The following is a 57,671-nucleotide window of genomic DNA, read 5'->3' as shown; positions in this document are numbered from 1 at the left end:
ACCCGCTGCCCCACCGACACGACGGATCGAAACACCCCGTCAGAGTTGGTTCTAATCCATGAAGAAGAGTTGGCAACGACCGAGGTTAACTCTTTTTTCGAGCGCTTCAGGGCCGGCAACATCTTCAGGTAGCGCACCACATTCATGACGCCACGAATACCACCACGAATAGCACTATCATCAAACCGTAGCGCTTCACCGGCTTCATACAAAATCAACGAGATACCGGCTTCATCGGCACACTGACGCAGCGATCCGTCCCGCAATTTTGAATCGATAATGACCGGCGCACCAAAGGCATTCGCCATCTCTCTGGCGATCGGGTTATCCAGATTCGCCCTGATTTGCGGCATATTACTGCGGTGGATCGCCCCGGTATGCAGGTCCAAAACATGGGTGCAGTGACTCAAAATCTGAGTACGAAAAATATAGGCAATCCGGCTGGCAAGTGAACCCTTTTCGCTGCCAGGAAAACAACGATTGAGATCGCGTCTATCCGGTAGGTAACGGCTTTGCTGAATAAAGCCAAAGATATTCACCACCGGCACAATAATCAGCGTACCAGCAATTCGGTGCAACGACTTATGCTTCAGTAGCTGACGGCAGATCTCAACGCCATTCAGTTCATCGCCATGAATCGCGGCACACACCATTAAGGTAGGCCCCGCACGGCGTCCATGAATCACCTCAATATCCAAATCCAGATGGGTATTGGTATACAGACGCGCTAAGTCAACATGGATCGTTTTTCTTTCACCGGGCTGTACAGTACAGCCGGCAATCTCTATTGGCTGATTCAGTTTAGACATGATCGATTAACCTTTGCCACGGGTACGGGTTGAGACTTTTTTAGCTTCCATGCTTTTTTCGATAAAGCCGATAATACTGGCCGCCACATCCTTGCCCGTTGCCCGTTCAACCCCTTCAAGGCCGGGACTAGAGTTTACTTCCATCACCAAAGGTCCGCGCTCGGAGCGTAACAAATCAACCCCAGCAACATTTAAGCCCATGGTTTTAGCGGCTAACACTGCAGTAGCGCGCTCTTTAGGGGTAATACGCACCAATGAGGCGGAACCACCGCGGTGTAGGTTAGAACGGAACTCGCCCTCTTTACCTTGACGTTTCATCGCAGCAACCACTTTATCACCGATCACTAAGCAACGAATGTCGGCCCCACCCGCCTCTTTAATAAACTCCTGCACCATGATGTTGGTTTTCATCCCCATAAAGGCTTCCAGCACACTCTCTGCTGCCTTGCGGGTTTCGGCCAATACCACACCAATGCCCTGAGTACCTTCCAGCAGTTTCAAAACGACTGGGGCACCACCAACCATATCTAGCAAGTCGGGAATATCACCCGGTTTACTGGCAAATCCGGTGATCGGCATACCCACCTTCTTACGGGATAATAGCTGCATTGAACGTAACTTATCACGGGAACGACTGATCGCTACCGACTCATTAAGTGGGTAAACCCCCATCATTTCCAACTGACGCAGCACCGCCGTACCATAAAAGGTTACGGAGGCACCAATACGGGGAATCACCGCATCAAAGCTACCCAGATCTTCGCCCTTAAAATGAATACTCGGTTCTTCAGAGTTGATATTCATATAACAGCGTAAGACATCTAAAACCTTAACTTCATGGCCTGCCGCCTCAGCCGCTTCGATCAAGCGACGGGTGGAATATAACGATGGATTTCGAGACAAAATTGCAATTTTCATAATAATCCTTATAGCTCAGGCTGATGTTTGCCTTGTGATATTAAATAAGCGCCTGCAGGGTCGACTAAAAAGCGGCCGTTCATCGCCGTTCTTCCGAGTAACATCCGAAAGCGCATGGTGTCTCGACTGGTCAATGTCAATTCTATTGGATATTGCTGATCACCAATCACCACATTGGTTTCTATGACATAACGTTCGCTCTGATGCCCACCAGAATCCGTTACAGTACGAATATCTTTAACCGGCATTTCGCAGCTAACAACCTCTTCAACATCATGCTGACGAGGATGAACATCGAAACTTACCCAGTTTTTCCCGTCTCGTTGAAATGGCTCCACCCTAAAGGCATGTAACGCCGAGGTACGTGCACCAGAGTCAACCTTAACCTTCATCTGTTCAATACCCAGCTCGGGTAGTGACACCCACTCCCGCCAACCAATCACTTTTTTACCATCATTGCTCAAGACAACCTCCGCTCACCAATCTGTGAGTTGATAAAAAACACAAAAAACTAAACGTAATTTAAAACGAACCAGCCCGCCGGATTGGCGGCTAAAGCATCTGATCTGACAAACAGAACACCTGAACAGGGGTTGTCAGTGACTTTGCTGCTGACGATATACATCATTCTGATTCAATCCGATAGCAATAAATGAAAACAGCTAGTAAAAAATGATCCCTTGCCCCAATACGCCTCAATATGTCCCATCAACAATGAATATAACGTGCTGATAACAAAGATCTGTTGAATTGATTATAGTATTAAAAGCGCAATGAGCCGGTATAATTACTGCTTATGTTTTCCTCAGCCATAGAAACCAAACGATGACTCTGACACGCCTGATACTCCTGCTACTACTCAGCAGCACTTCATGTCATCTAATGGCAGGCATCCTCACCATCAACATGGATGGCGTTAACACAGAACAAAAGCTGAATATCCGCAGTTTTTTAAGCCTTCAGTCCCTCGATGGACAGACAATCACCAATCCCAGTCGATTACGCTATCTCCATAATTTAGCAGACGAAGAAATCAAAACAGCCTTGCAGCCACTGGGATTCTACCAACCAACGATTCAAGCTTCACTGACCAAAAAGGGAGAGGATTGGCTAGCACTTTATCGCATTCAACCCGGCAAGCGACTCCCCATTAGCCAGCTTGATATCCAACTAATAGGGGCCGCCAAAGATGATATTGCTTTTAAACAACTACTGGCTAAAACAACCCTGAGGAAAGGTCAGCCGCTAATTCACAGCCAATACGAACAGTTAAAAAAACAGCTCAGTTCATTAGCCGTTGAACGGGGTTACTATCAAGCTGAGCTGACTCAACACCGCGTCGAAGTAAACTTAGCCGATTATAATGCCGCCATAACGCTACATATGGATAGCGGCCCCCGCTTTAGTATCGGTGATATCACCTTCGCCCTCAGCCCAATTGATGCCGATTTTATTAAATCTTATGCGTCATTCAACACCGGTGATCCGATCCAAAACAGTCAGTTGATCGACTTACAATCGGCCCTAATCGATAGTGACTATTTTCAGCGGGTCGAAGTTCGCCCCCTCTGGAACCAAATGAGCGACACCCAAGTACCGATCTTTGTTGATTTAGATGCTAATAAGAAAACTAAATACCACGCTGGATTTGGCTATGGCACAGACACCGGTGCCAGAACCAAGCTGGGAGTGAATAAACGTTGGATTAATCGTCGCGGTCATCAGTTCAATACTCAATTACTCGCCTCAGAGATCATTACCAACTTCTCTGCTGAATATTCAATACCCGGCGAGAATCCCCGTGAAGATCGTTATGCAGTACAACTGAGCTTGCTAGATGAGGACTCGGACAGCATTAATACCCGCAGTCACTCGATTGGCGTATCCAAACAGCAGCAACGAGGCCGTTGGCAGCAGGTGCTGGCGCTAAATTACCAACAGGAGGAGTCAACGTTTAGTGGTGATACTGAAACCTCCCACTTTCTAATTCCGCAGGTTAATTACAATACGGTATCCACTAAAGACCGCTTGCAGGTTAAAAACGGTTATAGTTTTTCATCGCAACTGCGGGGTGCCAGCCAAGCACTGATTTCCACCGAAGATTTTGTACAAACTCGCATCAGCGGTAAAGGTATCTACAGCATAACCAATAAGTTTCGAATACTCGCTCGTGCTGAAGTGGGCACCACTTGGGTAAGTGATTTTGATGCATTGCCCGCCAGCCTGCGCTTCTTTACCGGCGGCGATAACAGCGTACGAGGCTATGATTATAAGAGTCTAGGACCTCGCGATGACAGTGATGATGTAATCGGCGGGCGCAACTTGCTCGTCGGCAGTGTTGAAGTCGATTACCGTCTGTTCCAAAACTGGGGAGTGGCCGCCTTTATTGATAGCGGTAACGCCTTTAATGATACTGACCTGAGTCTGTATACCGGTATTGGTGTCGGTCTGCGTTGGTTTTCACCCGTCGGCCCAGTCCGCTTCGATCTAGCGGTACCTCAGGATGACGACGATGACAATAGTATCCATCTACATTTCAATTTAGGGGCCGACCTATGAGCCCCAATACCGAGCAGAGTGCCACTCTCCCCAAAGTATCGACAGTTAAACGTTTAACCAAAGCGGTCCTCTTGCTGATCGCCTTGCTGTGTATCCTATTAATCACCACTGTTTACTATCTGCTAGGCACTGCCAACGGTCTGCAACAACTGATCAGCATCAGCCAACGCTGGCTCCCCGGAGAACTACAGATTGAGCAGATAGATGGCTCTCTACTCGATAACCTTAAGCTAAAACAGGTGCGCTATACGCAATCGAACCTGCAGTTATCCATCGACGCTCTAGAGCTTGACTGGCAGCCTTCTGCTCTGTTCTCAGGCCGCCTGCATATGACTCAACTATTGGTTGATCAGCCGGTTATCAGCCTCACAAATACAATCGACAATGAGCCGGAAACGCCTACCGAGCCATTCAAATTGGCCGATATTACCCTGCCATTGCAACTGCAGCTCGATCAAATACAGATACGCCAGCTCACCTTGAATCAACCGTCTCAAGCGGGCGAAGAAACCGGTACGCCAACCGAAATATCATCGATGCAACTATCACTGCACACCGATGGACAGACGCTGATATTAAAGCAGTTAAGTATCGCAGCTCCCCAAGCAACTCTCGCGGTCACCGGACAGCTAACGCCCAGCGGTCAATTTCCACTGAAGCTCAACACTCAATGGTCAGTCACCCTAGCCGAACGACAGCCCCTGTCTGGCCAAGGCTCCATTCAAGGCACGCTGAAAGGAGAGCAGAATAGCTTAACCGTGCAACAAACCCTCAGCGGTTTAGTGAATACCGCACTCTCGGCATCGGTGCAAAACCTGCTTGAAAAACCAACCGGCCAGTTAAAGCTCAATGACGTCACCACCCAACTCGAACAGTTCACGCCGTTACTGGCGGGAAGTAATCTGCAAGGTTCAGCCAAGGCCAGCGGTGATGCGGATCAACTACAGCTCGATAGCCTGTGGCAAACAAACCTGCAGGATATCGGCGCGACCCAACTGACACTGAAACTCCACTTAGCCGGACAGCAGCTCAAAATAGACCAGCTCGAACTGACACAGCTAACATCCTCGACCCAGCCAAAGCCGACAGAGCCATTATCACTGGCATTGCAAGGCACCCTAGATCTCGCCAGCACCCCTCTGAGTTTTACCATCCAAGGCCAGTGGCATCACCTGCGTTATCCTTTTGACGGCACCGCCTACCTCAGCCCGACGGGCCAGCTACAACTGAATGGCAACCTTCAACAATATGATCTCAAGCTTAGCGCGGCTGTCGCAGGTGCCGATATACCGTCCGGCCAATGGACGCTAACGGGTAGCGGTAACCAACAGGCATTAAACCAACTATCCCTCACCGGCCAAACCCTCGAAGGCCAGGTGCAACTCACCGGCGGGGTCAGTTGGCAGCCAAACGTCAGTTGGAAGTTGAATCTCGCAGGGCAACAATTAAACCCCGGTAGTCACTGGTCCGAATGGCCCGGCAGATTAAATATCAAGGCTGCTGTTAACGGCAGCCTGTCAACAGAGCAACCCCTGAAACTGCAGGTAAATTTAACCTCACTAAACGGTGTACTGCGCAATGAGCCATTAACCGGACTAGGCCGCCTTAATATCAGTGGAAATCGCATCACCATTCCACAGCTACAGCTGAATATAGCTACCACAGAGCTAAAAACCCACGGCCAACTAGATGAACAGCTAAATTTTAGCTGGAGCATCCATTCGCCCGACCTGAGCCAGCTATTGCCAACATTAAAAGGCGTCCTTAACGGGTCCGGATCGCTCACCGGTACACGAACAACCCCCCACCTTGTGGCAAAAATTAACGGACAGGCACTGCAATATCAAAACTATCAAAGCGAAACCTTATCCGCCGATCTCGATGTCGATCTAGGGACAAATAAAAACTCCCATATTCAACTGCACGCCTCTGAACTGCAACTGGCTGGACAGCACTGGCAACAACTGTCGTTAAGCAGTCAAGGCAGCGCTGAACAACATCAACTCACACTGACAACCGAGCAAGGGCCTGCCGATATAGATCTCAGCCTCAAGGGTCAGTGGAAAAATGCTCAATGGCGCGGCCAAGTGACTCAGATAGAACTCGCTCAGGCCGACCTAGGTCAGTGGAATTTACAGCGCCCAGTGCCGTTGCAACTTAGCCGTAGCGAAGCGTTATTAGCGAACCTGTGCTTACAGTCCAATAAAAAGAACAGCTCTGTGTGCTTTAACGGTCATTGGTCTGCACAAAACGGCATAGCCGGCGCACTTAAAGCCGAACAACTATCGTTGAGCCATCTACAGGCTTGGATTCCAAACCAGATCGATTTACAAGGCGACCTTGAGGCAGATATCAACCTGTCTCAACGCCCGAACCAAGCCCCAACATATACGGGTACCGCGCGTATTCAAGGCGCTGAAGTACGACTCGAAGAGGATGACTTACAGGTCATCGCTGGGGTTATCAAACTCGACCTTCAGGGTGAAAACAACCAGCTCAATGCGACCATCTCACTACCATTACAGCAGCCAACCGGACAGCTGACGGCAGAGGTCAAGATTGAAGACCTGAATGCCAGTCAAAAACTCGATGCACAACTAACGTTGGCCCTCAGCGATCTAAAGTTCATCTCCCTGTTTACACCTCAACTACAGGCGATCACAGGGCAGGTCCATTCTGATATGTCGATCACCGGCAGCATTGATCAACCATTGATGCAAGGGCATCTAACACTCAGCGATGCCAGTACAGACATACCTGCACTGGGCATCAAGCTTGAGGACATCAATCTGTCAATGATCGGCCAGCCGGGCAATAACAACCTCCAACTGAAAGGCGCGCTTCACTCCGGCAAGGGGCCACTTGAGATTAACGGTCAATACAATCCCGTTCTCGATAGCGGCGAAATCACCCTGCAAGGCGAACGTTTTCAAGCGATGGCTACCGAAGAAATTCAAGCTTGGATCTCACCGGCTATCAAGCTGAATATAGCGCCTCAGCTCATCACCCTGCAGGGAGAGCTGAAGATCCCAGAGGCCAATATCAAGCCACCCAGCATCGATGCCAGCTCACCGCTGTCGGATGATGTCGTGATCATTGATCCTACTGACAATCGCCCCGCTAATGCTCAAGGCAACAAAAAACGCACGCTGGATGCTCAGTTGCGCATCACCCTCGGTGATAAAGTGCATTTAGAGGCGCTGGGATTCGAGGGCCGTTTATTGGGGAGTATTCTAGTAGAAGATAATGCCCGTCAAGCGACCCGAGCAACCGGCATTATGCAGGTAGCCACCGGACAGTATCGCCTCTATGGACAGGACCTCGATATTGATCGTGGCAGCTTGGTTTATAGTGGCGGCCCTATCGATAATCCCGGCTTAGATCTGCGAGTTTCACGCACCGTCGACGATGTTACCGCGGGAGCAAAGGTGTCAGGCACCCTGAGCGATCCTCGGCTAACATTATTTTCTGATCCGGTTATGCCCGAAAGCAGCCAGCTTTCATATCTGATGTTTGGTCATGCTCCTGGCGCTGGCGGCAGCGCAATGACCGAACAGGAATTACTGTTCAAAGCGGCCTCTGCTCTAACATTGAAAGGCGGCAACAGTATCGCAGATCAGATTTCAGAGACCTTTAATATTGATGATTTAGGTGTTGCGGGTGATACCACCGATACATCGCTCTATATCGGCAAATATCTCTCACCCCGCCTATATGTGAAATACGGTGTTGGCTTGTTAGAGCCGACCCACACCTTCTTTATGCGTTATAAGCTGAATAAGTCATGGAGTGTCGAGACACAAACCGCGACCGAACATAACGGCGGCGACCTGTTCTATACCCTAGAACGGTAAAACAATAACGATAGGCTAAAATGCCCGAGAAGCGAGTCATACCGATGCATCTGCACCGGCTATCCTCTCTAGGATAGCCTATATGATAGTCGCTACGATAATCACTACGATGGAGGCCAATGGTTTGGCCCGAGCAGACGCATCTGATTTTTAATCCACTGGGTACGTTGCCAAACATAATCACTAGGATGAGCCGCGTTCAAGCGATAAGGATTTGGTAACACCGCCGCCAGCCGAGCCGCTTCTGTTGTCGTTAACTGGTTAGCCGACTTGTTAAAGTAAACCTGACTGGCCGCTTCCACACCGTAAATTCCCGGCCCAAACTCGACAATATTCAGATAGATTTCCAGAATACGGGGCTTATTCCACAACATCTCCATCAATACCGCCAGTCCAGCCTCTAACCCTTTGCGTAGATAACTTCTGGCAGGCCAGAGAAACAGGTTTTTAGCCGTTTGTTGTGTCAGGGTACTGGCGCCTCTCACCGTTCCGCCACGTTGATTACTGCTCAGTGCCGCCGAAATAGAATCAATATCAAGGCCCCAATGCTGTGGGAATTTTTGATCTTCAGAGGCGATCACCGCCAGTTGCATCGCCGGTGATATCTGCGCTAACGGTACCCAGTGATGCTGAGTCTCAGCGGGGTAGCTAATAGGTGGATTCAACTGCCGCTGTAATTGCCACATCCATACAACGGGGTCGACAAAGCGTAACATCAACACCGCTAGGATGGGTATGAGAAACAGTGCCAACAAAATACGTCGCAACCAACGACGTACAGAAAGACGAAAAACGCTCAATATGAATAGCCATAAAAATGCTGAAGGAGGGATGATACCTAATGATGACGCTTATTTGAACAACGGTGACCAGCGATTCACGCGGCACACGCTGTCTAACCTCGACCGTTTTAAGTAAAGTATGAGCAATAATGATCACCGTTAAAGGATGACAACCATGAGTTTCGACCTAGATGAGGTACTGGTCATCGGTGTTTCCAGCCGAGCACTGTTTGACCTTGAACACGAAAACAGTATCTATCAACAGCAAGATGTAGAAGCTTACCGCCGCTACCAATTTGAACAAGAAAATAAAGTGTTAGGTAAAGGCACCGCCTTCTATCTTGTTGAAGCCCTCTTAAGCCTTAACGCCCTATCCGATGAACGCCTTGTCGAAGTCGTGGTTATGTCCAAAAACAGCCCCGACACCGGCTTAAGAATTCTCAAATCCATTCAACATTATCATCTGGACATTACCCGCTCAGCGTTCACCGGCGGCGAGCCTCTGAGTCCGTTTTTACACGCTTACAGTGTTGATTTACTGCTAACCCGTCACTCCGACGATGCACAGATCGCCATCGACACTCAGGATTGTGCCGCCGCACTGATCTACGATCCGCCGGAAAGCTATCAACCTGACCGCGATAAAATACGCATCGCCTTTGATGCGGATGCAGTCTTGTTCTCGGATGAGTCGGAATACATTTATAAAACCGAAGGGCTCGAACGATTCCAACAAAATGAGTCGGATAATGAAGATGTTGCCCTACCCGATGGCCCCTTTGCCAAGCTGGTACGGGTATTATCACGACTCAACCGCAAACTCGGAGCAGATCTATCACCACTCAGGCTGTCGATCGTCACCGCTCGCAATGGACCCGCTCACCTGCGAGTCATCAAAACCTTACGTGCTTGGGATGTGAATGTTGATCAAGCATTTTTTCTCGGCGGTATGAGTAAAGAACCGGTGTTAAGTGCACTGCGCCCACATATCTTTTTTGATGATCAACCGGCTCATTTATTACAGGCATCAAAGCGTGTGCCCAGCAGTCAAGTGCCTTACCGCAGTAATTCACAGATTCAAACGTTACCTAAAACATCCACAGCCGAGAACAGTGAACAGTGAACAGTGAATAGTTAGCATAACAAGGGCAAGCGATAAAGGTCACCGACATCTATAAAGTAGGATCGGTCACCGGTTTTACCGCTTGCTGCTTGCCCAGCATCGCAACGATACCCGCACAGCTAACCAGTAGAATCCCCAACAACGTATGCAGCCCCAGCACTTCATCCCATACCAACCACCCAAGCAAGGCCGCCATCGCCACCGAACCATAGGTATAGGGAGCCAATTGACCCGCAGGAGCTATGCCATAAGCTTTGCTCAATGATAGCTGCGCCACGGTCGAGGTGGCGGCCAACACAATCAGCCAGCCAAATTGAATCAGCGTTAAACCCACTCCCGTTAGCCAAGCGGGTATCGCAGATAAAATAGCGCTAAAGAATGCAAAATAAAACACGATCAGCTGTGGCGACTCACTATCTCGCATCCGCCTGACCGTGACTTTAGCCAATGCTCCCAAACAGGCGCCCGCTAGGGCAATCAAGATCCCCACATTCACCGTACTTTGTTGAGGATTGAGAATCAGTGCAACACCGACAAAGCCTACGAAGATCGCCAGCTTAACCCGCTTAGAAATACGCTCCCCTAACCACCAGAAAGCAATCAAGGGCATAAAAAAGGGGGCCGTCTGTTTCAGTAGCGCCGCTTGCGCAAGGGGCAGATGTCCCCAGCTATAAAACAGGCAGGTCATCGCCGTCACACCGACAGTGGCGCGCATTAGATGAAAACGTAGCTTCTTAGTGTGCAATACCCGAGTACCCTTACGCATCAACCAAGGTATAAACAATATTAAACCTAAAAAGTTACGAAAAAAAACGATCATTTCCGTGGGTAGATCAGCTGAAATTTGCTTAATCACCATCCCAGATAACACCAGAAACATCTCAGAAAACAGTATCAGGGCAGCGCCCACTAAAAATTGATTACTTTTCATAAATAACAAAAGCCCTACTGCCTGCGCAGAAGGGCTAATGGGCTTTCCTCTGATCATTAACCCATCGATTAGATAGCGATAATGTCGAACTGATCTGTCAGTGCTGCAGCAGCGGTTGGGCTCGTCACCACCGCGACACTCGCCAATTCAGGTTTAAGGTAGCATGCCGCCACTCGTTTAAGATCCTCTAGCGTGACGGTAAGAATCCGCTGACGGAAACGTTCTCGTTGTTCTGGAGTACGGCCAAACAATGCGCTGTGATAAGCCTGTTTCGCTTCACCGGCCGGAGAGCCCGGTTTATCAATACTGCTGACAATACCCAGTATCGCTTCTTCCAGTTTCTGTGACTCGAGTTCACTGCTCTGCAACCAAGCGATTGATGCATCGAAGTCGTCCAGCGTCTCGGTTAAGCGAGGGTCACGATAGGAGAAGAAACGGAACACCGCATCAGCAGAATCCTGACCGGCACCACTACCGTAAGCACCGCCCTGCTCTCGCACGACCCGATGGAGAAAACCGTTGCGTAAGAAGTCACCCAATACGGTAAGTGCCGCTGCATCAGCATGCTCCACCGGTACTGTTGGATAGGCCTTAGCACAGAAATTCACCTGAGTACTGGTTGTCCAAGCTTGCTTAACCGCCTCACGGGTTGTCGGCAAAGAGAAGGGTACAAAATCAGTACTCTTCTGAGCGTCATTCGCCCAGCAATTCGCCATCGTCTGGGCTAATTCCTGTTGATACTCCGCTTCCGTTACGATGAGAAAACGTCGTGGGGCATTTAGCATCTTTTGATGTAATTGCTGCAGATCAACGGCCAGTTGTTTCAGGTTAGCCTCATCACGCAACGATTCATCCAGTGACTTAATCGCACGAATACTTTGCAATCCACGCAGGTTATGGGCCAAATGTCCCGCCGGTGATAACTCACTGACCGCCGCCATAATGGCAAGGCTATGACCCTGACCGGTGACACTCTGCTCTTTACGGGTACGTTGCTGCGACACTAACTCTTTAATACGGCTTAACTCATCAAAACGCACCGTTTCCAATGTTTTATACATCAGGTTGGTCAGTTGCGCCTGTTTGTTCAACAGCGCTTTACCCGATAGCGTCATATAACCGCTCACCTGTTGTTCATCATTTACATCAGCACGTACCGATGAATAAGCATGAATACCACCACAAACCTGCGACTGCAATGCCTGAGTATCTTGATAACTCATCCCGTCACAACCGAGTTCGGTGACACAATGACTGTATAACGGCAACAACTGCTGTTCCGCCTCCGTCAACGCCGGCAGGTCCATAATCACCTGCTGATACACTAAGCCATTCGTCCCTTGCGGGTAGAAGTCATAATTAAAGTTGTTCAGGGTGTTTTCAGATCCCTGCGGAATATGCATCTTCGCCGGCACATCATCGATAGTGACTTTAGGCAGTACCGATTCATCATCAACTTGATTCTGTCGTTGCTCTAATGCTTTTGCCTGATCGATAATCGCCTGCTTCTGTGGCTCATCTAGGTGTTGTCGAATCGCTTCAAGCTTAGCCGCTTCAGCCGCGTCACGACGCTCAGCCAGCTTAGCATCAGGTCTCAATGTTATTCGAACCCGATGTTGATTATCCAACAGCTCACGCACCATCGCGGGAATAAAGTCTGGGTCATTAATCTCTTCACGCAGTTTGGCTAGCACCGGATCAAGATTGAGCAGTGCAATCGGATCGCCTCGATGAATAGCAGACGATAGTGATGCCAATATCAGACTCATACCATAAGGGTAGCCATCACCACTGATTTCTCGCTGACTCAATTCAAGCTGATGCAGTGCCGCTTCAAGGTGCTCTTGCGGCACACCGTTTTCAGCCACACTCGCTAAGGTATCTAATACCAGTTGTTCAAATTCAGCGGCTTTCTCAGGCTCACTGCCTTCGATACCACACATCAAGGCCATCTCTCGGTTAGAATCTTCCAAACCGCACAGTGGTGAAGGTGATGCCCCAAGGTCGGTTGATTCAAGCGCATAGCGCAAAGGAGAAGAACTGTTATCCAACAACACTCGGGACAATAGGTGGGCTCTGAGTTGCTCTTCTAAATCAATACTCGGACCTAATAACCAAGCCAGAACATGGTGGGTTTTCGCGCTGCAGTCTTCTTCATCTAGCGCATAAGCTTCTTCAACTTTGACCGGCGAGAAATAACGTTTTTCATCTTCAACCGTAATCTCATCGCTCAGTTTCTCAAATTGAGATAGCGCCTGATCGTCAATCCGCTGTTGCAACTCTTCAACCGGAATATCACCAAAGGTCATGATAACCGCATTGGATGGGTGATAATGAGTTTTATAAAAATGGAGCAACTGCTCATAAGTGAGATCTGGAATCGCTTCAGGATCACCACCGGAGTTGTAATGATAGGTGGTGGATGGAAATAGGTAGCGGGTCAGTGTTTGCCACAAGGTGGATACCGGCGAACTCATCGCCCCTTTCATCTCGTTATAGACCACACCTTTATAGACCAGCGGGCTATCGGTATTGTCCGGCTCGCTAAACTCGATGCGATGACCTTCTTGAGCAAAATCGAGCGGGTCTAGACGGGAAAAAAACGTTGCATCGAGATAGACATCCAGCAGATTGAAATAGTCTTTACGATTCTGGCTGGCAAACGGATAGGCGGTCCAATCGCTGCTAGTAAAGGCGTTCATAAAGGTATTCAGAGAGCGACGGCTCATCATGAAGAATGGGTCTCGCACCGGATATTTAGCACTACCACACAGAGCGGTGTGCTCTAAAATATGAGCAACCCCACAGTTATCTTCCGGCACGGTACGAAAGGCAACCAGAAAAACATTTTCCTGATTGTCTGCAGCGATATGGTAATGCAAAGCACCCGTACGGGAATGAACATATTCCTGCACATCGATGCCGAGTGACTCAATTGTTTCGGTACGCTTAAGTTGAAAAGCCGGTTGGCGGGTCATGGCGTTATCCAATGTCTGTGATCTTAATCTCTTGATATTGAGATCATTGTAACTAAATCAACACCTTTTAGCCTGTCCACATCAAAGAAATGCCACATTCATCTTACAGCGGTTAATAACTGAGCTACAGTTACTAACGAAGAGACCGACATAGTCTACATTTTTGCCTAATGTCATGTTTATTTCATAGATAATTTTTAGGGTAGTACTACCGGAAACTTCTGCTAAACAGTTGTGTTCTTTTATAAAATACCGTTTTGTTGCACCGCAACAATTCAATTGACTTTATTGTGACCGCCTAATATAGTTAAAGGAATTGCTGCAACGCACAAAGTTTGAAACTCTTGCGATCACAGGTGAAAAAACATGTACGAAGAAATGATGAAAGACGTCCAAAAAAATATGAAGCCCGTTGTTGATATGGCTGAGATCAACAAAAAAGCGGTTGAAAGACTTATTGAGCTGCAATCCGGTTATGTATCTGACTTTGTTAACGCCACGATGGCGCAAATGCAGGCGTTGTCTTCTATCAAAGATCCTAAAGAAGCAATCGAACTTCAAGTTGATTATGTTAAGCAACTTGAGAGCAAACTGAGCAGCGTTGCAGAAGAAGAGATGGCCGCTCTTAACTCAGCTAAAGATGAGTTAACCGCCATTATTGAGAAAAGCTTTGATGGTCTCGGCCTGAAAGACATGAACTACTTTGAAGACCTGACCAAGTTCATGACGCCTGATGCCGCTGCAAAAACAGCACCCGCCGCTAAGCCTAAATCAGCACCTGCGAAGAAAGCAGCAGCGCCAAAAGCGGCAGCTAAACCTGCAGCACCTAAAAAAGCGGCACCTGCTAAAAAGGCGGCAGCCCCAGCGAAAAAAGCGACGGCTCCGATCGCTCCTGCAGCAAAAGCGCCTGTAGCAAAAGCACCGGCTGCAAAAGCAGCAGCGCCCGCGGTAGCTAAAGCGGCAGCTGCCCCAGCAGCGAAAAAAGCAGATGAAGCAAAATAAGCTTTTCTAAGATAAAAAAACGGAGCCCGTCGGCTCCGTTTTTTTTGTGCTCAATCATGCCAACCAATGCAACCTTAGAGTACAGCTGATCTTACTAGGCTAATGACCTATCTGTTCACCTCGGGCCAATGCCGGCAAACGCCCTTCCAATCCCATCGTAAAACGCATCACACGATTCTTAGCCGGTGTTAATCGTTCAGCGGCACCAAGCCCTAAGTTTCTCAACAACTTGAGCGGCAATAAGTCATTGGAAAACACCCGATAAAATCCATCCATCAACTGCATCATCATCAGATTGTGATTACGCCGCTGCTGCTCATAACGTTGCAACAACGATAGATCACTGATATCTAAACCTTCACGATGACCGGTTAGAATCACTTCAGCCAAAGCAGCAGCATCCAATAAACCGATATTCACCCCCTGACCGGCAAGCGGGTTAATCATATGAGCAGCGTCACCGGCCAGTACAACGCCCTCCTTTACATATTGCGACGCATGTTGACGCTTTAGAGGAAATGCGCCTCGCTCAAGTAAAGCATCAATCGGGCCTAACCGGTCCGGAAACGCGTCAACAACCGCGTTAATAAATTCAGCCTCACCCAAGCTCAGCAGCCGCTTAACCTCGGCTGGCCGGTTATACCAAACCAATGAAGCTCTATGTCCGGATAATGGCAGAAATGCCAGAGGCCCAGTCGGCGTGAACTGTTGCCAGGTAATATCCTGCTGCGGTTGTGCTGTTACTATCGATGCCACCAGCGCGTGTTGATTATAATCCCAGCTATGAACGCCAATGCCCGCCGCCAAGCGCACGCGAGATCCGCCACCGTCGGCTGCAACCATTAACTTACCGATCAGCTCTCGACCATCAGCCAACCTTATCAAACTACAGCCGGGCGAGTAATCGATATCCAATATCTCTGCCGGACAGATCAGATCAACATTGTCTAATTGCCCTAACCGTTCGAGTAGCGCTAACTGAATAACGCGGTTTTCAACGATAAACCCAAGATGATCTGCACCGATATCATCGCTCACAAATTCGGTGGCAGCGCGTTGTTCATCGCTCTCCCAAATTTTCATCCGTTTATATGGACAGGCTCGGCGAGCCATAATGCCATCCCAGACACCGAGGGTTTTAAATATCCGCTCAGACGCAATACTCAACGCTGAAACGCGTAGATCATGTTCCGCATCAGCCACAAAAGGCAGAGGGTAGGCTTGATCAACGACCGCAATCCGAAGATCGGTATTGCCTAATGCCACCGCAATAGTCGCCCCCACCATACCGCCGCCAACGATTAGCAGATCATACCTGTTTTTCATTCTCTCTCCGTTATCGATACTTGATCGGGCTATGTGAGTACGAGGATATCGTTAAGCTCGCTGATTAAGCGCGTCATTAAGTGCGGCAAATTGTACCGTTGCGTGAGCCCAAGCTAAAGATATTTAGCCGGCACAGTGAGATCCCCCCAGCACTAATCGTCTAGGGGAAGCCATGAATTTACGTCAAAGGGGATATAACCTAGCGACCATGAAGCTCATCTAAACAGGCAACTAACTGATCATCAGTATCTCGCAAACGACGGCTTAGATCCCGAGCCATGTTCATAAAAATGAGCACATACTGCTCAGGGTCGGCCTGATAGACCGAAAACAGTTGATCCGCCTTTATTTCAACGACCCGACAATGCTCCAACGCTTGAACCACGCCACTGCGGGGATAAACCCCTAACAGCGCCATCGCGCCAAAACACTCACCGGGTAAAAAAGAACGAATCTGATGCGGCTGTCCGGATGCCCCTATTTTGATCAGCGCAGCGCTGCCCGTCTCAATGATATAGGAGGAATCACCTCGTTCTCCCTCAAGAAAGAACGGTTCGCCTGCTTCGCGTTCAACGTAATGACTACCGTCAAGAATCAATTTAATGATATCTTCACGCAATCCACCAAATACCGGCATATCTTTAAGCCGGTGGATCGGAATATTTTCTGGCACAGTACTACCCGTTATCTCTTTAAGATTTTATTTTAAACCAAGAATGCTCTCACGATAACCTTTGTCTATCTAAAACATTAAAAAAGGCAATTAGCCTCAGGCTTGGTAAACTGTTCCAATACATTCAAACAGATTTAAGGAGCGTAATACATGCAACGAATTACTATCTTTGGCCGTAAAGGCTGTGGCTTTTGTACCCGTGCCAAGCAACTATGTGAAATGAAAGGTTTGGATCATCGTTATATCGATATCCATGAAGAGGGTATCACCAAAGAAGACCTGGAAAAAACCGTCGGCAAGCCTGTTGATACTGTTCCTCAGATCTTTCACGGTAAAGACCACATCGGCGGCTACACTGAGTTTGCCGCTTTTGTTGATGCCCAAGAAGCAGAAACTAAAGCCTAATACGCTTACCGAGCACTAGGAAGTTCCGTTTGAATGCCATAGGCGCCAGCTTAATCCGCTGGCCCTTTCAGTTCGGCGGTGACTTCCTGTTTTCAATGCTTGCACTGTCGCATGTAACACAAAGCGATGTTTGGCTCGGGTAATACCGGTATAGATCAACTCTCGCGTCAACAGTGGACTATCTTCCGCTGGCAATATCATCACCACTTTATCAAATTCAGACCCCTGACTTTTATGCACCGTCATCGCGTAAACCGTTTCATGTTCCGGTAATCGCCCAGGCAACACCCCTTTCATCTCGCCATCAGGCAACTCAAACCAGACACGTAATTTACCATCAGCATCCTCGACAGCAATACCGATATCACCATTATAGAGTCCCAACTGATAATCGTTCCGAGTGATCATGACTGGACGACCGCTGTACCATGCGCCCGATACGCGAATCAATCGTTGCTTCTGCAGTTGCGCCTCGATCGCCAAGTTTAACCCTTCAACCCCATAGACTCCTTGACGGACTACTGCCAGCAGCTGAATCTGATTAAATGCCGCCAACAGTTCTTTAGGATCGCTACCGCTGCGCATTAACTCAAGATAGCGGGCGTAACCAGAAGCCACATCCGTCACCATCTGCTGATAACCGCTCTCTGAGAGTGGCACAAAATCGATATCACTCCAGTCTGCCGTCAATAATTCAACCGCCCGCTGACCCTCACCCGCATTAACGGCCCTCGCTAAATGGCCGATACCGCTATTTTCATCAAAGCGAAAACTTTTACGCAACAGCGCTAACGCATCGGCCACGGGGTTATTTCCCGGTAAAGAGGGTGGCACGGATAGATCACACACCTCCTGTAAGTAATCCAGTTGAGCAGGGCTGTAGCAGAGTTCACCTGACACTTCCTGTTGCTGCCATGCACAGATATCCCCGAGCACACTACCCGCCTCGACTGAGGCTAGCTGATCTCGATCACCGATCATCACTAACTGTGCATGAGACGGCAGCGCATCCAGCAGACGGAAGATCATGGGAAGGTCAATCATTGATGCCTCATCGACCACCAGCAGATCAAGATGCAAAGGGTTGTCACGATGATGGCGAAAGTTTTTACTATCCGGACGCGGCCCCAGTAAGCGGTGTAATGTTACCGCTTGATCGGGAATCATCGCCTGCACCGCCGCCGACATATCCAATTGCTGCTGCGCATTCCCGAGGGATTCGCTCAGTCTGGCCGCCGCTTTACCGGTAGGTGCCGCTAACCGAATCAGAGGAGCACGCTGCTCTCGCTGACTAAACAGCTCAGCATAGAGACTCAGCAAACGAGCCACGGTGGTTGTTTTACCGGTCCCTGGGCCACCACTAATCACCGAGAAACGCCGACTTAATGCCACCGCTACCGCGACTTGCTGCCAATCCGTCTCGTCGACAGCGGGGGTAACAAACAGACGTTTTAATCCGGCCTTTATCGTTGAAGCTGCGACATCAATCGGCGTTGTCAGCCGTTGAATCGTTTGCGCAACCTGCGTTTCATAATACCAATAACGATAAAGATACAAACGACCATTACTGTAAACCAGTGGCGTTTCATCTTTACCATCAGAGATCACCGAATAAGCCAGTAACCGAGTCTCTGATAAACCATCGAGTAATCCCGCCGCATGCTCTCTCAACCTGATAGGCCAGTGGTCAATGAGCGTATGGTAATCGCTTAACGGTAGACACACCTCTCCCTTACCTAACTGCAGGCTCACCAACGCAGCGATAAAAGGTAGTCGCTCGCCATCATCGGTGGGGATATCATCCTTGAGGGCTTCGGTGCGGATAAACCGCGCAAACTGAAGATCCAGCGGCCGAATCAACTGCAACTGACGTAACGCCTGCAATAGCGCCATTACTGGCCCTCCTTGAATAATCGATCAAGCTGTTCAATTAACAGGACATCAGGACGACAATGGAAAACACCACTCCCTTTCAAGTCCGGCTTCATCCCTCGCAGGAACAGATAAAACACACCGCCAACATGACGCTCATAGTCATAGTCCGGCAAACGCAGTTTCAATAGCCGATGCAAAGCCAAGGTGTACAATTGATACTGTAAATCATAACGATGCTCGATCATCGCGTTCTCTAACGCTACACCGCTGTATAGCTCAGGCTGATGGCCTAAGTGATTCGACTTATAATCCAGAACGTAATAGCGCCCCTGATATTCAAACACCAGATCGATAAAGCCTTTGAGCATCCCCTTAAGGGTATCGAATTCTAGTTCACCAGCCTGCCGTGATAACGGATCATACTGCGCAATAATCTGATTCAACCGTGACGCATTCAGCCCCACAGAGGGCAACATAAACTCCATCTCGATTAATCGCCGCTCTTGACCGATATCAGCCAGACGCGGCGACGGTGTATCAGCCTCGCTATCATTAGCACTTAACGGCGTGTGCAACACATCGTCCAATAGCTGTCGCAATACCGGAATCCAGCGTATCTCATAGCCCGAGATCTGACATTTTTGTTCTAAAATGGCCTCTAAGCCTCGCTCATGATCAGTGAAATCGATCACTTCAAACAATTCATGTAAAAAGGTGCCCGCTTGAGCGCCTTTGGGAAAACTAAAAATATCATCGACAATATCAGCCTGCAGATCATCAGGCTCATTTCGTTCATCAATCACCTCTAGGTCTAAACCTGGCAAAGGCGGCGCACTACTATGATGACTGACCAGCGCCGAATAACTCGAGATACGCCAATCACGCCGTAAGCGACGTTTAAAGCGTCGAGCCTCACAGAGAGGCGCAGTAGTATCCGGCAGATCAAACAAACCCCGCTGTGGATTGCTATTAGGTGGCTCAATACAATCGATCAATTTATCTGAACACAATTGATCCAATCGCGCGGTAAGATCCTTATCATCTCCCCTCCCTTGTAATAACAGATAGCCTAACGCGGTACGGTGTAAACCACTTTTTTTAGATCGGCCATCAGCAATGCTGGCAAGGCCGATATAACAGCCATACACCGAGCGAGTCAGCGCCACATAGAGCAGCCGCAAATCCTCGGCTAAGCGTTCTTTCTCGGCGAGTTCGAGGCTATCCTTATCGCTGGCATCCAGATGAAAACAGAGGCCCTGTTCATCATGAAACAGAGGGACACTGGCTTTTCTAAAGGTGCAAGCAAAGGGTAAAAAGACCAGTGGATATTCCAAGCCCTTACTCTTATGCACCGTAATCACGGTGACTAAACCGGCATCGCTCTCTAACCGCAAGCGCTGCTCATCACTCTCACCATTAGGGTTGAGCAACTGATCACTGTACCAGCGTAACAGGGCCGCTATACCTTCCTGCTCCATACTGGCCCGTTGCAGGATCTCGCCGAGGTGCAATAGATCTGTCAACCGACGTTCGCCCTGCGGTTGTTGCTGCAATGTTTCTGCCAACTGGCGTTGCCGCATCAAACGGCGCAGCATAGGCAATACACCAAGCTGTAACCATTTTTCCCGATAATCGCTAAATTCAGCGACTAACTGCTCCCATAGCTGTTCATCATGGCTCAGTTGATCCAACCAACTGGCCGGGTAATCTAATAGCGAACTCGCCAACGCTGCCCGCAAACGACTCTCATTCTGAGGCTCGGCGATCGCTTGCAGTAGTAGTTTTAGATCAAAGGCTTCGCGGCTATTAAAAACACTGTCTCGACCACTGAGGTAAACACTGTGGATACCTCGGTCTGCCAGCGCAGCCATCACCGCCGCCGCCTCTTGACGATTGCGTACTAAGATCGCCATATCGTTAGCCTGCAACCGCTGATCACCGATCAACGCCTTACCTTCGGCGGCAGCATGTAACTTAGCATCAATATCACAGGCGCAGGCTTGTGCCATCTGCTGTAGATAGTCCTGTTTACTGACAAACTCCTCGCCCGAATACCAAAACTGCATTGCAGTTGGCTGACGGCCATAGAGCGTAAAGGGGGTCTTATCCGCCTTACCTGCCTCCTTAACCTTCAGAAAAGGAATATCATCGTTATAGATAAAGGGGGATGGGCTGCTACTAAATAACCGATTCACCCCGAGTATCATCTGCTTAGATGAACGCCAGTTGGTTTCCAATGTGTAATGATCGACTACCTCACGCCGCGCTTTGATATAGGTAAAAATATCCGCCCCACGAAAACCGTAGATCGCCTGTTTAGGATCGCCGATCATAAACAGTCCCCGTTGTGGAGTATCGGGGTAAAGGGTGCTAAAAATCCGATATTGCAGTAGATCGGTGTCCTGAAACTCATCGATCATGGCGATCGGATATTGCTTACCGATCGCCTCAGCAAGCATGCCGCTAGCATCCTTCTGCAAAGCGGCATCCAACTGACTCAGCAGATCATCAAATGAGAGCAGTCGGTAATCCTGTTTCAGCTTAGCGAAGCGCTGTTCTATCTGCTGTCGAATCTGAGTGAGCAGCAATTCACGCAACGGCAGACGATGCTCAACATAAAGATCGCAAAGACGAAACAGCGGATGCTCGGGTATCTTTTTACCCGCGGGTGTTTTCTCCGTTAAGCGTGACTGGCAAAGCTTTTCAATCGCCTCCTCCGGTACCGAACGACTCTCACCTCGAGCATACTCATAGATCGCGGCCAACCATTTCGGTACTGAGGTTTTACGATAACTGTTTTTATTGACGCCTGAGGCCTGAATCAACTCCGCTAGATCTTCATCCGGCTGCGCTAAATGATCAAGCCACTGCTGACGGAACGACTTTAACCATTGCTGGCTGTCCTGCCACTGCTGTTGCAAGTTACTGGTATCAAGCGATGGAATAAGTTTGAGGTCAGGCTTACCCAGTAGTGGGTTCAGATCGGCCTGCAACTTATCTGGATTAGGCCAGACCGCCTGAATCGCTTCACTCAGTTCGCTATCTGCGGGATAAATAAGCTCACGCCAGCAATCTAATAATGCCTGACGTTGTAACGGGGCAATATCGGTGATCAACTCCGTTTCAAACAAACTGCCGCTTTCAAAGGCGTGTTGACGTAACATCCGCTGACAGAAACTATGGATGGTGAAAATGGCGGCTTCATCCATCTGCCGTGCAGCATATTCAAGCATCCGTGCGGAGCCTTGCAGGTCCTCCTGCTGATCCCGTAAATCGAGTAAGAATTGATCCTTGGTGTCAGCCCCACGAAACACCATAAACGCATCCTGAATACGACTGCGAATACGATCACGCAACTCTTCGGTCGCCGCCTCGGTAAAAGTAACCACCAGAATTTGATCGACCCGCAGTGCTGATGACAACCCATCGGGGCCTAACAGTAAGCGTAAATAGAGCGCGGTTATTGTGTATGTTTTACCGGTGCCCGCACTCGCTTCAATCAAGCGACGACCGAACAGTGGAAAATTCAGAGGTTCAAGAATAGTGGCCTGACTCATAACGACTCCCCTGCTGGTTCGCTAACACTCCCGCCATCATCCTTTTGTAACGCTTCGGCTAGCGGCCAATAAAACGCCTCGGCTAATTCGCAAAAGCGCGGGCCTAACGCCGTATAATCAGGATATACCCGACTGATATACAGGTCTCGGGACTCCCCTATCTGACTATAAGGGTCGACGTTAAAACACTTCATCGCTTCAGACTCGCCTCGTTCTTCACCTTTATCCAATGTCTTCGATGCCAAGACCCAAGCGGTATCGGCTGGCAGCGGCAGCGGCTCACACATACCTTGTCGATAGGCATTTAGCCAAGCTTCCAAGTAATCGCTCGCCCGAGTCTCTGACAGCGGTTCGAACCAGTGCCGTCCATTCAAACCAAAGAAATACGATCTCAACGCATAGCCACTGGCGCACAACACCAGATGTTCAAGCCACAACTGCACCAGGTCACGTCCTTTAGCATTAGCGGCCCGATAGCGCACCAGTCCAGATGAATGCAAACCCGTTAACCAACCACTTAAACGCAGACCTCCGAGATCCAACTGACACTCTATACGTTCAGGCTGATCAAGATGACGGCGAATCTTATCAGCCATATCCTGACAATCATCCCGTAATTGACGTGTTTGTAACTGGGCAGCAAGACCTACCGGCAGCAATCCAGACGCTACCATCCGCTCGAAACAAGGTGTTTGTTGATCATTAATGGCCGCTGCCAATAACTGTTGCTTGAGTTGATAACCCGTCAGCCCATCAAGTTGAAACGGTTCTTCATCCTGCAACTCAAAAACACTGTTATTAAAATAAACCTTAAGACGTCGCTGAAAGAAGTGCTTTATTGGATTACGCGCAAATCCGAGTAGCTCCGACAGCTCAAGCTCATCTAACGTTTCAGGTGCTAACGGCTGGGTGATAAAGCTCTGCTCTGATTTACCTTCATTACGCAACAACGGTAGCCACTCTTCGGCATAGCTAAACAGCGGTGAGAGCGTGGAGAAATAACGCGCGCTAAAAGGCTGTAAAGGGTGTTCGGTTAATAATCGATTCAATGACTCCTCGCCATCGAAACGGTAATTTTGCTGGCAATACTCGACCAGCTCACTCACCAACACAGAAGGTACTTTTGGGCTGTTATCCTGAACACTACGGCCAATATAGCTCATATAAAGCGTCTGACGAGCGGACAATAACGCTTCAAGAAACAGGTAACGGTCATCATCACGGCGGGATCGATCTCCCCGTTGCGGAGACTCCGCCATCAGGTCAAATCCCATCGGCGGAATCGAACGAGGATAAACACCATCATTCATACCCAGTAAGCACACGACCTTAAAGGGAATAGAACGCATCGGCATCAGGGTACAGAAGTTCACTGCACCGATCATAAAGCGCTGACTCGCCCGACTTTCGCCTAATTCGCTGGTCAGGTAATCACGTATAATCGCCCAGCTGAGTGGTGCCTGATAACAACTATCACTCAGTTGTTGCTGCAATCGCTCAAGCACCTGACGGATCTGACTCAGTAAAATTTCATCCTGCTCATCCGGTTGATACGCGCGCTGCAGAATATCGTTAATAACATCAAACCACTCAGCGATCGGTTTATCTTCGGCTAAACGCTCACAACAGAACTCCAGCAATTCAACAAACTCGGCGAGCTGTCCTAGATCTTCTGCCTCGAGTCCTTCAATCTCTGCATAGGGATCAATATCATGCCATAGGGATTCACTCTGCCCCATGGCAAAGCCCGCCAACATACGGCGCAGGCCAAACCGCCAGCTATTCTGTTCAAAAGCCGGTACCCCTTGATGGCTGCGCTGCTCACCGTCGATACCCCAACGTATCTGACAGGCCTCAATCCAACGACAGATCCGCTCAAATCGATCATTGTCTAGACTAAACTGACGCAGCACGGCTGGCACTTCGAGAATTTCTAACACCTCTGATACCGCCACGCGACTCTCAGGCAAACCCAGCAGCCGCAGAAAACTCAACAGTAACGGACTCTCTTGCTGCAAGGTGCGGTCAGAAATTGAAAACGGGATGTAACGTTCGTAAGGTGCATTACCAAAAACCGCTTCGATATAGGGGGCGTATGCAGCGACATCCGGCATCATGATAATGATATCTTTAGGGGAGAGATCCCGCTGCTCATCCAGCATCGCCAACAGCTGATCATAGAGCACTTCAACTTCACGTAATGGACTATGGGCACTGTGCAGCTGAACCGAACGATCATCGACTGACAACACACTCTTTTGTTCGCTATCCAACACAGAGTCTGACGAAGGATCCTCTAATTCAAGAATATCTTGCTGTATCGACTGCAACAAAGAGGCTCGACCACAGGGCTCAAACAACTCAATTTCCGGCGCGCCCAAGTCTTGTATCTGAAACAGATAATCTCGACCGAGCTTACCCATAGATGAGAGTATCGGATTGCCATGACTGTAGTAACTCTCAGCAAGGTTCTCAGCACTCATACCGGGTTTAGATAACCAACGCTGATTCAGCCGCGCAAGATATTTAGGGTCAACGATATCACCCCAATAATACTGACAGGGATTACACACCATGAGATGAACATCAATGCGCTGACCTAACGCCTGCAGCGCCTCAACAAAATTTTGTGGTAGTGCCGAAATACCAAAGACAAATAACCGGGCGGGTAATTTCCCATGATCATAGCGCCCCTCATTGAGCGCCTGAACAAAACCGTTGAACATATTTCCTCGGTGCCAAGGCGATAACCCCAAACCCAGAATATGCTGCTGCAAAACACGCCAGAGAATCGGCTGCCAAGGCTGAGAGCGACTGATATCGCTTAGATCATCACCACTTTCCCAGCTAGCAATCCATTCGGGGCGATATACCAAATATTGGTCAAAAATATCAGCGACCTTACCGCACAGTTGGTACAGTTTGTACTGCCCTTCATCCTGTTCAAGATAGCGTTGCAATGGCGCAAATTCGGGCTGGTCGAGTTGTTGAGGAAGCAACTCCATTAATGCCCAAGTCAACGCCTCTTTATTAAAAGCGGAACGTTCTGGAACATCATCTAAGACAACCGAAAAACTGCTCCAGAGAAAACTCGCTGGCAAAGGAAAATCGATATTCGCGGCAATTTCTAACTTGTCTGCTAACTCCAGTTTAAGCCACTGCGCCATCCCTGGACTTTGAACAAGAATAGTTTCAGGCTGAAATGGATTAGAAAGTGGCTGTCGGCTGATGAGTTGTACCAACAAGTCCTTTTGTAAGTCTAGCTTATTGGAATGGTAGATCTGAAACATTCAGCCGCCCCTTGTCATCCTTTGATTGTACGGACTGTAAAGTAATGAATATGGCTATCAATCGCTTAATGGGTCAACCAAACAGATCCGGCGACTCGTCAAGAGCACCCTCTGACGGTACGGGTGCTGACTCAACACGAACGGTTTCAGCCTGAGCTTCCGCCGGTAAAGTATTGCTGTGCGTCTCATCGGCTATCTGCGCCGAGTCTGACAACTGCCAAACTTGCTCCGCCGATTCAATTTTCACCACTCCATCGAATCGCTTACACAGATACTCAACAGCGGTATCGAAATCATTAATATCGCACAGCATCACACCGCCACGATCCGTTTCAGTTGTAAACAGGTAACTTTTCATCGACTCTTTCCAACATCATTTTATGTGCAGCATTGCACTATACTTTACAAGCTTTCACAAGCCTCAAATCATCCACCTAGATTTGTAGCCGGACAGTTTTCTTTACCAAATAACGACTAAACCATCTGACGAAAACAGCTGTCTACTTTGCTTGAGATAGATGCTTAACAACGGGCTTGCGGAACACAATAATCACCAACACCGCCCACACCAGCACCGGAATCATCAGTGTATTCAACATCTGCCAGCCCAATACCGACTCGAGCCAACCCGAACTAAAAGCAGAAATAGTCACCATGCCGAATACTAAAAACTCATTAGCCGCCTGACTTTTGGATTTCTCTGCAGGTCGATAAGCTGAGGTCACTAGCTGAGTGGCACTGATGAACATGAAGTTCCAGCCAACACCCAATAAGAATAACGCGGCCCAAAAATGCCACTGGCTAACACCGTGAAGGTTTAGCAAAATACAAAACAACATCAACAATGCGCCCAACAATATAACCCACAACAAACCCAATCGACTAATCAAACGAGGGGTGATAAACGAGGGTAAAAACATGCCCAGTACATGCCACTCGATCACCCAAGCGGCCGTACTAAAATCGAAGCCACAACGCGCCATCGCCACAGGGGTTACCGTCATAATAAGATTCATCACCGCATAGCTAACCATACCGGCGGTGACAGCGACAATAAACACCGGTTGCAACATGATGTCGACAATGGGCCTAGTCACACCACGACGATGATGACTGGCTACGACATCAGGCATACGGACAAAAGAGAGTAAAATAAGCGCTGTAATATAGAGTAATAATAAGCCAATAAAAGCCCCGGTAAAGACACTATCATCGAGCCAGCTACGACTACTGATCGCTAAGTTAGGGCCCAATACAGCGGCAATGACCCCGCCCGCCATAACAAATGAGATAGCTCTACTTTTATGTTCATCGGCACAGGCCTCAACAGCGGCGAAACGATATAAAGTACCAAAACCGATACCGATGCCTAGTAAAAAAGTGCCACAACAAAACAGCAAGAACTGCCCTTGCTGTAAGGCAAAAATACAACACAAAGCACCCGCAATACCAACACTGTTACCCAAGTAAAAGCCATTCTTTCGCCCCACCTTTGCCATCACCAGTGACGCGGGTATCGTAGCGCACATCAAGCCCACAAATTGCATCGCGATCGGTAAGGTAATTAACTCTGGGGAGGGTGAAAGCTGTTGCCCTATCAGCGCATTTACCGATATCAATAACACGTTACCGGTTGTCAGCAACGCCTGACACAGAGACAATAAAAGAACGGTTATATTCATAATCTCTCAGTCCCAATCAGGCCTACAAGTGATAGTCCCTTCAGATATTACCCTGAAGTACGGCTTTATCGATATAAATACCACCGTCGACATCCAGCACTCCACTTTGAATAAGTAGATGACGGACGCCTTCATGCTTTAATATCGGCGCCAGCGGATCAAAAAAGCGCCCCATAAAAGGAAGCGAGGCTAACCGGCTAGGCTTCAAGCGAGACTCATCCGACATAACCCAACGAATACCGCTGAGGCTAAGGTTGAGGTTATCTAGATACGCTTGCTCATCTCCCGTCATCCAAAGAGCGGTTGCATCAAGGAAAAGATATTCATCGGCATTGTATTCGAGATATTGATGCCAATAGTCAAAATAGGTATCACAACGATTGCCGAGTAGACGCTTAAACCGCTCGGCAGCTAATTGATAGCGTGGCAACGCTTCCACTTTAGAGCAGATCAACGTTGTATATTCGCAGGTTTGCTCACCCTCATTGCTGTAGACCTTTTGCACTTGAAGATCACTTTCTTGAAACAGCATTAACCAGCACAGGGGAAGCTGATAACCCGAACTGGCCAGCAGCCGATGATCACCATCACTATTGATACTCAATGGCAATATTTTATGGCTATGAAGACTGGTGCATTGAAACATACAAAATCCCTGTAATACTCATCAGCAACTGAAGACAGTGTAAATGAAGAACAGCGCTAACGGGTGATTAACTCAGAAAAAAATGGCCATATTAGCAAGGTATACTGAGGCTTAGTTTGTCGAGGCGACAGTATAACGAGTAAAACGGTAAAAACATCAAGCAGCTTACTCAATCCTTTAACGTCTCAATCTGTAAACGATCTTGAGCACCTAGGCGGATAATCTGGCCATGGGTTGTCGTAAAACTGCGTTCCTGCATATCGGCTTTATATACCTGATAATAGAGCGGCTCACTACTCGGTGACGAGATCAGCGTTACTTTAAGCAACCGGTGATCATCGACCCAACGATAAATAAAAAAACTCAGGGTTAGCACAAACGACAGCAAAAGAAACAACACCGCAATTACCTTAATAGGATCACGTTTTTGCCCCCTTCCCGTCCGATTAACCACCGCATGATCACCAGTGCTTTGCTGCCGAGACCTTTGACTCAACAAAGCGCGTCGCTTGAGATAAACATAGGCGATCAGAAGCACTAGCAATGTCAGCAATACTTTGGTTACCATAACTCACTCTATCCATACGCACTCTTGAGGTGCTTCATTCTCCATAGCTCGAGTAAAACTGCAATACAAAAGAGCAGATGCTGCCCTATTATCGATCAGGCAAGCCAAGCGACTACCTTTTTTGATTCGTCAGACTCATCACAAGCTCCACTCCTGGGTAATAATCCGATAATATTTGCGCACTGCAACAAAAAGCAGGGTTACTTAGCTTATAATGAGCTATCCCATTGAAAGACCTAACGCACTACGTTAGGTTTATAAACATACCAGCGATCATAACGACCAATACAGGGTACAGATTTAAGCTACCCTCAAAGCCGATATAAGTCGCCCGATATGCAAATTGAAATAAAGAGGAATGACTAATGGATGAACTGCACGGTTACTACCTAGAAGACTTGGAAGTCGGAATGAGTGCTTCCTACGCTAAAACGATCGCCGAATCCGATGTTTATATGTTTGCAGGCATTTCCGGTGACAATAACCCTATTCATGTTAATAGTGAATATGCGGCAACAACACCCTTTAAAAGCCGCATCGTGCATGGCATGTTCTCAGCTGCACTGATATCGACCGTTGCCGGTACTCGCCTGCCAGGACCTGGGGCTATCTATATTGATCAAACAATCAAGTTCAAAGCACCGGTATACATGGGCGACACCGCTAAAGCGACCGGCACCATTGAAGAGATTGATGAGAAACGCCGCCGCGTTAAAATGCGCACCGATGTTCATGTGGGTGATAAGTTGGTTGCCACAGGTTATGGCACCTTTATGGTTGACCGCCGCGAAGCCTAACCTCTCAGCGCTGCAATACAAAAAAGCCTGCAAACGCAGGCTTTTTCATATTTTATGGTGGGCGAATTCAGCCATTTTGGGCAGAGAAATCTAACATCCGCTGTAACGGTCGACGGGCATCGTCTATTAATGCTTCATCCACGACGATCTCATCTGAGCCGTGTTCAAGGGCATACAATACATTTTCAAGACCGTTCATAGCCATCCAAGGACAGTGCGCACAGCTACGACAGGTCGCACCGGAGCCGCCGGTAGGTGCCTCAATAAACTCTTTATCGGGTGCCGCTTGACGCATCTTATAAAAAATAGCGCGATCGGTAGCGACAATAAATTGTTTATTCGGCAATTCGCGAGCTGCATTAATAATCTGCGTCGTTGAACCAACAACATCCGCTAATTCAACCACCGCATCTGGCGACTCTGGATGCACTAAGATAGCCGCATCAGGATAAACCTGTTTAAGATCGAGCAGTCGCTGCGCTTTAAACTCTTCATGCACGATACAGGCAGCATCCCACATCAACATCTCGATGCCGGTCTGTTTCTGCACATATTCGCCTAGATGCTTATCCGGCGCCCAGATGATCTTTTTACCTTGATCAGCCAGATGCTCTACCACTTTCAGTGCGATACCTGAGGTTACAACCCAATCAGCACGCGCCTTAACAGCAGCAGAGGTATTAGCATAGACAACCACTTCGTGATCAGGGTGAGCATCACAAAAAGCGGTAAACTCATCGGCAGGACAACCTAGATCAAGGGAACAGGTTGCTTCCAAGGTTGGCATAAGAACCCGTTTTTCAGGGTTGAGTATTTTTGCCGTTTCACCCATAAACTTAACGCCAGCGACAATCAACGTTTTAGCAGGGTGACTATTCCCGAAACGTGCCATTTCTAGGGAATCAGAGACACAGCCACCGGTTTCATCAGCCAGCTGCTGTAACACTTCATCGGTATAATAATGCGCCACAAGACAAGCATCCTTCTCTTTAAGAAGCTGCTTGATACGGGTCTTGTACTCTTCTTGCTGCTGCAGATCTAATGCATCAGGAAGATGCTCTTTAGCAAAATATTCCTGAACTAGGATACGATCTGAAAGCTCTTGTTTATTCAACATCGACAAATTTTCTTAATCGGATAATGTAACGGTAACTGATTTTAAACGAGTAGATATTATACCACCACTGTTAATCAGAACAGGTTAATTCTGTAGAAAATGCGTACATAGATAACAAAAAAGGAGCCATTCAGCTCCCTTTTTAACACTTTTTAGCTAACCTCTCTTAGAGGTATGGCAAAAAAAGACTAAGCGCCCAGCACGTAACGAGTTGGATCTACCACACCCGCATCTTCAAATCCCTTAGCTCTTAATCGACAACTATCACAAACGCCACAGGCACGACCATCATCATCCGCCTGATAACAGGAGACGGTTAGCCCATAATCAACACCCAAACGAGTACCTTCCTGGATAATTTGCGCCTTCGTCAAATCGATTAGCGGTGTTTCAATCGTTAGCCGCTCACCTTCAACCCCGGTTTTAGTCGCCAAATTTGCCATATTTTCAAATGCCGCAATATATTCAGGGCGACAATCGGGGTAGCCGGAGTAATCAACCGCGTTAACACCGATAAAAATATGTTGCGCATGCAACACTTCAGCCCAGGCCAATGCAAGGGACATAAACACAGTGTTACGGGCAGGAACGTAAGTAACAGGGATGCCCTCTTCTTCATGATCGGGCACATCAATGCTTTCATCGGTTAGGGCTGAACCGCCAAAATCTTCAAGATTTAAGCGCACCACGCGATGCTCTTTTACCTCAAGATTAGCTGCAATTTTTTTAGCCGCCGCCAGCTCTGTTTGTGAACGCTGACCATAATCAAAACTCAGCACATAGCAGTTAAAGCCGCGCTCAACAGCCATCGCCAGCGCCGTCGCCGAATCAAGGCCACCCGATAACAATACAACAGCATTGTTGGAGGAAGTACTCATTGTAAAACCTTAAGGATTTATAGCCGTTATCTTTTCAGATAATCACGCGCTAAGTTAGCCGCGGAACTCTCAGGATAACGTGAGATAGTATTATTAAACATCTCTTTCGCTTTGGCCTGATCACCCATCTGATGATAGATAACGCCTAACTTATAAGATGCATCTGCCGCTTTGCGGTGTTGTGGAAACGTCTGCAATACCTGTTCAAAAGCCGCTTTAGCCGGTTCTAACTTCTGTTCGGCCAAATTCACTTCACCCACCCAGTAATAGGCGTTGGGCAATCTAGCGCTATTAGGGTACAGCTCAATAAATTTATCGAAAGCATCAAGTGCAGCGGGAAAATCTTTCTGTCGCACCAATCCAAACGCTTGCTGATATGCCTGAGCATCAGTAGGGGTACTATCCGCAGCCGGTAGCGACTGAGGGTTAGAATCTGCAGTCGAGTTCAATGTCGACTCACTAGCCCCAGACACGGACGAGGAAGGTGCACCAGTCTGCCCAGCAGCAATACGACGATCTAGATCACGGTAGCGATCACGCTGCTGCTGCTCCATCTGACGAAGTTTGTATTGCTGCTGCTCAACAATTCCCCGCAGTGAACGCACTTCATCCTGTAGCTGCTGTAATAACATCGCTGTGTCATCACCGCCGTACAGGCTAGAACCACTATTACCGGCTGAACGAGTTGCAGAGCTTTCATCAATCTGTAATTCAATCACCTTAACGGGATCGGCTGCAAAAGCACTGGTGCTCATCAGCACCAGTGCCGCAGCAAAGCGATATGCTTTTCGCATAGAGTCTAAAACCTTACGCGATTAATATTTCAGTTCAACACGGCGGTTTTGAGCCCATGAACTTGGGTTATGACCCATCACAACAGGCTTCTCTTCACCATAACTAACCAGTTCGATCTGGCTGCTAGAAACGCCATTGACAGTCAATACACGCGCAATCGCTTGTGCACGACGCTCACCCAGAGCCATGTTGTATTCACGAGTACCACGCTCATCAGCATGACCTTCGAGAACAACAGAGGCAGAAGGGTTGGCTACCAAATATTTTGCATGACCACGCAACGCTGCCGCTGCTTCAGGTTTAACCTGAGTCTGATCAAAATCAAAGTAGAAGATGGTGGCTAAATTCTTCACATCAGCCATTGATGTACCAGACATTGAAGAGTCTGTCACAGGCTGAGTGGTGGTTGTAGGCGCTGTTGTTGCACCGCCACCCATGGTATCTGTATCTGTTGTGTTTGTAGTACTACAACCTGCCGCCCAAACAACCGTCAACGCCAAAGCAGTAGCTTTACCAAAATTCATAGCACGCATGAAACACTCCTAATAATTAGCCAATCATATGCGAAACAACCTTATTCCTGCTTAAAGTAAAGGTTGCTACGTCCGAATGCAATAGCCGTTATACAATCGATCAGTTTTTCTAACTAATTGATTTAACTTTGTAGGCTGGCGGCGTCACCTTGTCACTCAGTGCCGTCACTTGGTGCAAAATCACCTCAACATTCGGGCTACCTAAACGGCGACCAAGCGGGCTCGCGCACATCACCATCCGAGGAAGGTAACCGAAATTTGACCCGTCCATCGAGGGAAACTGCGGCTAAGACACCCCGAACACCTTCTTGGGTCGCATAGAGAATAATGCTGCCATTAGGTGCAATAGTCGGCGACTCATCCATAAAGGTTTCTGTGAGCAGATCCACCCGACCGGTTCGCAGATCCTGAACCGCAATATGGAATGATCCATTATTCTGGTGCACCATCGCTAAGAAACGACCATCCTGAGTTAAACGTCCCCGCGCATTATACTGCCCTTCAAAGGTCAGTCGGGTCACATCACGGGTTGGCAGATAGATAGAATAGATCTGTGGCTGGCCTCCTCGATCCGAGGTAAAGATCAGCGACTGACCATCAGGAGACCATGATGGCTCAGTATCAATCCCAAAATGATGGGTAATGCGCGTTAAGCGACGCTGCTGCAAGTCGAGTACATAAACTTCAGGGTTACCATCTTTTGAAAGCACTAACGCCAGTTTCTTACCATCCGGCGACCAAGCTGGAGCACCGTTCAGACCGCGAAAAGATTGCACCTTTTCCCGCTTACCCGTTGCCAGATACTGTATATAGATGGCTGGACGACCCGACTCAAACGACACATAGGCCAACTTTGATGCATCCTGTGACCACGCCGGCGACAAAATAGGCTCTTTAGATTCCAGAATAGTCCGTGGATTATGGCCGTCAGAGTCAGCCAGCATCAACCGATAACGATGCTTTGATGGCGCCAATTGCTTAGCGGTGACATAAACGATACGGGTTGAGAACGCTCCCCGCACACCCGTTAGGGCCTCAAATACCTTGTCGCTGATATAGTGACCCACCGCGCGTAAGTTATCACGATTGGCTTTGATATCTTCACCGAGAATACGCTCCTCTTTAAGGATATCGTATAGTTCAAAAGCAACATTTAACTGACCCTCAGATTCACTGATGCGACCGATCACAATAAAATCGCTACCACTGATGCGCCAATCACGAAAATACAAAGAGCTCCGGTCAGAGGGGAAACTCAGCATATTCTCCCGCGGCATGACCTTAAACATACCACTGCGATACAGATCATCACCCACCACCTTAGCGATATCGTCAGGCAAGGCTTGATTACCGCTCCAAGCAAATGGCACCACGGCTATCGGCGTTGGTTCATCAACACCCTGGGTAATTTCAACCGTCAATTCAGCCCGCGCGAACAAGCTAAAAAAACAAAGAAATAGACATATAAAACTACGCTGCATCACTGATCACCTGCGAAGATCTGACGGGTTATATTCAAGTGTTAACTTCCTAAAATTCCTATCAAACAGTGTCGGGTCCATTTTTTGTAATTCACTAAAACGCCCAACCCGTTTAACCGCGCGAATTGCGCTTTCGTCAAAATGGCTATCACCACTACCTTTAACGACATAAACATTATCCACTTCACCGGTCGGCAACAGATGTAAAGACAACACCACCGTCATACCGTTGCGGGCACTCGGGGGCCGACGCCAATTATTCTCAATTTCAGAAGCGATATACTCCAGATACCCTGCGGTCGCTTGCTGATCTTGAAGCGCTTGCATCTCTTGCTCTTCAGCTGCTAATGCAGCGGCCAAATCGGCATCGCGCTGTTGCTGCGCTTGCCGCTCACGCTCGATACGTTGCTGCTCTGCTTGTTTGCGCTCCGCCTCTTTCTGCGCTTGCGCTTTACGGCGTGCGTCTTCTTGCTGTTTTTCCTTAGCTGCCTGCTCAGCTTGTTGCTGCTTCAGTGCTTCAGCCTTCTTACGCGCGGCTTCTTTTTTCAGCGCCTCTTTTTTCAACGCCTCGGCTTTCTTTCTAGCCTCATCTTTCTTTTTAGCAGCAGCTTGTTTTCGTGCCTGCTCTTCTTTTTGCTTCTGTCGCGCCTGCTCCTTCAGTTGCTCTTTCTTACGATCCTCCTGTTTACGCGCTTCAGCCTGCTGACGAGCGCTTTCTTTCTTCTTCGCTTCAGCCTGTTTATCCCGTTGCTGCGCTTGCAACTGCGACTTAAGATCGACAATCTGAGCCTTTACATGTCGAGGCGTAAGGTGCTTCTTATCTTCAGCATAGCCTAACCAGCTATAGAATAGCGCACTGAGAATAACTGCGTGGAGAAGCAGAGCTAAGAGCGCGGGAAATAAGTAACTTCGTAAATTCACAATTAAGTTACTCTGTTACCAATCCGACACTTTCAGCACCTGCCTGCTGCAAAAGTGTCATCAACTGAATAACATGGTCATAATCAACGCCTTTATCACCACGTACCAGCAAAAGTTTCTTCGGGTTACTACTTAACACTTTAGCAACCCGCTCCTCAACCACCTCACCACTGATCGCTTTAAGTGGATCACCACCCACATCAATATAGTAACGCCCCTCTTTATCGACCGTCACAATCAATGGTTCATTATCTTGGGTATCAACGGGATCGGAACCCGCCTTTGGCAACTGCACGTCAACCCCCTGCGTCAGCATCGGTGCAGTAATCATGAAGATCACCAACAATACCATCATCACATCGATGTATGGCACCACGTTGATCTCTGCATTCAGCTTACGTTTCTTTCTCACTCTGCGAATCATAGTAGCGGCCCGTTACAGATCAGTTTGAAGCGTGCACTCGGCGATGCAAAACACTTGAAAATTCATCCGCAAACGTCTCATAACTATTCATTAAGGTTTCGGTTTTAGCCGAAAACCGGTTATAAGCAATAACCGCGGGAATCGCAGCAAACAAACCAATAGCGGTAGCAATTAACGCTTCAGAAATACCCGGCGCCACGGAGGCAAGAGTCGCCTGATGGACATTTGCTAAGCCTCGAAATGAGTTCATGATCCCCCACACCGTACCAAACAGACCGACGTAAGGGCTCGTTGAACCGACCGTCGCCAAAAACGGCAAATGCATCTCTAACTTTTCTTCTTCGCGAGCAAGTGCAACGCGCATACTGCGCTGCGCGCCTTCCATGATGGCGTCACGGTCGGCACCGGATTGTTGACTCAGACGGCTAAACTCTTTTAACCCTGCGCGAAAAATATTTTCAGCGCCGTTATCACCATCAGGATCCGCATTCACTTCACGAAACAACTGGCTCAGATCAACACCGGACCAAAAGCGCTCTTCAAATGCACGTAGTTTGTGCTGCGCCTGACGCAAAACAAAGTGACGCTGAAAAATCATAACCCAAGACAGTACTGAAGCTAGCAATAACAGCAGCATGACCAACTGAACAACAAAACTGGCATTTGCCACTAGACTCCAGATCGACATTTTATCCGGCACGTTTCTAACCCCTTCTGATGAAATCTGAAAAACTGGCTCTGATAGTAGCGAGATCAGCGCTCAAAATCTGCACTTTTTCTGACAAAAAAATATATTTCCGCTGATTAGACAATTTTATTAGCCTCTTTATATCTCCCAAGAATAGGCGTTCTGCGATTGGAGGCCTTAACGGTTTTAAAGTTCAACCAAATCGAGCCTGCTTCTTAGCATGCGCCAATAAAAAAGCCGCCCAATAGGCGGCTAAATAAAGATTCTAGTCACTCACAATGTGATTGACTGCCGACCATTCCGCTTCAATTCATCCTTAGACTGACATCCCACACATAATACCGAAGTTGGATTAGCCATCAGACGATTTAATTCAATCTCTTCACCACATTGCTCACAATAGCCATAACGACCCGCTTCGATACGCTCCAGTGCATTCTGACATTCGTGAATTTCTTCTTCCAACTGCTTAACACGTGACAAGCTCGTCAATTGAAGACCAACAACAGCAGATGCTTCAGCTCGATCCAACACCTCGGTACTGCTCAGCTGGCTCATCTCTTGCTTTTGATCAGAGCGTTCCGCGTCAAGATCTGCTTGAAGCTGCTGCAATAAAATCTGTAACTCACGCTTCAGATGTTTTAGTTGCGACTCATTGGTGCAACAGAGTTTTGTAGTGCTCATACCTTAATGCCCTAAACGTTCTTTTTTATGTTCATAGGCTAGAAGTTAAACCCTTAGTCACAACTCTGCGTTGACTTGAATCAGTTATCTTCAGCTGATCTCTGTTCTATTGATCCTTGTCAGGCAATTCAAATCCAAAATGACGATAAGCGTTATCGGTCACTACTCGTCCCCGAGGGGTTCGCATCATAAAACCCTGTTGAATCAGGTATGGTTCAAGCACATCTTCAATCGTATCTCGCTCTTCGCTAATTGCCGCAGCCAAGCTATCGACCCCAACTGGGCCGCCGCCGAATTTTTCAATCATAGCCAGCAATAAGCGCCTATCCATATGATCAAAGCCGTGCTCATCAACATTCAGCATATTTAGAGCAAGATCAGCCATCTCCAATGTAATCCGACCATCGCCCTTAACTTCAGCGTAATCTCTGGCGCGACGCAACAAACGATTCGCAATCCGCGGGGTTCCTCGTGCACGACGAGCAATTTCAACCGCTCCTTCATGATCAACGCCGCTACCCGATAGATTCGCGGACCGCTCAACAATAGAGGTTAAGTCATCAATATTATAAAACTCGAGGCGTTGCACAATGCCAAATCGATCCCGTAACGGCGACGTTAACAAGCCTGCTCGAGTCGTAGCGCCTACTAGGGTAAAAGGCGGTAACTCCAACTTAATCGAGCGGGCTGCTGGCCCTTCACCGATCATAATATCCAGCTGATAATCTTCCATCGCCGGATACAGCACCTCTTCAACCGACGCACTTAAACGGTGTATTTCGTCAATAAAGAGCACATCACCCGGCTCAAGATTGGTGAGCATGGCAGCAAGATCACCCGCTTTTTCCAACACAGGGCCTGAGGTGGATTTAATATTACACTCCATCTCATTAGCGATAATATTGGCCAAGGTGGTTTTACCGAGCCCAGGAGGCCCGAAAATTAGCGTATGGTCTAACGCTTCCTGGCGTTTTTTAGCCGCACCGATAAAGATCTCCATCTGCTCTTTAACCACCGGCTGACCGACATAATCCTGTAACACTTTCGGGCGGATCGCCCGATCTTGGACTTCCTCTTGCGGCGCAGTAACCGCAGGCGTAACAAAGCGATCCGCTTCGATCATGATTGACACCCTATCACTAACATTACGTTACTAACCTTGCACCATGCTTTTCAAAGCGGCACGAATAAGCTCTTCACTGGAGGCACCTGGCATCGCTTTTTCAGCCTGAGCGATCGATTTGGTCGCCTGTACCGGCTTATAACCCAACGCGACCAAAGCACTTTCAGCCTCGGCACGACTATCCGTTAGCACTGCAGGTGTAGAGCCACTAAATCCATCGGTTAGGGTAAACTCATCGGCATCATTAAAGACGAAATCCTTTACTTTATCCTGCATCTCAACAATAAGACGTTCAGCGGTCTTTTTACCCACACCCGGCAATCGCACTAAGGCGGCAGTATCCTGATGCTGCACCGACAAAACAAACTCATTGACGCTGATACCCGAAAGAATCGTCAATGCCAGCTTAGGGCCTACCCCATTCACCTTAATCAGCGTTCTAAACAGAGTACGTTCGGTCCGCTCATAAAAACCATATAACAGCTGCGCATCTTCTCGCACCACCATATGGGTAAACAGGGTGATCCGCCGACCAACTTCCGGCAACTGGTAAAACGTATTCATTGAGGCATCAACCTCATAGCCTACGCCATTCACATCGATCACCAGCTGCGGCGGATGCTTTTCTAACAACTCACCTTTCAGTCGTCCTATCACGGCGATTATCTCTCCAAGTTAGCCCATTACAGGGTTTTAATTTCAGATATTTTAAAGCTCAACCTACGCTCTTCATTCGAGCCACTTATTCAACCGCTTAACTTAAGAGATTAACTCAAGAGATTAACGTAAAGGTTTGGAATACGTGCCGAGCTGAAGGCTGAGTCACTACGTTTAAGTGAGCACTTTATTGAGTGAACACCATAACCGAATGAAACGTCGCTATACAGATCACCGCAGACGACCTCCTCGACTACTTTTCGCGCCAGCCATCATAATCAGGCTACTACGGGTATGCGCGTGGCACAGAGCAATCGCTAATGCGTCAGCGGCGTCTGCTTGCGGCAACCCCGGCAGTTTTAGAATCGACTTAACCATATGCTGCACTTGAGACTTTTCAGCAGAACCGTTACCCACGACCGCCTGCTTAACTTTACGAGCGGCATATTCTGCCACCTCTAAGCCTTGATTAGCCCCAGCGACAATAGCAACACCACGAGCCTGGCCTAACTTAAGTGCGGAATCCGGATTTCGAGCCATAAAGACCTGCTCTATAGCCATCTCTTGAGGACAAAACTGCTCGATAAGTTGGGTGACACCTGCATATATTTGCGCTAGCCGTACGGCTAACTCATCACCTTTGAGTCGAATACAACCGCTGGCAACATACTCATTCTTAGCGCCAACTGTATTGATAATACCGTAACCGGTAATCCGCGAACCCGGGTCTATTCCCAAAATCAACATAACTGTATTATCAACTCAAAGCACTGTTTATTTATACAGATAACAATACCCTAGATACCGCCATAAAAAAAGCCGTGCAGTGCACGGCTTTATCATTAAACGCGAAATACTTTAAGGTGTTTTGCGTAATTTGATATTTAGCTCTCGTAACTGCGCAGCACTGACCACACCCGGCGCCTGCGTCATCATACAAGCAGAGCTCTGAGTTTTAGGGAAAGCGATCACTTCACGAATAGAATCGGTGCCAGTCATCAGCATCATCAGACGATCAAGACCAAAGGCCAAACCACCGTGCGGAGGTGCACCGTATTTTAGCGCGGTCAGCAGGAAGCCAAACTTGTCATCGGCTTCCTCTTCTGAAATACCCAAGAGCTCCAAAACAGACGCCTGCATCTCTTGGTCGTGGATACGAATTGAACCGCCACCAAGTTCACAACCATTAAGCACCATATCGTAAGCACGGGACAACGCGGTCAGCGGATTCGCTTTTAACTCTTCCGCACTACAGCTTGGCGCGGTGAATGGGTGATGCAGCGCCGTCAGGCCACCGTTATCGGTTTCTTCAAACATCGGGAAGTCAACCACCCATAGCGGTGCCCACTCACTCTGTGCCATACCAAGATCTTCACCAGCCTTGATACGCAAAGCGCCCAACGCTTCAGAAACAATCTTCTCTTTATCAGCACCAAAGAAGACGATGTCGCCGTTTTCAGCCCCCAAACGCTTCATGATCGCCATGGCTACATCAGCACCTAAGAACTTAACGATAGGAGACTGCAGACCTTCAACGCCTTTTTCTAGCTCGTTGACTTTGATCCACGCCAACCCTTTAGCACCATAGATGCTAACAAACTTGGTGTATTCGTCGATAATCTTACGGGTCAGTTTAGCCCCGCCTGGCACTTTAAGAGCAGCAACGCGACCCTGAGGATCTTTTGCTGGACCAGCAAATACTTTAAATTCAATCTCAGCCATTAGATCGGCAACGTCAACCAATTCCATCGGGTAACGCAGATCAGGTTTATCAGAACCGTAACGCTGCATCGCCTCTGAATATGGCATCCGAGGGAAGTCACCAAGATCAACACCTTTCAGTTCAAGGAACAGCTTGCGGATCATCTTCTCCGTAATCGACATGATCTCCTGTTCATCAAGGAATGATGCTTCAATATCGATCTGAGTAAATTCAGGCTGACGATCAGCCCGCAAATCTTCATCTCGGAAACATTTAGCCACTTGATAGTAACGATCAAAACCGGCCACCATCAGCAACTGTTTGAACAGCTGAGGCGATTGCGGTAACGCAAAGAAGTGCCCTTCGTGAACTCGACTAGGTACTAGATAATCACGCGCGCCTTCTGGGGTTGCGCGGTTGAGAATTGGAGTTTCGATATCCAGAAAGCCATGCTCATCAAGATAGTTACGAATCGCCATAGTCACTTTCGAACGGAAACGCATTTTTTCTTGCATTTCTGGACGACGCAGATCGATATAACGATGGCGCAAGCGCACTTCTTCGCCGACCTGCTGGTGTTCATCGAGCTGGAAAGGAGGGGTTTCTGACTTATTCAGAATAACCAGTTCTTTACCTAGCACTTCGATTTCGCCGGTTGGCATATCCGAATTAATAGTCCCTTCAGGACGACCACGAACCGTTCCCTTAACCTCAACTACATATTCATTCCGGCAGCTGTCGGCCAGCGCGAAGCTCTCTTCACGGTCAGGGTCAAAAACCACCTGGGTGAGGCCTTCACGGTCGCGAAGATCCAGAAAGATAACCCCACCGTGGTCGCGACGACGGTGAATCCACCCCGTCAGAGTAATGTCTTCGCCGATATGCTCTTTTCTGAGATCGCCGCAATAATGACTGCGCATAGTTAAATGTTCCTGTTACTTAGCAAGCTGAATCAGTGTTTATTCAGACAATTAAAAATCAGTTACCGGCGTCGTTCTGGCTACCCGCCAGATTCTTTTTCTTACCGGTTTTAAAATCAGTTTCATACCAGCCGGTACCGGATAGTCTGAAACCTGACGCGGATACTTTTTTTACCACGTCTGCAGACTCGCAGACAGCGCACTCAGGTGCAGGCGCATCAGACTTAAGCACCAGCTTTTCAAATTCATGACCACAATGACGGCATTCAAAATCAAAGATCGGCATCGTTTAACATTTTTCCTATGAAATAGAGACACACCGCAAAGCAATCGAATTGACATCAGTCGATTAACACACAAAGGCGCTAACTAAAAACCAATTTACCGCTGCCTTGCCCAGAAAAGGGCAAATTATACCTTAATTATTAACGACTGACAGGCTGATTTAGCGCTTTTCAAAGAGAAATCAGCCGATCAGATCCTGAGTAACAAAATTAACCTCTGGCGGCATCATCAACTGTAACTTCCGATGAATCTCCTCTATTTGCTCAGCGGTATAAGGTTTAGCCGGATGCGCTCCCCAAACCGGCGCAGGCCACGCCGCATCACCTTTATATCGGACCACATGATGTATATGCAGCTGATTAACCATATTACCGATAGCGCCGATGTTTATTTTGTCGGCGGCAAACACATCATGAATAGTTTCAGCTAAAAACGAAGACTCGTGTAACAACTGCGCCTGATCAGCCAATGACAAATGATAGATCTCACTCATTTCAGCGCGCCTAGGCACCAAAATAAACCATGGATACTGGGCATCATTCATCAATAACAAGCGAGACAACGGGAAATCCCCTAAGGTGATGCAATCATTGTCTAGGCGAGAGTCCAGTTCAAATTCTAACGCCAGCTCATCCATTGTTATTCTCCTAGCTTAAAGGCTGCTACGAACATACTATATTAGCGAAGCACCCTCTAATCAGTGCGACATATGTTCCGTCATTGCCAATAGTTACTTACATTTAATGCTTTATTATCCATTAGTTAGATAATAAATACGGATCTGAACAGTATAGGACAATATGCCACAATTCAATTTTTATAGCGCCATAGAGCAGATCGGTGCTGACCATTGGAATAACCTCTGCCATACAGACTACCCATTCCTGCGCTATGAGTATTTACATGCCTTAGAACAGTCTGGCAGCGTCGCCCCTAAAAACGGCTGGCAACCCTGCCATCTACTGGTTACCGAGGGAGAGCAAGCCATTGCGGCAATGCCTTTGTACCTCAAAAACCATTCCTATGGTGAGTATGTCTTCGATTGGAGCTGGGCAGATGCCTATCAACGTAACGGACTTGAATATTACCCTAAGCTAGTAACAGCGATCCCTTTTACCCCCTGCTATGGCCCTCGGCTTATGCTACACGCGGATTTGAGTGAGGCAGAACAGAATCGACTAACTCAGGACGTTATCTCCGCGGTGCTACAATTAGCATCGCAGCACAACGCCTCTGGCTGGCATGGGCTTTTTCTCACAGGCACGCTACTCAATAAGGATCAATGCCCTCAACTTAACTATCGTTTAGGGACCCAATATCATTGGTTCAATCGAGACTATCAAAATTTTGATGACTTTCTCGAGACATTTAGCTCCCGTAAACGTAAAAATTTACGCAAAGAACGCACCAAAATCACCGAACAAAACATTCACCACCGATTTATCAGCGGCGCTCAGTTAACCGATGAACAGCTCCATCAGTTTTATCAGTTTTACCAAATAACCTACCTAAAACGCGGCCGTAACGGCTATCTTAACGAGTCTTTTTTTCGACAGTTGCGCGACACACTAGCGGACCAACTACATATATGCTTTGCCTATGATAAGCACTATAGCGAAACGGAAGCGGTTGCCGGGGCCCTTTTCTTTCAAGATAAAGACACCCTGTATGGACGCTATTGGGGTGCACTCGCTGAGTATGACAGCCTACATTTTGAAACTTGCTACTATCAAGGTATAGAACACTGTATTCATCATCAACTTCAACGTTTTGACCCCGGCGCACAGGGTGAACACAAAATTCAGCGCGGTTTTGAACCCATCGAGACTTGGTCATCACACTGGCTAGCACACCCTGAATTTCAGCAAGCGGTGCAACGATTTACCCAAGAAGAGGAAGAACTCGTGCGTCAAGAGATGGAACAGCTCCGACAGAGACTACCGTTCAAAAAGGAATAAGACGATCTCCCCCAAATAACACCAACATCAAACCCCATCCCTATCTGGCCGTCCCTACATATAGGATCGGCCAGAACATCGCTGTATAGAGAACCTAAAACCCAATAATGATGAGGCAGGTCAATTAAACATCATTAACTGTCCTAACCCACTAAGAAACTACCGTTTGAATTCGTTAAATCCCAATCTATTGCTAAACTGAATAACAGGCGGCAGTACATATTTAATAACGTATGAGCCTTTGCTCTTTCAAACGAATCAGCAGCATAAAACAATAAGGGGGTTACACAATGTTAACCTATGAAGAATGCCTCCATCTGAGTGATCTCACAGAAGATGAGGTTGAGGCAATAGCGGAGCATGAACATACCGACCCAATCATCGCAATGGCCATGGGACATTATCTATGTTGTCATAAGGGTGAAAGCAAAGTGAAAAAAATCATCCTAGATGATATTGCCAAGGCTCAACGCAAAGGCGATAAAGAACATGAAAGGGTTTTGCGTCATGTACTCACACACTTTATCAGGACTCATCCTAGCCATCACGGCAAAATGGCAAAGGTAGGTTGAACAAAAAAGCCACTACTTTACTGGGTAGTGGCTTTTTTATGCCTACTCGTCTGCCCCAAAGCTATACCAGTCATCACTATCAACAACGCTGATGCTATTATTTTTCAATTTCGCGATATTTTTCCTTTATAGTTTCTCATTATTGCCGATAACGTTTTAACTTCAGACGTAAACAGGCGTTTTATGGAACTGCTCAAGAAAGAGAACCAAGAGCTAAAACAGTCGCTTCGGTTGCTAACAACGAAAGTGGAGCAGAATGAAACACTGCTACGATCGTTCTTTGATATGGAAATACGCCTATTCAGCTGCAGTAATCTAGCCGAACTTCTAGACCTGATCTTGATTGAATTTAGGGCACACTTTCACCTCACAGCGGTCAACTTAATGCTGTTTGACCCAGAGAATGCTGCCCGCGACCTTTTAGAAAGTTACACAGCCCCACAACCTGAACATTGCCTTCGGTTTGTCGACAATCAACAACTACTCAAAAGCCTGTTTCCAACACAGAAACTGAGAGTTGGCGAACTTAGCCCACCGCTCAAAAGTATCGCGTTTCCCCGTACGCCCTATATCTTTAGCAGCGCCTTACTTCCTCTGACTCGTCATAACTGTTTAATAGGCAGCCTGCATCTCGGCAGTAACGATCCTGAGCGCTATAGCGAACACTTTGACTATGATTATATAAATCACCTTGCTTCAGTTATCGCGGTCTGCATTGAAAACTGCATCAACCAACAAAATATGAAACGACTCAGCATTATTGACATGCTAACCAAGGTGTATAACCGGCGCGCCTTTGATCAAGAAATCGTTAAAGAGCTATCAAGAGCGAGCCGACATAACACCCCTCTGAGCTGTTTATTCATCGATTTAGATTATTTCAAACTGGTTAATGATAACTTCGGTCATCAGGTCGGAGATAAGGTGCTGCGCGCGATAGGTCTACTATTAAGACAGAACCTGCGTAAAACCGATTTTGTTGCCCGCTATGGCGGTGAAGAGTTTGCTATTTTGCTACCCAACTGTGATCGCCATAAAGCCTTGCAAATCAGTGAACAGCTACGCAATAAAATTTCACATATGGTTATCCATAACAGCGATAACTCACCATTTAGAATTAGTGCATCAATCGGCGTTACCCACTGTACATCCGCTAGCTTTACCTTTGATGATCTTAACGCTCAAGCACATGCACTATTAAAAGCAGCAGATGAAGCTGTCTATCAGGCAAAAGAAAAAGGCAGAAACCGGGTTGAGTACCGAGCCCTGCCTAATATGAAACTGGAACTGTTTAGCCAATTAAACACTAGCCCTAGCCTCTAACAAACCAAAAATTAACGCATATCCCTGAGTAGCTCAGTGTACAGATCCATATAGCGCTGCTTCTGTTTTTCACCAAACAACGGATCATCGACCTTAGGTAGATCAGCCTCTAGTATTCGCCACTGCGCCTCGGTACCGACCTCTTCCAACAAAGGAAACAGCGTTCCCTCTTCTAGGTTAAGATGTTCAATCTGCTCATCTAAAAAACGTTCTAGTTTGGCCGTAAATTGATCCATAGGCACAACCGCATCGTTGAGGATGCAATCCACCGCCTCAATGATCTCATGGCTACTTTGTTTCAGTTGCTTATGTTCATTGATACATCGAATGATCGCCTCATCCAACTCAGGGCAACCCGACGCTTTAAAGGTTTCATACATTTGATCTTCAAGTGGATGGTGATAGGCATCCGCATAACCGGAGATGTAATCCACAGCATCGCCCAGTAAAACAAAGTTTGGCATTTCGCCCTGCTTTAGTTCTTCCAGCTTACTATCTAACACCGCCAGCAACTTATTCAGGTTGACATGATCTTGATGTAAATCGTTCAATACCGTCATAACGACCTCCTCTGAGACTTAAACCACTATACCTCAGGTTTTTTATAGGGTCTTGACTGACATCAAACAGAAGCACTGACCGCGATCAATTGCTGGTGTAATTCAGCGAGTGTATCCACCTTTAGATCGGTCAATGCCGGCCAAGCTCGGTCCGCACGCTGATCTACATGAATCGTTGCCACACCTGCTGCACGTCCCACTTCAAGATCAAAACGAAAATCCCCCACCATCACCGCCTGATTAGAACTAGCTTGCCATTGATCCAGCAGAAGATGAATCCCCTGAGGATCCGGCTTGGCCAGCGCCTCATCTCGTCCTAAGACCGATGACGGCTGAAACAATGAGCCAACACCAATCACATCCAAACAGCGTAACGCAACTTCACGCTTATTACGGGTCAAAATACCTAAACGATAGCCCCGCTCACCTAGCCAAGCAAGCAGCTCATTAGCGCCGATAGCCGGCTGCACCATGTCAGCGTAAAAATACTCCCACTGATCAAGCTGTTGATGCAAAACAACCTGTTCAGCTGCTGGCCGACTAGCAATCGTCGCCAAAATATCGCACCCAGAGGGCAACCCAAGCTCAGCGCGAATTCGCTCAAAATCATGAACAGGCTGGGTCAAGGTGCCATCTAGATCGAAAATCCAGTGATCCGCCCGACGAATATGCTCAATCATGCGACTCACCATTCACATTAAGATTATCGGTGAGCTGGTCGAGTCGAGTACGGATATCTCGCATCATCTCCAATCTACCTGTGGGTTTTCCATTTTTCATCAGCAACAATGACTCCAATCGAGTCAGGCTTTCTTGGGAATCACGCAGAGCCTGCAGCATATTACGAGAGCGCTTTTTTGCACTGTCCGTCATCTGATCAACTCGTGTCAGCGTGCGACGTACCTGACTATCCAGCTGATCTAAATGATGAACCAGATGCTCCATTCCCGAACCAAACGCATGGTCCATCTGCCCCATCCGTTGCTCCAGCTGCGCCACCGCTTCACGGAAACGGTTGAGAAACAGTGTTCCCTCACGGTCCATAAACATCGCTAACAACTCTTCAGGATAAAGGGCGCGTGAACGGGCATCGGCACGAATGGCGTACTCGCCCCGCTGGGTGCAGTAGGGTCGCTTATTACCGGGTGCGATCTCAAGACGAAAGAAAGGCTTGCTAGCGATATTTTCAACCACCAACTCCAGATCGACGATGGGATAACAGTCGGTCGCCTTGTTAATCAAGCTTAAACGGGCACTATCATCGACATTACAACCGACAATACGCCCCCGCTGCAAGCCATCACTACGGGTGTATTCATCAACCCCCACAAGGATAGCACCACCCTGAGAGGAGTTAGCAAACGAAACCAAGTCACGGCTTTTTATACCGTTCGTTTCGCGCTTAAAATCAACATCAATACCTTCGGGCTTTGCCAGCAGACTTTTTGCCCGCCGGCTTATCCCTCGATACTCACGCTTAACAGGCATACCTAACGCTCACGTTTTAGGCGTAGCTTTCATCAGCAAAAGGATCTATCGGTTGCGCTAAAACCGCATCATCACGAAAATAAAGAATACGCCCTTCAAAGGTTAAACCCTTAGACAAAAACCAGCGCAACACCTCATCGCGACCCTCATCGATTTGAAAACTTTTATACCAAGCCGAACCGATACGATAAAAATATAGGCCGAAAAGGCCTGCAGCTACGCCAAAAAAGAATTCAGATCCAAGCCCAAAGAGCACCGCGACCACACCCGCAATCCAAACCCGACTGGCCTTAGACTGCTTCAGTTCATTAAACGCATCATCATACTGATCCTGATACTTCAGATATCGACGATAGTTCTGTTGTAACTCAAATTTGTCCTGTTCCGGGATCGTTCTATCCATTTTATTACCCTTATTTCTACAGGCTTAAACAGCCAGACTTTTACTTAATACTTCAAAAACATCGCGGGACAGATCACCACTATTGTTGATCCGTTGCAATTCAGCTTTCATCAACTCACCTCGTTCCGTTGAGTATTTTTTCCAACGGGTTAGCGGCGTCAACAACCGAGAAGCGATTTGCGGATTTTGCTTATTCAATACAATAATCTGATCTGCTAGAAAACGGTAGCCACTACCGTCAGAATTATGAAAATTTTGCATATTTTGCGCACAAAAAACGGAGACTAACGAACGTATCTTATTAGGATTCGACGCATCATACGCTTCATGCTGCTGCAAAGCCTTTACTCGATCCAACCCGCCCGGCTTTGGATCACTCGCCTGCACCGCTAACCATTGGTTAACCACTAACGACTCCGTCTGCCAGCGCTGATAAAAACTCGCCAGCACTTCAGCCGCCTCGGCCTCAAAACGGGAATGAGCGATCAATGTCAGCGCCGCTTGGCTATCGGTCATATTATCCGCTTGCTTGAACTGCTGCAGGGCTAACGCCAGATAGTCTGGCTGCTCAGTCGTCATTAGATAGGACAAGGCCAGATTTTTTAGGCTTCGTCGAGCAACCGATACTGCATCAGGGCTATACTCTTCAGCCGATGTATTATCGTGATAAATCTGCAAAAACAAGGGCGCTAAGGCCGTTGCGATAGACTCTTTAACGAAACGGTGCACCTGATGGATGGCATCAACATCAATCACCTCCGCCAGCTCACTAAGGTACGCTTCTGAAGGCAGCGTCAATACCTTAGCAACCATCGCCTTATCTAGGCTCGTGTCATTTAAAATCTGCCGATAAGCCTCAATCAAAGCGGAGTCGAGTACCAGCGGACGACCTTGCTGATGATCCACAACCAAATCTGTCATGATCCCTACGGCTAGTTGTTGCGCCGCATCCCAACGATTAAAGCCATCGCTGTCATACTGCATCAAAAAGACCAATTGTTCCCGGCTATAAGGGAATTTCAGTTTAACCGGTGCGGAAAAATCTCGTAGCAAAGAGGGGGTCGGCTCTACGGCGATATTATCAAAGACAAAACTTTGCTCGGTGGCCACAAACTCCAGCACTTCAGTCGTATTACCACCATTCAGAGGAATATCCTGACCCTGAGCATCAAGCAACCCGACTGCAACGGGGATCAAAAAAGGCTGCTTAGTGGCCATATCGGCAGTAACTGGGCAACTTTGGTGCATATGTAACGTATAGCGCTGATGCTCAGCATCATATTCCCCAGTGACTGACACCTGAGGTGTTCCTGACTGACTATACCAAAGCTTGAAGCGACTCAGGTCTCGACCTGACACATCCGCCATCGCTTGAACGAAATCATCGGTGGTCACTGCCTGACCATCATGGCGATCAAAATAAAGATCGGAGCCTTTACGAAAGGTTTCAGCCCCCAGCAGAGTATGCAGCATTCGCACAACTTCGCAGCCTTTTTCATAAATGGTCAGGGTGTAGAAGTTGGAAATTTCAATAAATGAAGCAGGACGAACCGGATGCGCCATGGGACCCGCATCTTCAGCAAACTGGGCCGTCCGTAACAGTGCCACATCTTCAATTCGCTTAACCGTACGCGAATTCATATCAGCCGAAAACTGGGAATCCCGAAAAACGGTAAAGCCTTCTTTTAAGCTCAATTGAAACCAGTCCCGACAGGTGACACGGTTACCGGACCAATTATGGAAGTACTCATGGGCAACAACCGCTTCAACCCGTTGAAAACCACCATCGACAGTCGTTTCAGGGTGCGCCAACACACAGGAGGTATTAAAGATGTTTAACCCTTTATTCTCCATTGCGCCCATATTAAAGAAGTCGACCGCAACGATCATAAAGATATCTAGATCGTATTCACGACCATACACCTCTTCATCCCATTTCATCGCCTGCTTGAGCGAAATCATCGCATAATCTAGCTTATCAAAGTCTTTCCTTTCAGCAAAAATCTTTAACGACACATGTCGCCCAGAGGCGGTGATAAAACGATCTTCAATGCACTCAAGCTCACCGGCGACTAGCGCAAAAAGATAAGCCGGTTTAGGGAATGGGTCCTGCCATTTAACCCAATGACGACCATCATCCTCATCACCCGCATCAACCATATTACCATTGGACAACAACACCGGATAGCGCTGCTTATCGGCCACAATGGTGGTCTCAAATAATGCCATCACATCAGGGCGGTCTTGATAAAACGTAATACGCCTAAAGCCCTCAGCTTCACACTGAGTACAAAACATACCGTCGGATTTATACAATCCCTCCAATGCCGTATTATTCTGCGGTTCAATCCGAGTGATGCATTCAAGGGTGAAATGATCAGGCAGGCCTGAAATACTCAGTTGCTCACCCACTCGCCGGTAATCTTTCTCACTTAATACTTCACCGTCGATACTTAAGCGCTGTAACTCGAGTGACTCATGACCATCTAGCAGCAGCGGGGATTGCCGATTGCTGCACTCAGGGTTTCGCACATAACGCACCTGAGAACGAACTAGCGTCTGATCTTCTTCAAGTTCAAAACGCAGTTCGGTCTGCTCCACCAAAAATGCAGGAACCTCATAATCCTTTAAATAGATAACACTCGGCTGCTCAATCACGGTCTGATTCATTCACTCACCCTGTAATAACATTGACACTGTTTACAACAAATATGCTTTCAGCCCTGATAACGCTAGGGCACCAATACAACTTTGAAAGCGACACAAACCTCAGGCACAAAATTCAATCTGATAAGCGGTAAATTTTCTCAGGTTAATCACACCACTGTCCATCAACAGATATTGCCCTTTAATACCCTGTAAAACCCCTTCAACAACGGGATTTTTATCGAAGTTAAGACTGGTTATTTTATCCGGGAAATTTATCACCGGAAAATTAAGCTCTACCATCTCAGCATCTGCCAACCGCTGAATAGCCTGCAGCCCAAAACGATCTTCGAGCTCCGTTAAGCCTGGCTGACACAACTGCATCAAACGATCCCGTTCAGCATAAAGATCTAAACGCTCTACCTGACCTTTAAGCATCGCCCGCCAGTTAGTTTTATCGGTCACATGCTCACCGAAAATTCGTTCAACCAGCCCAGACTGAAAGCGGGTTTCAACTCTTAAAATTGGTAATGCCTGAATCGCTCCCTGATCAATCCAACGGGTCGGTATCTGGGTCCCACGGGTAATACCCACTTTGACCCCAGAGGAGTTAGCCAAATAAACATAGTGGCTTTGAAAACAGAACTGCTCACCCCAAGAAGGATCCCGGCAGGTGCCCTGATCGTAATGACACTTTTCTGGGCTCATAATGCAAAGATCGCACTGCGGCAGTTTTTTAAAGCATGGGTAACAATAACCCTGAGCAAAACTTTTATTCGTTTTACGGCCGCAATGGGTGCAGTTAATCTGCCCCTGATAGGTCAACTTAATGGGCTTGCCAATGTAATCATTGAGCTCAACAAGTTGATCATCTAATTTCAACTGATAACGTATCTGAGGGCCAATCTCAGCTGGCATTTTCACCAGTGCCCCCTGCGCGATAACATTCATCAGTGATCATTCAAAATTTTAAGAACCTGCGGCTCAAGTGGATCGGAACCGTGCTGACTGCCATCGGTTTTAGTGCGATTGATATAACCGGTACGCTCATGTTCAGGTAGCTTCGTTTGATCATAGGCGATAACCGCTCGCAAGCTGGTTTCCCGTTGCTCGCTGCTAAGCCGATCACCATTAGGCCATTTTCCCAATTCAACCGCCCGCTTTAGGCTTTGATAAACCTCAGGGGTCATCACCTCAATCATCTTTTCAAAATTCATTCATTCTCTCCACAATGTGCCGCTATAATATCACAGCCTTAATCGGCATCTAGATCTGTAGATCAAAGGACGGCTTAAAGATCGACTTAAAGCCTTAGAAAATAGCCCTTCACCTAATGACGGAACAATCTAACAAAAGGCACAATAGCAAGACCCGCACCTAATCCAGCTAAATGAGCGGTATTTGCAATTGAGCCAAGTCCAAGACTTTCCAATGCGCCGGAAAAACCTAACACCAGCCAAAAGAACATAAATCCCATCAGGGCTGGCGGCATACCAATCATCGTCGTCGGTTTTAATCGATCCCAAAGCCAAGCAAAGCCTAATAGTGCAAACACAAATCCTGACATGCCACCAAACATGGGCCCACTTACCCAAAATTGTGCAACATTTGAAACCAATGCGGAAAACAGAAATAAGCCCAGCAACACCGAGCGGCCGAGCAGCAACTCGATCCGACGGCCAACGACCCAAACCCACAGCAGATTAAACAAGATATGCGGCACATTAAAATGCATAAATGCCGGCGTGATCAATCGCCAGACCTGCCCATCCATTAACATTGCCAGCAAATCAGCGTAATAAATCTTATTACCCTGCACATGAAATTCGACAATGGTGAACCAGCCCATCATCTGAACATTATCACCCAATGACACCAACAACGTGACAATCACGCTGGCCACAATTAGCAACAACGTTAGCCAGCTACCCAAAATATTGCCACTCGACTTCTGACCGCCATCTCGCTGAACCCGTAATCCAGACAGATCCTCACCCCGTTGCCATAACTGAAAAAGCTCTGCAATCTGTTCAGCGTTAACACTATAAGGAACTAACAACCGCTGCTCCCCTTCAAGTTCTAACACTCGATGGGGAATTTTATGCTGCCACAGTATGGCGGTAAAACCACTCAGGTCTTGATCAACAGGAACACGAAATACTTCATTCATCATAAATAGATACACAACCTATCGTCAGGGCGCATTACCGATCTCCTTTAGCACATCAACCCAGATAAATTTTGCCGGATCAATCGTGGTCTCCTGATCCAATCGATAAGCCACCAACTTACCGAATTTCACCGCACTGTAATCGATACAGGCAATATTCGGCGCCAGTGGCTTAGGGTTACCGTCACACCAGTAATGACCAATAAATAGCAATGATTCATCGGTACCGTAATACAGTAGATCGTCATAATCCTGCGGACTCAAACGCATCCGCGCCACATGCTCAGGCAGCGGGTCGGGCTGAAAAACAACATCGACATAATACTGTGGGTTTTCCGCCCAAAATTTAGTGCGAAAAAAACGTCGTTTATAGCCGTCTTTACTCACCATCATTTCATCATTCGGTAATTTGAGATGCGTGCCACGCAACAAGCGATCCATGGTCTCCCACTCAGGCGTCCCCTCATAAGCGGATCGATGCAGATACTCATCATCTATTCGATTTCCGCCCTGAGTATGTAAAAACCGGTTAATATGCGCCGAAGACCAACAGGCATGAACCACTCGAAACTGTCCATTATCCAAAAACAGCGGCATCTCCTTAATCCACTGCAGAAACTCTTTCTGTTCTTGCGGATAGTTGGCAAATTGCTCGAGTGTTTGGTTGAGAATACGTAGATGTCGCCGGTTATGGGCCCTTAAATACTCCATCCCAGATCCAGGTAACCCCGGTGTCAAATAAGATAGGTAATTAAACTCATGGTTCCCCATGACAATCTGGGCATATCCAGCATCCACCATATCGCGAACAATATGTAACGCTTCTCGGATGCGCGGCCCACGATCAACAATATCACCTATAAAGATAGCCTGACGTTGCGGGTGCTGGTAAACCCCTTTTTTCCGGCTATAGCCGAGTTTTTTCAACAACAACTCGAGCGACTGCCCGCAACCGTGGACATCCCCGATCAGATCGTAGCCTTGATAAGCACGTTCCATAGACACTCCGGTTATTCGCCCAGCCTAGTAGCCCAACCAAGCTTTTCTCGACAGGTCTGATAGAAGTTATGGCTTAAGGGATGTAGCAGCTTCAACTTATGGGGCTTTTTATGGATCGTAATGGTATCTCCTGGGGCACAGTTAATGTGCTTTTGTCCATCGCAACTAACCGTAGGATAGGTTTCATTACTATCACTAATCACCAGTTTAAGCTCACTGTTTCCGTCAACCACAATAGGCCTGCTAGAGAGAGTATGCGGGAACATCGGCACCAGCACTAAGGCATCTAGGCGAGGGTGCATGATTGGGCCACCACCGGATAACGCGTAAGCGGTAGAACCCGTTGGTGTAGCCACGATTAAACCATCCGAACGCTGCGTATAGACGAACTGGCCTTCAATATAGAGTTCAAATTGGATCATACGCGCAGACTTACCTGGGTGTAGAACACAATCATTCAGCCCCGTCGACTCACCGATCGGTTCGCCATTACGCTTTACCAGCACATCAATCAAAAATCGACGATCAACCGTATACTGACCATTCAAAACCTCACCCACTTTCTCTTCGATCTCAGCAGGGGAAATATCAGTCAGGAATCCTAAGCTACCCCGGTTAACACCTAACACAGGTACATTCGATTGAGCCAAGTTGCGAGCTGCCCCCAACAGGCTACCATCACCACCGACAACAATAACCAGATCGCAGATCTCTCCCATCAGGCGGGGTGAACTGGTCTGCTGCCCATGACCCGGCATAACCGCAGCAATCTTCTGATCAAGAATAGGCGTCAAACCTTGCTCATCAAGAAATCGAATCAGATGTTTCAGAGTATCAAGCACCTTAGTACTGCCCAAGCGCCCGATCAAACCAATATTACGAAAGTTATCCATTGCCACTCCACTGAAACTCTATGATTGCCATACAACCATAGCTACCTGATTGTTTTTAAACATTATACTCATATTCATAACGATTTAACTGCTTCGACGGATAAAGCCGGCACGGCTATCTCACTAATCCTTAGGCTAATCTATTGAGCAGTGTTTGTTTCATCCCTCGCAACCCCTGCATTCCGCCGGTATGAACTAACATCACTCGATCACCTCGAGCAAACTCACCTCGCTCTAGTTTTTGCAACAATGCGAGCAAGGCTTTACCGGTATAGACCGGCTCCAACCCGATACCACTATGCTGAGTGAAATACTGCATTGCCGCTGCTAATCGAGATGATACCTTGGCATAACCGCCCTCGTGGCAATCAAGCGCCAACGACCAGCCACCCGGATCATCGATACTCGCAGCAGCTAACAACTCACGAATATCTGCATATAGAAAGTCGCCACCCTTAAGTGCTGATACACCCAACAAAGTCGCACCCTCAGGTTTACCTGCAATAAGCCCCGCAAGCGTTCCTCCAGTACCGCAGGCGCAGCAGATCAAATCATAAGCCGCAGCATCAAAGAGCGAGATAATTTCTCGACAACCCGCAATTACCCACTCACCGGAGCCACCTTCTGGCAAGCTATAAAAATCACCATATTTGTCCCGCAATCGAGCCACAAATTCAGCGTCACTCTTGCCCCGGTACTGCCAACGGGAAACAAATTCAAGCTGCATTCCCCAGCGCTCCGCATCAACCAGCGTGGGTGACAATTGTCCTGCGCGCTCACCACGAATCACACCTACCGTTTCGATGCCCTGCTCAAATCCTGCATAAGCCAATGCATGGATATGATTAGACCAAGCGCCACCAAAACTGAGAATACGCTGACAATCCGACAGTTGAAACGCCTGCAAAGCGTACTTCAGCTTAAACCACTTATTGCCACTGATCAGCGGATGCACAAGATCAAGACGCAACAGCTCAAGCTGAACACCTGCCTGCTTAAACACGGGCAAATCAATAACATCTATCGGAATATCGGGTACGACAGCGGACGAATAGGTAGTCATAAAACGGTAAGAATCCTGTCATCTTTGCTTCATCAAGACGCCCGAAAATAGCAGACTTAAATCAAAGGAGAATAAAATGGAAGATTACACAGAAGAACTTCTGCTGGAAAGTATTAACGAAGAGTTTGACGACGATACCGATTATGATGATGGCGAGGAGATGTAAAAGCGATATAACGTCATCGATTAACCGAGCTTAATGCTTGTTAGTATCAAACGGTCTGACACAATTCCCTCCCGCCTGCTTGGCACTATACATCGCCATATCCGCTTTTTGAATAAAGTAATCAACAGGTTCAGCCTCAGTGCAAGCAGCGACACCAAGGCTCATAGAGACTCTAACCCCTTCATTATTTAAAGCATCAGGTGAATAACTACATTCAAGATTAAATAACTCACGTATCCGACTGGCCAAATGACATGCATCCGCGATCGCCGTATTAGGCAGCATCAGCATGAACTCATCACCACCATAACGAAACGCCTGATCCGACTCCCTCAATCCATCACGAAGAACACGACCGATCTGGCGGATAATCTGATCACCCTCAAGATGGCCAAGCCGGTCATTGACCTGCTTAAAACCGTCGAGATCAATGCAAATCAAACTCAAGCCACCGCCATAACGCTTCACTCGCATCATCTCACTAGCGACCTGCACATAAAAATGACGCTGATTAAAAAGACCACTCAAGTCATCGGTAATGGATTGTTTCAATAAAGAGCTTTCTAACGCTTTCTGCCGCGTCATATCATGAAAGAAACCCACGCTGCCACGGTATTGGCCACTCTTCATCAGCGCTGCAGCTGATAAACGAATAGGCACCCTCTCTCGATGACTATTGAGCACATAGGTTTCATAGCCCTCTATTTTACCGGCGCCGTACATCTCCTCATCAACCATCAACCGCATAATCTTTCGAGCTTCAATATCGCTAGGGTAGATCTGACGAATATTCATCTTCCCGATCACCCCTTGTGCATCATAGCCAAGCAGGTTCTCCGCCGCACGGTTAAACACAGCAATGATCCCACGACGGTTAATAGCAATCACCGGGTCGGGGCAAATTGATATCAACTCTGCCTGATTAATATTCAGATGCATTTGATTAAGTACATATCCACGTGATGACTAAAAAGACACTAGCGTACAGAAAAGACGTACATTTATAACATGTAAACAAACCAGCCACCTCAGTTAATTACCCAAAATGACAGATAAGCAAAACAATCAAAATAGCAAGAAGAGTTAGAATTCAGCAAGATAAGACACTATATCAAACAACCAAACATGAAGAAGAACAACAATAAATGTCGATACTAACCCAGTTAAGCTAAACAGCAACATTGAAATATGTTCATACTTTTATCTTGAATCAAAATGTTTTTTGGATTGATATATAAGAACCGCCATCAAGACTGATATCGGCTAACTGCTCTTGAAAAGCAGTAACAATACAAGTAAAGCTCACTTTATCTTGAACTGTTTTAACGAAAGGCAGGAAACCTATCATTATAAATAGTGGCGGAATGGACGGGACTCGAACCCGCGACCCCCTGCGTGACAGGCAGGTATTCTAACCAACTGAACTACCACTCCACATTGTACGGGA

51 protein-coding genes and 1 tRNA gene (1 of these 52 running past the window's edge) are annotated in these 57,671 nt (G+C 47.7%); 9 read left to right on the top strand and 43 right to left on the bottom strand.

Annotated elements, in window-relative coordinates; translation table 11 throughout:
• The 3 genes in view from KO512_RS13555 to KO512_RS13545 are tightly spaced (at most 8 nt apart) and all read right to left on the bottom strand, a layout consistent with a single transcriptional unit that may run on beyond the window.
• On the bottom strand, positions 1–809 hold the 5' portion of the coding sequence (locus KO512_RS13555) for a succinylglutamate desuccinylase/aspartoacylase family protein (RefSeq protein WP_215952891.1). The gene continues 247 nt to the left of window position 1, outside the view; the window shows 809 of its 1,056 coding nt (coding positions 1–809); the start codon lies at positions 807–809; the stop codon falls past the left edge of the window.
• Positions 810–815: 6 nt separating this feature from the next.
• Complete coding sequence (gene rimK, locus KO512_RS13550) at positions 816–1,727, bottom strand: 30S ribosomal protein S6--L-glutamate ligase (RefSeq protein WP_215952890.1); 912 nt, start codon at positions 1,725–1,727, stop codon at positions 816–818.
• Between the two features lie 8 nt (positions 1,728–1,735).
• Positions 1,736–2,191 (bottom strand): ATP-dependent zinc protease family protein, encoded by a 456-nt coding sequence (locus KO512_RS13545; RefSeq protein WP_215952889.1) that lies wholly within the window; start codon positions 2,189–2,191, stop codon positions 1,736–1,738.
• Between the two features lie 361 nt (positions 2,192–2,552).
• On the opposite strand from KO512_RS13545, the gene KO512_RS13540 reads away from it, so the two are divergent.
• Together KO512_RS13540 and KO512_RS13535 are read left to right on the top strand one after the other, a co-directional pair.
• Positions 2,553–4,286, top strand: coding sequence for an autotransporter assembly complex protein TamA (locus KO512_RS13540; protein WP_215952888.1), 1,734 nt, complete (start codon positions 2,553–2,555; stop codon positions 4,284–4,286).
• Entirely contained in the window at positions 4,283–8,140 is a 3,858-nt protein-coding gene (locus tag KO512_RS13535) for a translocation/assembly module TamB domain-containing protein (RefSeq protein ID WP_215952887.1), read from the top strand. Before KO512_RS13540 ends, KO512_RS13535 begins: the two co-directional genes overlap by 4 nt.
• A gap of 104 nt (positions 8,141–8,244) precedes the next feature.
• Here the strand turns inward: KO512_RS13535 and mtgA are convergent, their stop codons facing one another.
• Positions 8,245–8,940, bottom strand: a complete 696-nt coding sequence (mtgA, locus tag KO512_RS13530; protein WP_215952886.1) for a monofunctional biosynthetic peptidoglycan transglycosylase — start codon at positions 8,938–8,940, stop codon at positions 8,245–8,247.
• Positions 8,941–9,097: 157 nt separating this feature from the next.
• Between mtgA and KO512_RS13525 the strand changes: the two genes are divergently transcribed.
• Positions 9,098–10,045: a 5'-nucleotidase gene (locus KO512_RS13525; RefSeq protein ID WP_215952885.1), complete on the top strand. Its 948-nt coding sequence runs from the start codon at positions 9,098–9,100 to the stop codon at positions 10,043–10,045.
• Positions 10,046–10,094: 49 nt separating this feature from the next.
• Here the strand turns inward: KO512_RS13525 and KO512_RS13520 are convergent, their stop codons facing one another.
• Entirely contained in the window at positions 10,095–10,976 is an 882-nt protein-coding gene (locus KO512_RS13520; RefSeq protein ID WP_215952884.1) for a DMT family transporter, read from the bottom strand.
• A gap of 68 nt (positions 10,977–11,044) precedes the next feature.
• The gene (locus KO512_RS13515) at positions 11,045–13,954 is read right to left on the bottom strand and encodes an insulinase family protein (RefSeq protein ID WP_215952883.1); all 2,910 of its coding nucleotides are present in this window, start codon (positions 13,952–13,954) and stop codon (positions 11,045–11,047) included.
• A 366-nt stretch (positions 13,955–14,320) separates the two neighbouring features.
• On the opposite strand from KO512_RS13515, the gene KO512_RS13510 reads away from it, so the two are divergent.
• The gene (locus KO512_RS13510) at positions 14,321–14,956 is read left to right on the top strand and encodes a phasin family protein (RefSeq protein ID WP_215952882.1); all 636 of its coding nucleotides are present in this window, start codon (positions 14,321–14,323) and stop codon (positions 14,954–14,956) included.
• A 99-nt stretch (positions 14,957–15,055) separates the two neighbouring features.
• On the opposite strand, the gene KO512_RS13505 is transcribed toward KO512_RS13510, so the two are convergent.
• Both KO512_RS13505 and KO512_RS13500 read right to left on the bottom strand, forming a co-directional pair.
• A complete protein-coding gene (locus tag KO512_RS13505; protein ID WP_215952881.1) occupies positions 15,056–16,282 on the bottom strand; it encodes a UbiH/UbiF/VisC/COQ6 family ubiquinone biosynthesis hydroxylase in 1,227 nt (408 codons plus the stop codon).
• A gap of 199 nt (positions 16,283–16,481) precedes the next feature.
• Positions 16,482–16,955: a Crp/Fnr family transcriptional regulator gene (locus KO512_RS13500; RefSeq protein ID WP_215952880.1), complete on the bottom strand. Its 474-nt coding sequence runs from the start codon at positions 16,953–16,955 to the stop codon at positions 16,482–16,484.
• A 150-nt stretch (positions 16,956–17,105) separates the two neighbouring features.
• Here KO512_RS13500 and KO512_RS13495 point away from each other — a divergent pair, with 150 nt between their 5' ends.
• The gene (locus KO512_RS13495) at positions 17,106–17,360 is read left to right on the top strand and encodes a GrxA family glutaredoxin (RefSeq protein ID WP_215952879.1); all 255 of its coding nucleotides are present in this window, start codon (positions 17,106–17,108) and stop codon (positions 17,358–17,360) included.
• A 15-nt stretch (positions 17,361–17,375) separates the two neighbouring features.
• Here KO512_RS13495 and recD read toward each other — a convergent pair whose 3' ends face one another.
• From recD to KO512_RS13460, 7 genes are all read right to left on the bottom strand, one after another.
• Positions 17,376–19,253 carry an exodeoxyribonuclease V subunit alpha gene (gene recD / locus KO512_RS13490; RefSeq protein ID WP_215952878.1) on the bottom strand — a complete coding sequence of 626 codons (1,878 nt, stop codon included), beginning with the start codon at positions 19,251–19,253 and terminating at the stop codon, positions 17,376–17,378.
• Positions 19,253–22,792 carry an exodeoxyribonuclease V subunit beta gene (gene recB, locus KO512_RS13485; RefSeq protein WP_215952877.1) on the bottom strand — a complete coding sequence of 1,180 codons (3,540 nt, stop codon included), beginning with the start codon at positions 22,790–22,792 and terminating at the stop codon, positions 19,253–19,255. Before recB ends, recD begins: the two co-directional genes overlap by 1 nt.
• Complete coding sequence (gene recC / locus KO512_RS13480) at positions 22,789–26,082, bottom strand: exodeoxyribonuclease V subunit gamma (protein WP_215952876.1); 3,294 nt, start codon at positions 26,080–26,082, stop codon at positions 22,789–22,791. Before recC ends, recB begins: the two co-directional genes overlap by 4 nt.
• 73 nt (positions 26,083–26,155) lie before the next feature.
• Positions 26,156–26,440 (bottom strand): hypothetical protein, encoded by a 285-nt coding sequence (locus KO512_RS13475; RefSeq protein ID WP_215952875.1) that lies wholly within the window; start codon positions 26,438–26,440, stop codon positions 26,156–26,158.
• A gap of 142 nt (positions 26,441–26,582) precedes the next feature.
• A complete protein-coding gene (locus KO512_RS13470) occupies positions 26,583–27,764 on the bottom strand; it encodes an MFS transporter (RefSeq protein ID WP_215952874.1) in 1,182 nt (393 codons plus the stop codon).
• A 40-nt stretch (positions 27,765–27,804) separates the two neighbouring features.
• On the bottom strand, positions 27,805–28,410 hold the full coding sequence (locus KO512_RS13465) for a hypothetical protein (RefSeq protein ID WP_215952873.1): 606 nt from the start codon (positions 28,408–28,410) through the stop codon (positions 27,805–27,807).
• Between the two features lie 169 nt (positions 28,411–28,579).
• Positions 28,580–28,978: a hypothetical protein gene (locus KO512_RS13460; protein ID WP_215952872.1), complete on the bottom strand. Its 399-nt coding sequence runs from the start codon at positions 28,976–28,978 to the stop codon at positions 28,580–28,582.
• A 365-nt stretch (positions 28,979–29,343) separates the two neighbouring features.
• Here KO512_RS13460 and KO512_RS13455 point away from each other — a divergent pair, with 365 nt between their 5' ends.
• Positions 29,344–29,775, top strand: a complete 432-nt coding sequence (locus tag KO512_RS13455; protein WP_215952871.1) for a MaoC family dehydratase — start codon at positions 29,344–29,346, stop codon at positions 29,773–29,775.
• A 67-nt stretch (positions 29,776–29,842) separates the two neighbouring features.
• Here the strand turns inward: KO512_RS13455 and nadA are convergent, their stop codons facing one another.
• From nadA to KO512_RS13380, 15 genes are all read right to left on the bottom strand, one after another.
• Positions 29,843–30,892 carry a quinolinate synthase NadA gene (gene nadA, locus KO512_RS13450; protein WP_215952870.1) on the bottom strand — a complete coding sequence of 350 codons (1,050 nt, stop codon included), beginning with the start codon at positions 30,890–30,892 and terminating at the stop codon, positions 29,843–29,845.
• A gap of 188 nt (positions 30,893–31,080) precedes the next feature.
• Complete coding sequence (gene queC / locus KO512_RS13445; RefSeq protein WP_215952869.1) at positions 31,081–31,770, bottom strand: 7-cyano-7-deazaguanine synthase QueC; 690 nt, start codon at positions 31,768–31,770, stop codon at positions 31,081–31,083.
• Positions 31,771–31,796: 26 nt separating this feature from the next.
• Positions 31,797–32,564: a tol-pal system protein YbgF gene (ybgF, locus tag KO512_RS13440; protein WP_215952868.1), complete on the bottom strand. Its 768-nt coding sequence runs from the start codon at positions 32,562–32,564 to the stop codon at positions 31,797–31,799.
• Between the two features lie 21 nt (positions 32,565–32,585).
• Entirely contained in the window at positions 32,586–33,098 is a 513-nt protein-coding gene (gene pal / locus KO512_RS13435) for a peptidoglycan-associated lipoprotein Pal (protein WP_215952867.1), read from the bottom strand.
• A 197-nt stretch (positions 33,099–33,295) separates the two neighbouring features.
• Complete coding sequence (tolB, locus tag KO512_RS13430; protein WP_215952866.1) at positions 33,296–34,579, bottom strand: Tol-Pal system beta propeller repeat protein TolB; 1,284 nt, start codon at positions 34,577–34,579, stop codon at positions 33,296–33,298.
• Positions 34,580–34,585: 6 nt separating this feature from the next.
• Positions 34,586–35,500 (bottom strand): cell envelope integrity protein TolA, encoded by a 915-nt coding sequence (tolA, locus tag KO512_RS13425; RefSeq protein WP_215952865.1) that lies wholly within the window; start codon positions 35,498–35,500, stop codon positions 34,586–34,588.
• 7 nt (positions 35,501–35,507) lie between these two features.
• Entirely contained in the window at positions 35,508–35,924 is a 417-nt protein-coding gene (gene tolR / locus KO512_RS13420; RefSeq protein ID WP_215952864.1) for a protein TolR, read from the bottom strand.
• 19 nt (positions 35,925–35,943) lie between these two features.
• The gene (gene tolQ, locus KO512_RS13415) at positions 35,944–36,624 is read right to left on the bottom strand and encodes a protein TolQ (protein WP_320134915.1); all 681 of its coding nucleotides are present in this window, start codon (positions 36,622–36,624) and stop codon (positions 35,944–35,946) included.
• Between the two features lie 261 nt (positions 36,625–36,885).
• On the bottom strand, positions 36,886–37,296 hold the full coding sequence (locus KO512_RS13410) for a TraR/DksA family transcriptional regulator (RefSeq protein ID WP_215952863.1): 411 nt from the start codon (positions 37,294–37,296) through the stop codon (positions 36,886–36,888).
• Positions 37,297–37,402: 106 nt separating this feature from the next.
• A complete protein-coding gene (ruvB, locus tag KO512_RS13405; RefSeq protein ID WP_215952862.1) occupies positions 37,403–38,419 on the bottom strand; it encodes a Holliday junction branch migration DNA helicase RuvB in 1,017 nt (338 codons plus the stop codon).
• 30 nt (positions 38,420–38,449) lie between these two features.
• Positions 38,450–39,076 (bottom strand): Holliday junction branch migration protein RuvA, encoded by a 627-nt coding sequence (ruvA, locus tag KO512_RS13400; RefSeq protein ID WP_215952861.1) that lies wholly within the window; start codon positions 39,074–39,076, stop codon positions 38,450–38,452.
• Positions 39,077–39,307: 231 nt separating this feature from the next.
• Positions 39,308–39,823: a crossover junction endodeoxyribonuclease RuvC gene (gene ruvC / locus KO512_RS13395; protein ID WP_126159812.1), complete on the bottom strand. Its 516-nt coding sequence runs from the start codon at positions 39,821–39,823 to the stop codon at positions 39,308–39,310.
• 111 nt (positions 39,824–39,934) lie between these two features.
• Positions 39,935–41,698: an aspartate--tRNA ligase gene (gene aspS / locus KO512_RS13390; RefSeq protein ID WP_215952860.1), complete on the bottom strand. Its 1,764-nt coding sequence runs from the start codon at positions 41,696–41,698 to the stop codon at positions 39,935–39,937.
• A 58-nt stretch (positions 41,699–41,756) separates the two neighbouring features.
• Positions 41,757–41,984: an FmdB family zinc ribbon protein gene (locus tag KO512_RS13385; protein WP_215952859.1), complete on the bottom strand. Its 228-nt coding sequence runs from the start codon at positions 41,982–41,984 to the stop codon at positions 41,757–41,759.
• A 180-nt stretch (positions 41,985–42,164) separates the two neighbouring features.
• Positions 42,165–42,620 (bottom strand): HIT domain-containing protein, encoded by a 456-nt coding sequence (locus tag KO512_RS13380; RefSeq protein ID WP_215952858.1) that lies wholly within the window; start codon positions 42,618–42,620, stop codon positions 42,165–42,167.
• Between the two features lie 163 nt (positions 42,621–42,783).
• Between KO512_RS13380 and KO512_RS13375 the strand changes: the two genes are divergently transcribed.
• The 3 genes from KO512_RS13375 (at position 42,784) to KO512_RS20505 (ending at position 45,836) form a co-directional block, all read left to right on the top strand.
• Positions 42,784–43,941: a GNAT family N-acetyltransferase gene (locus KO512_RS13375; RefSeq protein WP_215952857.1), complete on the top strand. Its 1,158-nt coding sequence runs from the start codon at positions 42,784–42,786 to the stop codon at positions 43,939–43,941.
• A 290-nt stretch (positions 43,942–44,231) separates the two neighbouring features.
• Positions 44,232–44,513 carry a hypothetical protein gene (locus KO512_RS13370; protein ID WP_215952856.1) on the top strand — a complete coding sequence of 94 codons (282 nt, stop codon included), beginning with the start codon at positions 44,232–44,234 and terminating at the stop codon, positions 44,511–44,513.
• 183 nt (positions 44,514–44,696) lie between these two features.
• Complete coding sequence (locus KO512_RS20505) at positions 44,697–45,836, top strand: sensor domain-containing diguanylate cyclase (RefSeq protein ID WP_215952855.1); 1,140 nt, start codon at positions 44,697–44,699, stop codon at positions 45,834–45,836.
• An 11-nt stretch (positions 45,837–45,847) separates the two neighbouring features.
• Here the strand turns inward: KO512_RS20505 and KO512_RS13360 are convergent, their stop codons facing one another.
• From KO512_RS13360 to KO512_RS13300, 13 genes are all read right to left on the bottom strand, one after another.
• The gene (locus KO512_RS13360; RefSeq protein ID WP_215952854.1) at positions 45,848–46,396 is read right to left on the bottom strand and encodes a hemerythrin domain-containing protein; all 549 of its coding nucleotides are present in this window, start codon (positions 46,394–46,396) and stop codon (positions 45,848–45,850) included.
• A 62-nt stretch (positions 46,397–46,458) separates the two neighbouring features.
• Entirely contained in the window at positions 46,459–47,076 is a 618-nt protein-coding gene (locus KO512_RS13355) for an HAD family hydrolase (protein ID WP_215952853.1), read from the bottom strand.
• Entirely contained in the window at positions 47,069–47,884 is an 816-nt protein-coding gene (locus tag KO512_RS13350; protein ID WP_215952852.1) for an AlbA family DNA-binding domain-containing protein, read from the bottom strand. The genes KO512_RS13355 and KO512_RS13350 overlap by 8 nt, the downstream gene beginning before the upstream one ends.
• A gap of 16 nt (positions 47,885–47,900) precedes the next feature.
• Positions 47,901–48,287 (bottom strand): hypothetical protein, encoded by a 387-nt coding sequence (locus KO512_RS13345; protein ID WP_215952851.1) that lies wholly within the window; start codon positions 48,285–48,287, stop codon positions 47,901–47,903.
• A gap of 24 nt (positions 48,288–48,311) precedes the next feature.
• Positions 48,312–50,957: an aminopeptidase N gene (gene pepN, locus KO512_RS13340; protein WP_215952850.1), complete on the bottom strand. Its 2,646-nt coding sequence runs from the start codon at positions 50,955–50,957 to the stop codon at positions 48,312–48,314.
• Between the two features lie 99 nt (positions 50,958–51,056).
• Complete coding sequence (locus KO512_RS13335; protein WP_215952849.1) at positions 51,057–51,884, bottom strand: DUF2797 domain-containing protein; 828 nt, start codon at positions 51,882–51,884, stop codon at positions 51,057–51,059.
• A complete protein-coding gene (locus KO512_RS13330) occupies positions 51,884–52,150 on the bottom strand; it encodes a YeaC family protein (protein WP_215952848.1) in 267 nt (88 codons plus the stop codon). The genes KO512_RS13335 and KO512_RS13330 overlap by 1 nt, the downstream gene beginning before the upstream one ends.
• A gap of 113 nt (positions 52,151–52,263) precedes the next feature.
• Positions 52,264–53,106, bottom strand: a complete 843-nt coding sequence (locus KO512_RS13325; protein ID WP_252735020.1) for a rhomboid family intramembrane serine protease — start codon at positions 53,104–53,106, stop codon at positions 52,264–52,266.
• A gap of 21 nt (positions 53,107–53,127) precedes the next feature.
• Positions 53,128–54,102, bottom strand: a complete 975-nt coding sequence (locus tag KO512_RS13320; RefSeq protein ID WP_215952847.1) for a metallophosphoesterase — start codon at positions 54,100–54,102, stop codon at positions 53,128–53,130.
• Between the two features lie 11 nt (positions 54,103–54,113).
• Positions 54,114–54,995 (bottom strand): NAD(+) kinase, encoded by an 882-nt coding sequence (locus KO512_RS13315; protein ID WP_126159797.1) that lies wholly within the window; start codon positions 54,993–54,995, stop codon positions 54,114–54,116.
• Between the two features lie 130 nt (positions 54,996–55,125).
• Entirely contained in the window at positions 55,126–56,058 is a 933-nt protein-coding gene (locus KO512_RS13310) for a 1-aminocyclopropane-1-carboxylate deaminase/D-cysteine desulfhydrase (protein ID WP_215952846.1), read from the bottom strand.
• Between the two features lie 196 nt (positions 56,059–56,254).
• Positions 56,255–57,163 (bottom strand): GGDEF domain-containing protein, encoded by a 909-nt coding sequence (locus tag KO512_RS13305; RefSeq protein ID WP_215952845.1) that lies wholly within the window; start codon positions 57,161–57,163, stop codon positions 56,255–56,257.
• Positions 57,164–57,581: 418 nt separating this feature from the next.
• Positions 57,582–57,658 (bottom strand) — tRNA-Asp (locus KO512_RS13300).
• Positions 57,659–57,671 lie beyond the last annotated feature (13 nt).

The sequence above is a fragment of the Amphritea atlantica genome (assembly GCF_018860855.1).
Taxonomy (GTDB): Bacteria; Pseudomonadota; Gammaproteobacteria; order Pseudomonadales; family Balneatricaceae; genus Amphritea; species Amphritea atlantica_A.
This window is presented reverse-complemented; position numbering and strand designations above follow the sequence as displayed.

Bases quoted from the DNA above. Each gene is read 5' to 3' on its own strand.
- rimK (WP_215952890.1), bottom strand. From the start codon at position 1,727: ATGAAAATTGCAATTTTGTCTCGAAATCCATCGTTATATTCCACCCGT.
- KO512_RS13540 (WP_215952888.1), top strand. From the start codon at position 2,553: ATGACTCTGACACGCCTGATACTCCTGCTACTACTCAGCAGCACTTCA.
- KO512_RS13535 (WP_215952887.1), top strand. From the start codon at position 4,283: ATGAGCCCCAATACCGAGCAGAGTGCCACTCTCCCCAAAGTATCGACA.
- KO512_RS13525 (WP_215952885.1), top strand. From the start codon at position 9,098: ATGAGTTTCGACCTAGATGAGGTACTGGTCATCGGTGTTTCCAGCCGA.
- KO512_RS13520 (WP_215952884.1), bottom strand. From the start codon at position 10,976: ATGAAAAGTAATCAATTTTTAGTGGGCGCTGCCCTGATACTGTTTTCT.
- KO512_RS13515 (WP_215952883.1), bottom strand. From the start codon at position 13,954: ATGACCCGCCAACCGGCTTTTCAACTTAAGCGTACCGAAACAATTGAG.
- KO512_RS13510 (WP_215952882.1), top strand. From the start codon at position 14,321: ATGTACGAAGAAATGATGAAAGACGTCCAAAAAAATATGAAGCCCGTT.
- KO512_RS13505 (WP_215952881.1), bottom strand. From the start codon at position 16,282: ATGAAAAACAGGTATGATCTGCTAATCGTTGGCGGCGGTATGGTGGGG.
- KO512_RS13495 (WP_215952879.1), top strand. From the start codon at position 17,106: ATGCAACGAATTACTATCTTTGGCCGTAAAGGCTGTGGCTTTTGTACC.
- recD (WP_215952878.1), bottom strand. From the start codon at position 19,253: ATGGCGCTATTGCAGGCGTTACGTCAGTTGCAGTTGATTCGGCCGCTG.
- recB (WP_215952877.1), bottom strand. From the start codon at position 22,792: ATGAGTCAGGCCACTATTCTTGAACCTCTGAATTTTCCACTGTTCGGT.
- recC (WP_215952876.1), bottom strand. From the start codon at position 26,082: ATGTTTCAGATCTACCATTCCAATAAGCTAGACTTACAAAAGGACTTG.
- KO512_RS13475 (WP_215952875.1), bottom strand. From the start codon at position 26,440: ATGAAAAGTTACCTGTTTACAACTGAAACGGATCGTGGCGGTGTGATG.
- KO512_RS13470 (WP_215952874.1), bottom strand. From the start codon at position 27,764: ATGAATATAACCGTTCTTTTATTGTCTCTGTGTCAGGCGTTGCTGACA.
- KO512_RS13465 (WP_215952873.1), bottom strand. From the start codon at position 28,410: ATGTTTCAATGCACCAGTCTTCATAGCCATAAAATATTGCCATTGAGT.
- KO512_RS13460 (WP_215952872.1), bottom strand. From the start codon at position 28,978: ATGGTAACCAAAGTATTGCTGACATTGCTAGTGCTTCTGATCGCCTAT.
- KO512_RS13455 (WP_215952871.1), top strand. From the start codon at position 29,344: ATGGATGAACTGCACGGTTACTACCTAGAAGACTTGGAAGTCGGAATG.
- nadA (WP_215952870.1), bottom strand. From the start codon at position 30,892: ATGTTGAATAAACAAGAGCTTTCAGATCGTATCCTAGTTCAGGAATAT.
- queC (WP_215952869.1), bottom strand. From the start codon at position 31,770: ATGAGTACTTCCTCCAACAATGCTGTTGTATTGTTATCGGGTGGCCTT.
- ybgF (WP_215952868.1), bottom strand. From the start codon at position 32,564: ATGCGAAAAGCATATCGCTTTGCTGCGGCACTGGTGCTGATGAGCACC.
- pal (WP_215952867.1), bottom strand. From the start codon at position 33,098: ATGCGTGCTATGAATTTTGGTAAAGCTACTGCTTTGGCGTTGACGGTT.
- tolB (WP_215952866.1), bottom strand. From the start codon at position 34,579: ATGCAGCGTAGTTTTATATGTCTATTTCTTTGTTTTTTTAGCTTGTTC.
- tolR (WP_215952864.1), bottom strand. From the start codon at position 35,924: ATGATTCGCAGAGTGAGAAAGAAACGTAAGCTGAATGCAGAGATCAAC.
- KO512_RS13410 (WP_215952863.1), bottom strand. From the start codon at position 37,296: ATGAGCACTACAAAACTCTGTTGCACCAATGAGTCGCAACTAAAACAT.
- ruvB (WP_215952862.1), bottom strand. From the start codon at position 38,419: ATGATCGAAGCGGATCGCTTTGTTACGCCTGCGGTTACTGCGCCGCAA.
- ruvC (WP_126159812.1), bottom strand. From the start codon at position 39,823: ATGTTGATTTTGGGAATAGACCCGGGTTCGCGGATTACCGGTTACGGT.
- aspS (WP_215952860.1), bottom strand. From the start codon at position 41,698: ATGCGCAGTCATTATTGCGGCGATCTCAGAAAAGAGCATATCGGCGAA.
- KO512_RS13385 (WP_215952859.1), bottom strand. From the start codon at position 41,984: ATGCCGATCTTTGATTTTGAATGCCGTCATTGTGGTCATGAATTTGAA.
- KO512_RS13380 (WP_215952858.1), bottom strand. From the start codon at position 42,620: ATGGATGAGCTGGCGTTAGAATTTGAACTGGACTCTCGCCTAGACAAT.
- KO512_RS13375 (WP_215952857.1), top strand. From the start codon at position 42,784: ATGCCACAATTCAATTTTTATAGCGCCATAGAGCAGATCGGTGCTGAC.
- KO512_RS13370 (WP_215952856.1), top strand. From the start codon at position 44,232: ATGTTAACCTATGAAGAATGCCTCCATCTGAGTGATCTCACAGAAGAT.
- KO512_RS20505 (WP_215952855.1), top strand. From the start codon at position 44,697: ATGGAACTGCTCAAGAAAGAGAACCAAGAGCTAAAACAGTCGCTTCGG.
- KO512_RS13360 (WP_215952854.1), bottom strand. From the start codon at position 46,396: ATGACGGTATTGAACGATTTACATCAAGATCATGTCAACCTGAATAAG.
- KO512_RS13355 (WP_215952853.1), bottom strand. From the start codon at position 47,076: ATGATTGAGCATATTCGTCGGGCGGATCACTGGATTTTCGATCTAGAT.
- KO512_RS13350 (WP_215952852.1), bottom strand. From the start codon at position 47,884: ATGCCTGTTAAGCGTGAGTATCGAGGGATAAGCCGGCGGGCAAAAAGT.
- KO512_RS13345 (WP_215952851.1), bottom strand. From the start codon at position 48,287: ATGGATAGAACGATCCCGGAACAGGACAAATTTGAGTTACAACAGAAC.
- pepN (WP_215952850.1), bottom strand. From the start codon at position 50,957: ATGAATCAGACCGTGATTGAGCAGCCGAGTGTTATCTATTTAAAGGAT.
- KO512_RS13335 (WP_215952849.1), bottom strand. From the start codon at position 51,884: ATGAATGTTATCGCGCAGGGGGCACTGGTGAAAATGCCAGCTGAGATT.
- KO512_RS13330 (WP_215952848.1), bottom strand. From the start codon at position 52,150: ATGAATTTTGAAAAGATGATTGAGGTGATGACCCCTGAGGTTTATCAA.
- KO512_RS13325 (WP_252735020.1), bottom strand. From the start codon at position 53,106: ATGATGAATGAAGTATTTCGTGTTCCTGTTGATCAAGACCTGAGTGGT.
- KO512_RS13320 (WP_215952847.1), bottom strand. From the start codon at position 54,102: ATGGAACGTGCTTATCAAGGCTACGATCTGATCGGGGATGTCCACGGT.
- KO512_RS13315 (WP_126159797.1), bottom strand. From the start codon at position 54,995: ATGGATAACTTTCGTAATATTGGTTTGATCGGGCGCTTGGGCAGTACT.
- KO512_RS13310 (WP_215952846.1), bottom strand. From the start codon at position 56,058: ATGACTACCTATTCGTCCGCTGTCGTACCCGATATTCCGATAGATGTT.
- KO512_RS13305 (WP_215952845.1), bottom strand. From the start codon at position 57,163: ATGCATCTGAATATTAATCAGGCAGAGTTGATATCAATTTGCCCCGAC.